Source organism: Paenibacillus sp. GCM10023250 (assembly GCF_042653205.1).
Lineage (GTDB): Bacteria > Bacillota > Bacilli > Paenibacillales > Paenibacillaceae > Paenibacillus_Z.
On the sequence record NZ_JBHSHY010000012.1, the window covers coordinates 1 to 56,639 of the forward strand.

Genomic DNA, 56,639 nt, shown 5'->3' on the forward strand with positions numbered 1-56,639 from the left:
TGCCGTAAGCTTCCTTCAGATTCCGCCTCGCGGCGGACACCCTTGCTTTTGGCTAACGGTAGGCGTTCGCCAGCCCCCGTTCGGGACTTTCACCCTAGAGATGACGCCCATGCTGGGCGTACACGCCGGCGAGGCCGCCGAGATTAGCCCGGCGGCCTCGCTGATTCTAGGAAATGCTTCTTTAAAATGCTGCCAGGAACGGCTTCCGTACATCCGCCGCGCCGGTGAACTTACCGCATGGCCGGCTTCTGTCCGCCGAGCTGCATGCCGGTTTTTTTCTTCTTTTTCTTCTTGTCCGACGTGCCGAGCACGCTGCCGATGCCCATGAAGAACGTCGGTACGCCGGCGGCGACGATGACGAGGCACCAGTCGCGCAGCCCAAGCGGCACGGTCTTGAAGATCGGCTGCAGCGCCGGGACGTACAGCACGGCCGCCATGAGCGCGACGGAGGACAGCACCGCGAAGAGCAAATATTTGTTCTGCAGCAGGTTGCGGTGGAAGATCGAGCGCGAGCTGCGGCAGTCGAACACGTGAATTAGCTGCGCCATGACCAACGTGGCGAACGCGACCGTCTGCGCGTGGATCAGGTTTTGCGGATCGCCCGGCTTGACGCGGAGCGTGATCCAGAACGCCAGCAGCGTGCACACGCCGATCAGAATGCCGCGGCTGATGATTTTCCAGCCCAGCCGGCGGGCGAAAATGTTTTCCTTCGCGGAACGCGGCTTCTGCTGCATGAGGTCCTTCTCCGCCTGGTCGACGCCGAGCGCCATGGCCGGCAAGCCGTCCGTCACGAGGTTGACCCACAGGATCTGGATCGGCACGAGCGGCAGCGGGAGACCGGCCATCATCGCCAGGAACATCGTCAAGATTTCGCCGACGTTGGACGCGAGCAGATACCGGATGAACTTGCGGATATTCTCGTAAATGCCGCGGCCTTCCTCGATCGCGGACACGATACTGGAGAAGTTGTCGTCGCTCAGCACGAGCGACGACGCTTCCTTCGATACGTCGGTGCCCGTGATGCCCATCGCGATGCCGATATCGGCCGCCTTGATCGCCGGCGCGTCGTTGACGCCGTCGCCCGTCATCGCCACGACGTGTCCCTTGCGCTGCAGCGCCTTGACGATACGAAGCTTATGCTCCGGCGAGACGCGGGCATAGACGAAAATATTGTCCGCGAGCCGGTCGAGCTGCTCCTCCGACATCTCGTTCAGCTGCTTGCCGCTGACCGCGATCCCCCCGCGCGGCATAATGCCCAGCTGCACCGCGATCGCCTCCGCCGTCAGCTGGTGGTCGCCGGTGATCATGACCGTCTTGATGCCCGCGCGGCGGCAGTTCGCGATCGCGTCCTTCACTTCGCGGCGCGGCGGGTCGATCATGCCCGACAGCCCGACGAAGATCAGCTGGTTCTCGACGTCGGAATCCACCTCCGACGCGTCGTGCGTGCGCAGCTCGCGGTACGCGAAGCCGAGCACCCGCAGCGCGCCGGCGGCGAGGCCTTCCGCCGCTTCGCTCACCTTCTGCTTGAGCGTGGCCGTGAACGGCACGACTTTGCCGTCCCAGAGCATGTACATGCACTGGTTCATCAGCACGTCCGGCGCGCCCTTCGTGCAGATCAGCCGTCCGCCCTGATGATGGACGAGCACGGACATCCGCTTGCGGTCCGAGTCGAACGGATACTCCTTGACGCGCTTGTACAGCCCTTCCATCGATTTGGCCGAGACGCCTAGCTTGGAGGCCAGCACCGTGAGCGCGCCTTCCGTCGGATCGCCCTTCAGCACCCATTCGTCCTGGACGACAGTCCCTTTGCCTTTCCTGCGCTTCGCCGCTTCCGGCTCCTCGCCGAGCTTCGTGACCGTCGCGTTGTTGCACAGCGCCGCGATCTGGAGCAGCCGGCGGAGCGACTGGTCGTGCTTGATGTCGACCGGCTTGCCGCCCTCGAGGCAGCTGCCCGTCGGCTCGTAGCCTTCGCCCGTGACGTCCAACTTCCGGCCGCCGATCCACAGCTGCGTGACCGTCATTTTGTTCTGCGTCAGCGTGCCCGTCTTATCGGAGCAGATGACGGACGCGCAGCCGAGCGTCTCGACGGACGGGAGCTTGCGCACGATCGCGCGCCGCTTGATCATGCGCTGCACGCCGAGCGCGAGCGCGATGGTGACGATGGCCGGCAGGCCTTCCGGGATGGCGGCGACGGCGAGGCTCACGCCGGCCAGAAACATTTCGTAGGCGGGCTGGCCGTGCAGGATGCCCGCGGCGACAACCAGGACCGTCAAGGCGAGCGCGACGATGATGAGGATTTTTCCGAGCTGCTCGAGCCGGTGCTGCAGCGGCGTCTCCATCGATTCCGTCTGCTGGATAAGGTTCGCGATTTTGCCCATTTCCGTGTTCATGCCCGTCCGGACGACGATGCCTTTGGCCGTGCCGCGGGTGATCATCGTCCCCATGAAGCCGATGTTGCGCATATCCCCGAGCGGCAGGTCCGCCGTCTTGATCGGGTCGCAATGCTTGCCGACCGGCACCGATTCCCCGGTAAGCGCCGATTCCTCCGCGTAACAGCTGTTCGTTTCGATAAACCGGATATCGGCCGGCACCCGGTCGCCGCTCTCGAGCTCCACGACGTCTCCCGGCACGAGCTCACTCGCCGGCACGACGACGACTTCTCCGTTCCGCAGCGCCTTGGCCATCGGAGCGGATAAGGCTTTAAGCGCGCGCAGCGATTTTTCCGCCCGGAATTCCTGCACGAATCCGAGTACGGCGTTCAAGATGATGATCGCAATGATCGTGATGGCGTCCAAGTATTCGCCGAGCAGCCCCGAGATCAGCGTCGCCCCCATGAGCACCAGCACCATGAAATCTTTGAACTGGCCGAGAAACAACTTCAGCGGCGATGTTTTTTTGCCCTCCGACAGCTCGTTGCGACCCGCGCGGGCCAGCCGTTCCGCCGCCGCTTCCGGCGTCAGCCCCGCATCCAAATTCGCGTCAAGCGCTTTGGCCAGCTCGGCCGTTGCCAGCCCATGCCACATTCCCTGTTCCATTGCTCCGACTCCCTTCCGATACTTGCCGCCTGACGGACAGCCTCTATGGCCTAAATGTATTCGGACAACCCGCAAAATATCCCAGCGGGGCTTAAGTTTTTGGTCCGGTTATGGCATGATAGGGAAGATGACTCAGAAGCAAAGGGGATTATTGCATCATGGCCTTAGACGGTATCGTCACCCGCGCGGTCGCCGACGAGCTGCAAGCTTGCGTCGGCGCGCGCATTCATAAAATACACCAGCCTTCGCCGCACGACCTCGTGCTGCAAATCCGGGGCGGCGGCGCGCAGGGCCGCCTGCTGCTCTCGGCAAACCCGACGTACCCGCGCGTCCATTGGTCGGAGCAATCGTTCGTCAACCCGCTGGAAGCGCCGATGTTCTGCATGCTGATACGCAAATATTGTGAAGGGGCGGTCATCGAGGCGGTCCGCCAGGTCGGCAGCGAACGGGTGCTGCACCTCGACGTCCGCAAGCGGGACGAGCTCGGCGATACGTTCCAGAAACGCATCGTCGTCGAGCTGATGGGCCGGCACAGCAACATCATTCTGCTCGACGCCGGGACGGAGACGATCCACGACGGCATCCATCACGTCACGCCGTCCATCAGCAGCTACCGCGTCGTCATGCCCGGCACCGCCTACGTCGCCCCGCCGGAGCAGGGCAAGCGCGATCCGTTCGCGGTTCAGGACGAAGCCGCGTTCGCGGACGCGCTGCGCGCGGCCGGCGAGCTGCTGCTGCACCCGCCCGTTCCGGACGAGGACAGCATCCATTTCGGCACCGCGCCGAAGCCGGCCGCGCCCGAATCGCTCACGCCGGAGAAGCTAATCGTCGCGGCGTTCAGCGGCCTCAGCCCGCTGCTGGCCCGGGAGATCGTCTTCCGCGGCGCCGCGGGCGTCGTTCTGCCGAACGGCCTTGACCGGCTGGACGCGGCGGTCAAGACGGTGTGGCCGGCGTTCCGCGACATGATGGACGGCTTCCGGGCGCGGAGGTACGAGCCGCAGATCGTCGCGCCGGCAGGCGGCAGCGGCGGCAAACCCGCGTTCTCGGTGACGGCGCTCATGCATCTGAACGGGGAACGGTCGGCGTTCGCATCGGTCAGCGCCTGCCTGGAAGCCTTCTACGGCGACAAGGCGGAGCGGGACACGGTGAAGCAGCGCGTCACGGATCTGATCCGCTTCGTGCAGAACGAGCGGAGCAAGAACGAGAAGAAGGTGGAGAAGCTCGAGGAATCGCTGCGGGAAGCGCAGGAGGCCGACAAGTTCCGGATTTTGGGCGAGCTGCTCACGGCCAACCTGCATTTGATCAAGCGCGGCGACGACGCCGTGGAGCTCGTCAACTATTACGAAGACGAGATGCCGAGCGTCACCGTGCCCCTCGATCCGCAGCTGACGCCGTCGCAGAACGCGCAGCGCCTGTTCAAGAAATACGCGAAATTCCGCAACAGCCAAACGTACGTGGCCGAGCAGATCGACCGCGCCCGGGAGGAAATCGCGTATCTCGCCGCGCTGCTGCAGCAGCTAGACAGCGCGTCCCTGGCGGACATCGAAGAAATCCGCGATGAGCTCGCGGAGGAGGGCTACATGAGGCAGCGCGAGAAGCGCGGCGCGAAGCGGAAGAAGCCGAAGCAGCCCGCCTTGCTCTGCTACACATCCTCGGAGGGCCATACGATCTACGTCGGGAAGAACAACACGCAGAACGATTTCCTGACGAACAAGCTCGCCGGTCCGAACGACACGTGGCTGCACACGAAGGATATTCCGGGCTCGCACGTCGTCATCCGCGGCAGCGGCTTCGGCGACCAAACGCTCGAGGAGGCGGCCATGCTGGCGGCCCAATTCAGCCAAGCCCGCTCCTCCTCCATGGTGCCCGTCGACTACACGCTCGTCCGGCACGTGAAGAAGCCGAGCGGCGCCAAGCCGGGCTTCGTCATCTACGACCATCAAAAAACGCTGTTCATCACTCCGGATGAACAGCGTCTGAAAGAACTGCCTTCGCACATCAAAGCGTAACGGCGGCAGGGGAGTCTCGGCGGCGCGCTGCCCGGCATGGCCGCTCGCCGGCGAACCGGCCGTCGCCGGCGAGCCGCGGAATCGCCGTCACAGGAACAGGCGATCGCCAACTTCCGGCCAACCCGATCAAAGCGCTAACCCTACAACTGACGACAGCCCCTGACGGCACGCCGCATTCCTACCCGGAAGACGGCGTGCCGTCAGCTTTTGTCCCGCTGTGCCGGGTTCAACCGTTCGAGCACCGAGACGTCGACGGTCCGGCTGCCGATCTCCCCGTGGAAGACGACGCCCTGCCGCTCGCCGTGGAAATCCGAGCCTCCGGTCGCGATCAGGCCGTACCGCTCGGCCATCGCCAAGTAGCGCGCTTCGGCGGCGGCGTCGTGATCGGGATGGAAGACTTCGATGCCTTGCGCGCCCTGGGCGATGATCGCTTCTACCAGCGCGTCGTTGCGGTACAAGCCGGGATGCGCGATGACGCTCGTCCCGCCCGCTTCGCGGATCCACGCCAGCGCTTCGAACGGATGGAGCCGCGGCGGATTGGCGTAGGCAGCCCCGTCCTGACCGAGATATCGGTCGAACGCCTCCTGCATGGAGCGGACATAGCCCTTCTTGACGAGGACGGCGGCGATATGCGGCCGGCCCATGGAGCCCCCGTCCTTGCCCTGCGCTCTGGCTTCCGCCTCTACCTCTTCCCAGGCGATAGGAAGGCCGAGCTCGGTGAGCTTCCCGAGAATAAGCCCGTTGCGCTGCTCGCGGAGCGTCAGCAGACGGCTCAGCTTCGTCCGCCACCCGGCGTCGTTCCAATCCATGTAATACCCCAGCACGTGCACGTCGATGCCTTCCGCGACGGTGCTGATCTCGACGCCGGGGACGACCGTCACGCCGAGCCGCTCGCCGGCTTCCAGCGCTTCGGCGATGCCGTCGACCGTGTCGTGATCGGTAATGGCGACGGCCGCAAGCCCGTTCGCCTTCGCCCGGGCCACGTTGTCCGCCGGACGATGGAAGCCGTCGGAGGCCGTCGTGTGCGTATGCAAGTCCGCTCTTCCGTTCATAGCCATTGCTGCAGATCCCTCTCTCTCAGAAAAGTCAGGAACGTCACGGCCGATATCGGCAGCAGCGCTGATTTTAAGAAGATCGAATAAAATTGGCGCTTAAAATGGACGCCGCGGATCGGAATCGTCTGGATGAGCCCGAGCGCGACTTCGTGCTTGACCGACGAGGCGGATACGAACGACAGGCCCAGCCCCGCCTCGACCGCCGATTTGACGGCGCCCGTGCTGCCGAGCTCCATCACGATCTTCATGTCGGCGACGCTGATCTGCTTCGCCCGGAGCTGCTCCTCCATGACGAGGCGAGTCCCGGAGCCCTGCTCCCGCAGCACGATCGGATACTTCATCACGTCTTCGAGTTCGACCTCCCGCGAGCCGGCCAGCGGATGCGCCTTGCCGACGATCAGCTTCAGCTCGTCGCTCATGACCGCTTCCATATGCATATCCGGGTGATTGACGGGCGCCTCGATCAGGCCGAAGTTCAGCTGATGGTTGACGATCTCCTCCATGATTTGCGCCGTGTTCATCACTTTCATGCTGATCGCGATATGCGGGAACTCCTGGCCGAACGGGCCGAGCAGCCTCGGCAGGATGTACTCGCCGATCGTCAGGCTCGCGCCGAGCTGGAGCCGGCCCTTGAGCTGCTTCGTGAACTTGGACATCTGCAGATCGGTTTCGCGGATCAAATCGATGCTCCGCTGGGCGAATGGCATGAGCGCCCTGCCCGCTTCCGTCAGCTCGATCCGCTTGGTCGAGCGTTGAAGGAGCTTCGTGCCGAAGTAGTCCTCGAGCGACTGCACCTGCATCGTCACCGCCGGCTGCGTCATGTGAAGCGCTTGCGCGGCCGCGGAGAAGCTGCCCCGGTCCGCCACGGTGTAGAAAATATGCAGCTGATGAAAATTTAGCGCCATGACGGGCACCCTCCCTGTCTCTGTCGGTTGTCTGTCCACTATTATACATGAATCGCGCCGCAAATCCTCGCGCCGGCGCAGAAAAAGCACGAGCCGCTGCAGCCCGTGCTTGTACGTCGCACCTCGTCCGGGTCCGCGCTGGGCGCGTTCCGGTTTACTTGCGTTTTCGGCTATTCTTGATTAACGTCATTCGCCGGGAATGACGCAGCCAGGAATAATACGATTTCAAATCACGTAGTTCTATAGTCTCAGACATTCTTCCGAGAAACGTCACGACGATCATCTTGTGCAGCGGATTGCCGGCAAGATCCGTTTCTTTCTCCAGCACGGCGAATTCGGCCACGAACACCAGATCGTCGTCGATCAGATAGACGTCTTGTTCGTTTCGGTAATAGGGTTCGATGCGCCCTTGCTTCAAGCACTGCCACATGAAATCCGCAATGTCCTCGAACCCGGTGCGCTCGTTTTCGACGCGGTCGGCCCAACGGCTTTTGGCGTGGTTGGTGATGACAATGTCCGCCACCTTCTTATCGCCCAATACGACATGAAAGGACTCGTACGTATTCCAACGCTCCGTCATCTTGTCTTTCATTTCGCGATCCACCCCTCCCCAGAAGTAGGCCTTAATATCTATATGTACTTTCCATAATATTGTAGCATGCATGTCCGATATTTCAACATAAAAATAAAGACGCCCCATATTTGGCTATTTCTGGATGAAACGACGATACAAAAAGGCCCCCTGCTCCGAAAGAACCGGCCGGGGGCCTGCGACTATAAGCTGTAAAAACGGGTTTTGTCAGGTACGCCCTGCGTGTACTCCGTTTTTATTTCGTTGCGGTACGAGCGCTCGATGCGCTTCACGTAGGGCAGGCGCCCCATGTTGCGCACGACCTCGTCCGCCCGGTCCGCGTTCATGTACATGACGACGTAATGCATTTTGCGCGACATATAATGGACCGTCCCGTATTTCTCCAACGAACGGGCCGCTTTAAGATCGCTGACCCATACGATGTAACCCACGCGTTCCGAAAACATGACTGCCCCCCGCTTTCTCCTCTGTCCGTTTGCTTCTCTTACCCGCAGCCTCCGCTGCCGCAGCTGCACGAACCGCCGCCGCCGCAGCCGCCGCCCTTCGGAAACGGATCGTTGCTCGGCACCTTGATCGTGTCCGATACCGCGCCTGCGATCTGCGCCGCGACGTCGTGCAGCAGGTCGTCCACCGCCTGCTCGGCCGCCTTGAAGCGGACGACAGAGTCGATCCCGTTCAGCTCGCGCTGCACGGCCTGCACGTTGTCCTTCGCGGCGTTGTAATCCGGATGGAAACGTCCGAACCGCTCGCACTCCTCGAACTGTTCCTTTGCCTTGGCGAACTTCTTCACCAGCCCGCGCACCTGTTCGTCTCTGTCGACGACGGATTTCCAATATGCGTATTCGGCGACTTCCGCCGATTGGTTGATCAAATCGCCTATTTCGTAGGCGCTCAACAGCAGCTGCCCCATATCGAGCGATGCCGAACCGCTGCTCTCGTGCGAATCGAAAGATTCGTAGAGCGGCAAATTCAATTCGGGCGCTCCGGGGTCCGATAACGGCAAGGTTTCCATTATTCCCGCCCCCTCTTGGATCGATAGGCGTAAGCCTTACAGGTATCATACCATACCCCGGCCGGAAAAAGGTAGAGCGGACTGGGAAAACACGGCTATCGGCCGCCGAGCGGGGGCGGCAGCAGGAGCATCATTTCCTCCCACATGTCGGGATATAGCATCGTGACCGCATGCGGTTCCTCCGCGTCAGGCCGGTAGCCGGCGACGGCCCAGCCGCCCGCCTCATCGACGATCCGTTCGGGAATGAACGGCGTCGCGACGCCTTCGCAATTCAGTCTCACCGTCGTCCGCCAATTTAATGCCTGCTCCAACAGTTCCCTGCGCGTCGAATGGTGATAGGCTCTGAACTGCTTCAGCCACATGGAAGGCACCTCGTCGATGCCGGCGAACAGCTGCTTCACGGACGGGCGATCGTGCAGCAGCTCGTAGCCGCCGGCTTCGGGGGGCGGATATACGTAAGCAGCGCTTAGGGGCTCGCCGGCATGATAAGCGGGCTCGCGGGCCGACGGAGCGGTTCCGGCGGGCAGGGCGGCTTCGGTGCGCGCGGCTCCCGCGTCCCAGCGCGCCTCGCGAGACATCGCCGAAGCATCGTCTCCCGGCGTGCCCGCCGATCCGGGCTGGGCCCCCATGCCCGACCGGATCATCGCGCGGACCGTGTCCGGCAGCGGTTCGCCCGTCATCGCCTCCACGGAGGCGGCCAGCGAATCCGCCGAATGACCGGCTGCGGCCGCGCGGACATAACCGCGCGCCTCCAGACGGTACGCCGTCGTATGATCGGCGCGCCTCCGTTCCGCGATCCGTTCCAGCTGCCAGCGGACGGAATACGGACAATCCTCGTACACGAACAGTTCCCCGTCCGGCGTCAGCTGCACCGGCGGCGGGCCGAACGCCGGCTCGGCCGGCACCGCTTCGTCTTCCCGCAGCGGCGCATCCGCGAGCCCCCGCGGGTCGAGGCGCCACCGGATCGCGGGCTCGCCGCTGCCGTCGGCCGCGAGCTCGAGCCAGCCCAGCTGCCGGAGCAGCCGGCACCACGGCTCGATCGCGGAAGGCAGCGGCCTAGCCAGCAGCGCCTGTCCGGCCGCGTACGACGCGTCGACGTCGCGCAGCCGGAACCATTTGCCGGCTTCCAGCGCCGCCAGCGCCGCCGCGCCGGCCGACGCCGCCGCGTTCTGCGCCGCGATCGCCTCTGCCAGGGTCCGGCACAACGCCGCTTCCCGGGCCGCGGCGTCCTGGCGCAGCCACGCCTTCCAAGCCGCGTCGTCACGCGCGAGCGACTGCCCGTTCCGGACGAGCCAGCCCTGCCGCGCCATCGTCTCCAGCGCGAGCAGTACGCCGGCCGGATACGTCCCCGCCTCCGCTCCGGCAGGCTGCGGCAGCAGCGGCGCAAGCGCCTCGCCCCGGACATGCAGCTGCTCGGCGGCTTTCGCGATCGTGCGCTTGGCCAGCACGCCTTTGACCGTCAGCTTCAGTCCGGCGTCCGCCATCGCCGCCATGGCGTACAGCAGCTGCAGGCTGAACGGCGGGATGTAGCCTTCGTCGTCGATCGGCAGTACGAATAGGGGATCGACCTCTGCCGGCTGCGGACGCCCACTTCGCGCGGACCGGATCGCACGGTGCCAGACGAAGAAGCTGTCCGCCGGCAGGACGTACAGCTTCTCGCCCCAGCCCCGGCGGACGGCGAATACGATCCCGGCTTCCGCGAGACGCAGCAGCCCGAGCCGCAGGTCGGCGCCGGCGGCGATGCCCCGACGGGCGGCCTGCAGCAGCTGCTCCTCCTGGAACGGCACCGGCCCGAAGCCGGTCAAAATTAGCTCGAGCGTCAAGGCCGCTTCCTCCGGCAAGCGGGTCCAAGCCGCCCGCGCGCAGTCCGGCTTCAAGAGCGCCTCCGGCCATGGCGCCGCCAGCCCGGCCCATGCCGCATGCCCGCGCAGCAGCCCGGCCTGATCTTCCGTCAGCTTCGCCGCGATTTCATGCGCCTTCACCGCGCCGCCCCCCGGTTCAATTTCGCTCCCCTATCCGGCAGGCGGCTCTGCAGGTCGCGCCATTCCGCCAGCTCGTACCGGTAGCCCTGCTCGAGCAGGAACAGCTGCCGCCGGCTCGCATACTCCGTCTCCTTCGTCCCTTGCGTGACCACGGTGTAGAACCAGGCTTCGTTCTCGCCTGCCTTCGGCCGCAGCACGCGGCCGATCCGCTGCGCCTCCTCCTGCCGGGAGCCGTAGCTCCCCGACACTTGAATCGCGACCGCCGCTTCCGGCAGGTCGACGGCGAAGTTGGCGACCTTCGACACGACGAGCACCGGAATGTCGCCGGACTTGAAGCGGGCGTACAGCGCCGTCCGCTCCTCGTGCGGCAGCTCGCCCGTCAGGACGGGCGCGTCCAGCGCTTCCGCCAGCCGGTGCAGCTGGGTCAAATATTGGCCGATCACGAGCGCCTGCTTCCCCGCGTGAAGCTCGAGCAGCCCGCGCACGACGTCGATTTTGTCTTCGTTTTCGCCGGCAATGCGAATCTTCGCCTTCTCGTCTGCCGCCACGTAGGCCTCCATCTCGCGGTTCGCCAGCGGCACCCGCACCTCCGTGCAGGTCAAGGACGCGATCCAGTTCCGCGCCTCCAGCGTCTTCCACGGCAGGTCGAACCGCTTCGGGCCGATCAGGGAGAAAACATCCTCTTCCCGCCCGTCCTCGCGCACGAGTGTGGCCGTCAATCCCAGCCGCCGCGTCGCCTGCAAGTCCGCCGTCATCCGGAATACGGGCGCAGGCAGCAGATGCACCTCGTCGTAGATGATGAGTCCCCAGTTGCGCTGCCCGAACAGCCGCATATGCGCATATTCGTCGCTCCTATGGCGGCGGCTCGTCAAAATCTGGTACGTCGCGATCGTAACCGGGCGAACTTCCTTGGACGAGGCGGCGTACGTGCCGATCTCGTCTTCCCGGAGCGACGTCTTGTCGAGCAGCTCGGCCTTCCATTGATGGACGGAGGTCACGTTCGACGTCAGGATCAGCGTGTCGCACCGCAGCCGCGCGAGCGCCGCGATGCCGATAACCGTCTTGCCCGCGCCGCAGGGCAGCACGAGCACGCCGCTTCCGCCGTACGCCTGCCCTTCGCGGTAAAACAAATTGACCGCCCGTTCCTGGTAGTCGCGCAGCCGGAACGGCCGCCCGCCGGCCGTCTTCGCCCGCAGCCCGACGTCCAGCGCCTCGCCGTGCCGGTAGCCAGCCATGTCCAGCACCGGATAGCCGAGCCGGATCAGTTCCTGCTTCAGCAGGCCGCGCGCCTCCGGCTTGACGCTGCGCCGGCCTTCCGCCTGCTCCTCCGGCCGCAGGGCGGCGGCCACGGCCGCGTATTTGCCCAGCTCGGCGAGCAGCTCCTCTTGGCCAAGCAGCAGCAGGCGGCCGTCCGGCGTCTGCTCCAGCAGCAGCTTGCCGTACCGGTCGCCTACCTTGCGGACCGTGCCGACGACCTGCAGCGGCAGGTCGAACGTACTGTACGCGGCGAGCGCGCGCAGCACGTCGTCCGGCGTCATGCCCGCCGAAGCGGCGTTCCACAGCGACATCGGCGAGATCCGGTACGTATGGATATGGCCCGGACGCTTGATCAGATCCGCGAACCGGTTCAACTGCTCGCGCGCCGCGTCCGCCTGTTCGTGCCGATCGTCCAGCAGCACCGTCATATCCGCCTGCACGCATAACGGGCCGCGCTCTTGTTTCAACATATTTCCAGCTCCCGCATGTAAAGTCACCAGTCAGTATGAAGAAAATGCGCTGCTTTTATGCATCGGCCGCCCGCTTCCGGCCTTCCGCGCGCACGAAAAAACGCAACCCCGAGGGGATTGCGTTTCGATTTTACTTTACTTTCGACTATACTTTCGACTTTACTTTTTTTCCGTGCCACAGCGCTTAATGATAAGCGTGCGTTTCGCTCGCGCCTTGCTCGGAAATGCTGCTGAGCGCTTCTCCGGCTTCGTCCACGAAAATTTCGCGGACCGCCAAATCGCCGATGGACACGATCCCGACCAGATTGCCGTTCTCGACGACCGGCAGCCGGCGGATCTGATGGCTGGCCATGATCCTTGCCGCTTCGTCGCCCGAGGTGCCCGCGTCGATCGTCTTCACGTCGTCCGTCATCACTTCCGAGACCGCGGTCGAGCCGGAATGCTTCTCCGCGTACCCGCGAATGACCAAGTCCCGGTCTGTTACGATGCCGATCAGCTTCTGGCCTTCCACGATCGGCACGAAGCCGATATCGTGATCCTTCATCAATACCGCCAATTCGTACACGTTATCCTTCGTCGTTGCCGTTACGCAATCCGTCGACATCAATTCCTTGACTATACGTGACATCGTCGCATGCCTCCCCTTGGTTCGTTACTTGCGTCCCTTAGGTTGGCCCCTTCCGGATGCCGCCATGCGCCGCGCTTCCCGTCAACTGTTGCCATTCGGCGCCGCCGGGCGCCGGGTCACACCGATGCGGAGGTCTTGCCCGACAAGGCTTCCGACGCGAAATCCTCCGCCATCGCGATCATCAGCTTGGCCGCCTGCAGCATGGCCCGCTCGTCGATGTCGAACCGCGGGTGATGATGCGGATACGTCGCGCCGCAGTCCGGATTGCCCGCCCCGACGAACATGAAGCAGCCCGGCACTTCGCGCAAGTAATACGTGAAATCCTCGCCCGCCATAATCAGCGTCGATTCCTGCACGGCCTCCTGCCCGAACGTCTCGGCCGCAACCTTGAAGAACCGCTCCGCCTCCCTGGTGTCGTTCACGACCGTCGGATATCCGTCGCGGTATTCCAGCGAAGCGCTCGCGCCGTACATCGCGGCCGTCTGGCCGACGATCGCCTCCAGCCGTTCCTTCGCCAAGGCGCGGACGTCCTCCGAGAACGAACGCACCGTGCCGGTCAGCCGGCAGCGCTCGGCGATGACGTTGGCCGTCGTGCCCGCGTGGAACGAGCCGACCGTCACGACCGCCGGGTCGAGTGGATTAACGCTCCGGCTGACGATCGTCTGCATCGCCTGCACCATCGCGGCGCCGACGACGACGGCGTCGATCGTCTCGTGCGGCAGCGCGCCGTGGCCGCCTTTGCCCGCGATGTCGATATAGATCTCGTCCGGCGCGGCCATGAACGGGCCGGACCGGGTCGCGACGACGCCGTAAGGCAGCGGCGTCCACAGATGCACGCCGTAGACGGCGTCCACGCCTTCGATCGCGCCGTCCGCGATCATGCCGACGGCGCCGCCCGGCGACACCTCTTCGGCCGGCTGGAACAGGAAGCGCCGCTCGCCGGCGAAGCCGTCCCGGTTCGCCTGATAGAACGCGACGATCGCGAGCATCGTCGCGGTATGCGCGTCATGGCCGCAGGCGTGCATGACCCCGGGCACCTGCGAAGCGTAATCGGTCCTTTTATCGTCCTGGATCGGCAGCGCGTCGATGTCCGCCCGCAGCGCGACGACCGGCCCCGGCCGTTCCCCGCGGACGGTGGCCACGATGCCGTAGCCGCCCACGCCTTCCCTGACTTCGCAGCCGATGCCGCGGAGCCGCTCCGCGATCCAGCGGGACGTTTCCCGCTCGTGGAACGACAATTCCGGATGCCGGTGCAGGTACCGGCGCGAGTCCACCATATTCGGATAAGCAGTTTGCAGCTGTGCATCCACCCTTGCCATTAAGCTCACGCTTACAAACCCCCTATTCATTCATTCGTTTGCGATCTCTCTATTGTAACAGAAGGCCGGAAGCGGAAGGAAGTTGTTTGTCCGCGAACGCGGCAATTTTTCGTAAAGCTGTCACTTTTGCCCGCGGAAGCCCGTTCGGCCAAGGCTTGCGCTACCCCATGAAAACGACTATCATAAATGAAGAATAAACCTGCTTTAAGTTTGAAGGAGGATCACCGATGATTATTGAGAATACGGGCTTAAACGGCATGAGCAGCGAACTCGCGCATCTCGACGAATCCGCGGAGAAGCTCGGTTTCGTACGCTGGCAATGGGAATATTACCGCGCGACGTACGACCTGAAGCTGGAGGACCGCGCCAACCACGAAGACTATTACTTGCGCTTCAACGCCCGCGCGATCGAGGGCAAGCTGGAATCCGCGCACGCCGTGCTGCAAGTGGAGTCCGTTTACATCGGACGGGCTACGTTCCCGCACGGGCTGGACTATGAATCGCCGATCCCGCAGCCGATTCTGAACGCGGCGTCGCAGCGCTTGCAAGAATTGAAGAAGCTGCTCGCCTAACGCGCGATGAGTCCACAAATGAAACCAAAGACGAACGGCCTGCGCGGCAGGCCGGATTTCTTGCTTCTCGTGCTCACCCTCCTGCTTGTCGGCTTCGGACTGATCATGGTCTTCAGTGCCAGCTCCAACACGGCGGTTATTTCTAAGAGCAACAATTTCGACGCCTTGTACTTCACGAAGCGCCAGCTTCTCTTCGCGGTGCTCGGTACGTTCAGCATGTTCGTCGCGATGAACATCCCCTATACGGCGTTCAAGAAAGGATTCGTCTTCTACTTCTTCCCCGTATTGATCATGCTCATCCTCGTCCCGTTCATCGGCAAAAGCCTAAACGGGGCGCGCAGCTGGTTCGGCATCGGCTCCCTCGGCATACAGCCGACGGAGTTCGCGAAGCTCGGCCTCGTGCTCTATCTGGGCTCGCTGATTGCCAAGAAAGGCGAGAAATTCAGGGATTTCAAGAAAGGACTCGTTCCCGTCTTTATCATCATCGCCGTCATTTGCGGACTCATCATGCTGCAGCCCGACCTTGGCGCCTGCATCGTCATCGCGGGCACGTCGCTCATCATCATCGTGGCCGGCGGAGCGAACCTGAAGCAGCTCTTCCTGTCCGGCGTGATCATCGCTTCCATCGTAGCCGCGCTCGTCAGCGTCTCGATGCTGCACGACCCGGACAGCTGGACGTATCGGATCAACCGGTTCACGGCGTTCATGGATCCGACCTCGGACATGCAGAATACGACATACCACTTGTCCCGCTCCCTCGAGGCGCTCGGCCACGGTGGGATCACGGGCGCCGGCTTCGGCCATAGCATCCAGAAGCTGCGGTACATGCCGTACCCGTACAGCGACTTTATCTTCTCCGTCATCGGAGAAGAGTTCGGCTTCATCGGCAGCCTGCTGTTCCTGCTCTTCTACTTATTCTTCATCTGGCGGGGCATGCTCGTGGCGATCCGATGTCCCGATCCTTACGGCACGATCGTCGGCGTCGGCATCGTCGCCTTGATCGCTGTGCAGGCGATCATCAACATCGGCGGCGTTACGGGCGCGATGCCGCTTACCGGCGTGACGCTGCCCTTCATCAGCCACGGCGGATCGTCCCTCATCGTCTGCTTGCTCGGCATGGGCGTGCTGCTCAGCATCTCCCGCGAGTACAATCGGCCGGTGCAGGAGAAGCCTTCCGGACGCAAATAAAAGTCGAAAAAGGCATGTCCGTCGCGGACATGCCTTTTTGGGCGTTTCGCCTTACTTGAGCCGAGCCGGCGCCTCTTGCTCCGCCGCCGCCATTTCCTCTTCCTTGAAGGCGACGCCTTCGACCTTGATGTTCACTTCCACGACGTTCAGCCCCGTCATGTTCGCAACCGCTTCGCGCACGTTTTCCTGCAGCTGCCGGCATACTTCCTGAATCGGAATGCCGTATTTCACGATAATCCGCAGATCGATCGCCGCTTCGAGCTGGCCGACTTCGACCGATACCCCTTTTTGCGCGTTCTTGCCGCTGAGACGTTTCGCAAGGCCTTCGGATATTCCCCCGGACATTGCAGCAATGCCAGGAGTTTCAAGCGCAGCCAAGCCTGCAATCGTGGCGACTACGTCGTCGGAGATACGAATGATGCCGGATTGAAGTTCTTCTGCCATGCCACTCACTCCTCGTTCACCAAATGCTTTCATGCTTTCATTGTAATGGAAGGCCACCCATGAAGCAAGGTATCCGGCCGGTCCGTTTCCAAGTTTACACAGGTGACTTTTTCCGCTATAGTGTTTACAGATTTCGATTTCCCTATATCCGCAGAACGAGGTGCCTGAACCATTGAATCAAAAACTGTTTTTCCTGCTGCTCGCCTGTCTGTTCGTCCTTAGCGGGGTCGCCCATTACGCCCACTTCGGAACCATCGCGGAATTCGTCATCTCCGCCATCGCGATTCTGTTCGTGGCCGGCTTCCTGGGGAAAGCGACCGAAAGCGTCGCGCACTACGCCGGACAACGGCTCGGCGGATTTCTAAACGCCACGTTCGGCAACGCGGCCGAGCTGATCATCGCGATCTTCCTGGTGCGCGCGGGCTTGTTCGACATGGTGAAAGCGAGCATCACCGGCTCCATCATCGGCAACCTGCTGCTCGTTCTCGGAGCCAGCGTACTGCTCGGCGGTCTGAAATACAAAGAACAGCGGTTCAACGTGCAGCTGGCGAGCCATAACTCGTCCCTGATGATTCTAGCGGTCATCGCGCTCGCCATTCCGGCGATCTTCATCCCCACGCAGCACTTCTCCGCGCACAAGTCGGAGCTGCTCAGCTTGACCATCGCCGTCATCTTGATCGTCGCCTACGTGCTGTGGCTGATCTTCTCGATGATCACGCATAAGGACGTGCTCGCGGACGTCGAGGAGACCACGCCGGATCACGGCGAAGAGCCGGCCTGGTCGAAAACGACGTCGGTGCTGTTCCTCGTCCTGGCGACCGTCATGACGGCGTTCGTCAGCGAATGGCTCGTCAGCACGCTGCACACGTTCACGGCGAAGTTCGGCTTCTCCGAGGTGTTCATCGGGGCGTTCCTGATCGCCATCGTCGGCAACGCGGCGGAGCACAGCGCGGCCGTCATTCTCGCCATGAAGAACAAAATCGGCGCCGCTGTCGAAATCGCCGTCGGCAGCAGCCTGCAAATCGCCCTGTTCGTGGCGCCGGTACTGATCCTGATCAGCACGTTCTTCGGCCCGACGATGGACATCGTCTTCAGCCCGATCGAGCTTGCCGCCATCGCGGTCTCCGTCTTCATCGCCAAGTCGATCTCCAAGGACGGGACGACCAATTGGTACGAGGGATCGCTGCTGATCTTCGTCTACGTCATCCTCGGCATTTCGTTCTACCTGATCTGAGGCGTGACGCCGCAATCAACGCCGAAAAGACGTTCCGGAACCTGTCCGGAGCGTCTTTTCGGTATGCGATAATTTGCCCTCCGGCCCATGACAAAAAAAAGCAGCTGCGAAAAGCGCGGCTACTTCTCCAACGCTTCGTACAGCTGCGCCAAATTCCGTTCCAGCTTGCTGATGATCTCCTTGCCGGCCGCTTCGGCTACGAGCCCCGCGCGAATGGCGAAATCGATCTCTCTGGAAAAGCCATATATTTGAGTATCCAGCACTTCTTCGTAGAGCGGACATTGTCTCGTCGTCAAATTTTCCATTTGCACTTCGATCAGCTTCTCGATTTTCGTGGCATCCTCGTGAAGGAGGTTCAGCGCTTTTTGATGCAAATGAATGAGAACATCGGATGAAGACATCGTAACCCTCCTTGTCCATCTAGCTATATCGTCTTTATCCTTTATATTAGTCGAAATCGGCGCATAGTACAAGGATCAAACAAACAAGCGCCTCACCGATTATTCAGTGAAGCGCTTACCTTGTCTCTCAGAACGAAACGCTATTCGATGACCGAGACGTTCAGGTTATGTTTCGCGAAAACTTCGGACATCGCCGCTTTGGCTTCTTCTGCATCCGGACCGTGGACGTGCAGTTCATAGGAGTGTCCGCCGACCAATGTCGTGAAGAGACCGAGGATACTTTTAACGTCGATGTATTTATTCTCGGCTTGAAGAACGATCGACGAACGGAATTTATTGGCCGTTTGGGAAATGTCTACGATTGCCGCGTTATTGGACATAGGAATCCCTCCATATTTTAGTACTGCGCTAGCTTCACTCATCATAACCCGATTTCCCTATTCCTTCAAGGGCCTATCACTTTAAATTTTCGGGATTCAGGCTCAGCAGCTCGGGCAGCACGAACAGGCCGTCCTTGCGGATCAGCACGTCGTCGAAATAGATCTCGCCCCCGCCGTATTCGGGCCGCTGGATGAGCACGAGATCCCAGTGAACGGCGGAACGGTTGCCGTTGTCCGCGTCTTCATAGGCTTGCCCCGGCGTGAAGTGCAGGCTCCCCGCGATCTTCTCGTCGAACAGCGTATCCTTCATCGGGTGCAGGATGTACGGATTGAAGCCCAGGCTGAATTCGCCGATGTAGCGGGCGCCTTCGTCCGTGTCGAGCACTTCGTTCAGCTTGTCCGTCTCGTTGCTCGTCGCTTCGACGATTTTTCCATCCTTGAACGTGAACGAGATGTTGTCGAACGTGATACCGGAGTAGACCGACGGCGTGTTGTACGTGATCGTACCTTGCACGGATTCGCGGATCGGGCAGGAGTACAGCTCCCCGTCCGGAATGTTCTTCTCGCCGGCGCACTTGATCGAACCGATGCCTTTGATCGAGAACGTCAGGTCCGTCCCCGGCGCCGTGATGCGCACGCGGTCCGTCCGGTCCATCAGCTCGCGGAGCGGCTCCATCGCCTTGTCCATCTTGCCGTAGTCGAGATTGCACACGTCGAAATAAAAATCCTCGAACGCTTCCGTGCTCGTGTTGGCCAGCTGGGCCATCGCGTCGTTCGGGTAGCGCAGGATGACCCATTTGGTGTGCTTCACGCGCCGCTCCGAATGGATCGGATGCCGGTAGTACTTGTCGTACAGCCGCATTTTGTCGCTCGGCACGTCCGCGAGCGCGTTGACGTTCTCGCCGGAACGGATCGCGATATAGCCCTGCATTGCCTCCATCCGCTTCAGGTCGAAGGACGCCGATAGCTTGATTTGCTCTTCGGTCGCGTTCATCAGCATCGCCCGCAGCACCGACCGGTCGCTCGTCTCGACGAACGGACGGCCGCCGCGCTTCGCGACTTCCTCGACGAGGCATTTGGCCAAGTCGCGTTCGGAGCCGATCATGTCGATCAGGACGTTATCGCCGGGCTGCACGTTGATGGAATGGCTGACGAGATTTTGCGCCAGCTTTCGGATTCTTGGATCCTGCATGTTTCATTACCTCCATGATTCGATCGTTACGGAATTAATCCTATCACGTTTGGCGGCACGATGCACGAACGCGGCTCTCCGCCCCGCTCATCACGGCCGCTTGAAGGTGATCCGCGTCGTCCGGCTTTCCCGCGCCGGCTTGCCGTCCGCTGTGAAGCGGAACTCGGTCCGCTCTTCCAGCGAAAGCGGCAGCAGCTTCTTGCGGTCGATGACCAGCGTGCTGCTGGACCGCACCGACAGGGTCGACAGCATCCCCTCAAATTGCTTCCGGGAACGGTCGAGCTCGCGGGTCCACGCCTCCTGCAGCGCGGACGGCTTGGTCAGCCTGCGCGTCCCGGCGCCCGGCGCGTCGGCAGCCGAGCTCGCCGGGACCTTCTTCGCCAGCATCGCGAATTCGCCTCTCAGCCGGTTCGCCCATACGTTCGCGGCTTTCGCCGGATCGGCCGTAATGCGCAGCACGGTCCGCTTCCCGTTCGACGCTTCGGGCACGATCGCCGCGCTCGCCGCCGTGCGCTCGACATCGTTCAGGAGCCGCAGCGGATGGATGCCGACCGGCATCGCCTCCGTCCCGCCTTCCGCCCGTACGGACACTTGGTCGTGGTTCAGCACCGTTCCGCTGAAGGCGGCGAAGCGGTCCGCCGTCTCGCTCCCCGCGCCGATCGCGGTGTCTCCACTGAACGCGTACCGGTCGACGCCCGACAAGCCCGACACGGACAACGACAGCAACTCCTTCGGCGGCCGGTTCGCGTCGTGCGCGCAGCCGGACAACGCCAGCGCCAAGCCGCACGCGATCCCGCCTATGGCTTTATTCATTTTCCAGCTCATCGCGTCCATTCACCATCCTTCATGCTTAGCTCGCAAGCCTCCCGGATAGCGTCTGTCTCCCGATTCTTCTTTATGTACGCCGCTGAAAAAACGGCGCGCGCACCCCGATATGTCGTAAACCTATTTATTAATGGCTGACTCTACGACTCACTATACCGGAAAACTAGCTGCCTAACACTAGTAATGACGCGTGTTAATAGGACATTGGTTTCGGTTTATGATGATGCTGTTGATGACGCTTACATGCACGCGGCAACTTTGAACGACTTGACAAAATGCCATGATTTTATATAATATCTTATAGTTGAATACATGGGAGCGGTTTTGTGTCACCCTCAAGAGGCTGTCCCGGTCAGGCCTGCGGCTGAACATGCCCGATCGGACTTTGCTGCCCGGCAGCGAAGCGCGGACAGTACTCGGCGAAACACCCATTTTCAAACATTCCATTTGAAGAAGGAGTTTTACGACACATGTCAAGATATACAGGCCCTAAATTCAAACTCTCCCGCCGCCTCGGCATCTCCCTGAGCGGTACGGGCAAAGAACTGAAACGCGCGTTCCCTCCAGGTCAACATGGTCCTAACCAACGCAAAAAAATGAGCGGCTACGGCATTCAGCTGCAAGAAAAACAAAAACTGCGCCACATGTACGGCGTAAACGAAAAGCAATTCCGCAACCTGTTCGACAAAGCGTCGAAAATGAAAGGTATCTCCGGCGAAAACTTCATGGCGCTGCTTGAAAGCCGTCTGGACAACCTCGTATACCGTCTTGGTTTCGCGAACTCCCGCGCAGGCGCGCGCCAGCTCGTGTCCCACGGTCACGTAACGGTCAACGGCAAAAAAGTCGACATCGCTTCGTACACGGTTTCGATCGGCGACGTCATCGGCCTGCGCGAGCGCAGCCGCGCCCTGAAATCGATCAAAGAAGCACTGGAAGGCCGCAACTTCCTGCCGAACTATCTGGAATTCAACGATGCTGCCGTCGAAGGCAAATACGTTCGTCTTCCGGAGCGCGCGGAGCTTCCGCAAGAGATCGACGAGAAGCAAATCGTCGAGTTCTACAGCCGTTAATAAGCAAGAGGTCCAAAGCGAAAGCTTTGGACCTCTTTTTTTGCGCGCCGAGCCAGCGGGAACAATAGAAGCGCCAGTATAAGCATCAGCCGGCCTAGACGCGTTCGCGTCGTCGGCCTGCCGCTTAACGCGGCCATCTCCGGTTGGCCGGCGGTAGCGCGGGGAACGGCGCATGCGGTTCCATTTGGTACCAGTATGCGACCGAGGCCACGTCGTCCGAGCGTTCGAACAGCTGCGTATGGTCGTGGCCGATTTGTTGGATCGTGACGCGGAGATCGCGCTCGAACCGGATCGGGTCGGGCAGATGCCAGCGGTACATGCCGTGCATCGGCACGTCGTGGCCGTACCAGGCGTCGATCTCGGTCGTTTCCTTATAGAACCGATAGCCCAAATACGGCGTGGAGTAGGATTCCGGCTCGTTCGTCTTCATATTGTTGAAGCACCAGGCGCCCCCGACGTAATCCTCGACGCCGGTGCCGCAGATGGTCGGCCATTCGTCGTCGCCGTCCATGTAGAACTTGATCTCGCCTTCGCCCCACCAGTTCCGCTCGAGGGCGGCCCAGGCCAGGTACGTGCCGATATATTGGCCTTCGCCTTTGACGTTATCGAGGATCGTGTAATCCTTGCCGCGCTCGGTGACGGCTTCCCGCCGCCATTGCGCGTGGAAGTACGCCGTGTTCTCGGGCAGCTCGTCCACGAGCGTATAGTTGAACGCGTAGAAGAAGCCGCCGATGTCGACAGCGTGCTGGTTGACGATCGTGATCTTGGCGGACTTCCGGAACGGCATTGGTATGTAGCAGTTCATGCCGCCGGTCGGCACGACGCAGATCGGCAGCGAGCTCACGTTGGCGCGAACCCCGAAGCCGTTGCAGAAGAAGTCGCCGAGCGGCACGTCGACCGACGGCTCCGCCTCGTCGTCCCAGTACATGCGCAGGACGAGATCGCGCAGCACGAATTGGCCCGCATGCCCCTTCCCCGTCTTGTCCGTCACCGTGATCCAGATATGCTGGATGATGCCGGTGCCCTGCACCTCGGCGAGCGTGACCTCTTCGCCCTGCTTCAGCGTGATGGCCGGCCGGCCTTTGCGGCCGATTCCCAAATGGTTCGTTTCCTTGCCGCCCTGCCCTTTTTCGCCGTTCGGATTTTCCGCCGTAATCGACCGCGTACGCGCTTTTGTAACGAGCGGCGCGGAGGACAGCCCCAAGCCCAGTCCGTATTGTTGCAGCATTGACCGATCACCTCATGTATCAATTATTGTGCAATCCCAAACTTATTATATAATGGGAGACAGGGATATTCGTTAGCGTTTATTGTTGAGTTGTTTATCTATTATTGCGGGGGTATCGCCATGGAAGTCGAGAAGCTCTCCCCTTATGTCCGCGTCGCGATCGACAGCATCCTCGATCCGTCGTGGATGCTGTCGGAACGGGTGATTTGGGATTACGAGCTGCTGTACCTGATGGAAGGAGAGGTTGAGGTCACGGTGGAAGACGAGGTGCTGCACGGGCAAGCCGGGGATTTCTTCTTCTTCAAGCCAGGGCAGCGGCATGCCATCCGCATCGTCGGTGAGGCGCGCATTCGCCAGCCCCACGTGCATTTCGACCTGACCGAACGGCCCGACAGCCGGGAAGTCGGCGTCTCCTTCAAGCCGCTCGCGCACATGAACGCGAAGGAACGCGGCTGGTTCCGGACGAACGAACTCGACGACCGCCTCTATTACATCCCGTCGCGCTTCCGTCCCGCCGACCCGCTTCCGCTGGAGCGAAGCTTGTTCGAGGTCATCCGCGAGTTCGCCGCCAAACCGCCCTTCTACGAGCTGCGGCTGAAAAGCGCCATGCTGGCCATCTTGGCTCACATCATGCGCGAGCATTATTGGGGGAACACGATGACGAGCGGCGGCCAGCTGGAGCGACTGTCGGAGGTGCGCGCCTACCTGGACGACAACGCGCACCGGAGCGTACAGCTGGACGAGCTCGCGGAGAGGTTCCACATCAGCAAGTTTCATTTGATCTATCTGTTCAAAAAGGGGTTTCAGATGACGCCGATCCAATATCACCAGAAGATCCGGATCGAGAAGGCGAAGACGATGATCCGGTATACGTACCTGTCCATCCAGGAAATCGCGGATCAGCTCGGCTATTCGACGATCCATGCGTTCAGCCGGGCGTTCAAAGCCAGCGCCGGCTGCAGTCCGTCGGGCTACCGGGACGCGGCGGCGTCCGATTGAGGCGGCCCGCAAGCAGCTGCTGAACGCCGCGCCGCGTCCGTACAGCTATCGGCATGAAGAAAGGGAGCGCTGCGAAAGCCGTCCGGCCTTACGCAAGCCCCCTTTATTCCGGATCCGGCCCCACAAGCCGAAGCCAACGGTACGACCGGCTCCGCGATATACTAAATGGTATTGTTGTCCACCATCATGAAGTATCCTCTGTGCCCTTGATCAAGAACGTTATGAACGAACGATTAAGCTATTTAAACGCCGGTAGCGCTTAAACCGGATGGAAGATCAATTCAATTTGAATCCGCTTTTATTTTTGCAAGTCGGCTTTGAACCAGAAGACGTTGTACGGGTTCCACAGGGACAGCGTGAAATAAATCGTTTTGCCGCCGTCCGCCGTATAGCGGTCGTTCATGAACGGGGCGTACAGCCCCGGCTGCTCCGAGGCCGTGACGAGATCAATTGCGTCCCCCCAAGGTCCCCACGGCGCCAATCCCTCCCGGATGACGACCCCCTGTCCTTCCTTGAGATACGTCATCAGCCAGCGCTCGAGGTACGGGTTCCATACGACGGACAGCTCGCCGACCGTATCGTCGACCACCGTCTTCGCCTCCGCGGCCGCTTCGCTCCAGACCGGCGCCCCGTCCTCGTCGCTGCCCGCGTAATAACGGTATGCCTCAGGCTTCTCAATGTCCGCTTCGGGGACTTTCATCAGCTGAACGCCGCCGAACCGCCCGGAAGGGATGCCCCAGAAGTAAATGTCCGCGGCATCGTCGTCCGTTGCCACGCGGTACGGGCTGATTTGGATGAAATTGCTGTCGCCTGGCCATTGCAGGCCGTCCAACGGCGTCCAGGTTCGGCCTTCGTCCGCCGACTTGGCGACGCCGGCGTAATTGGCATCCCACTTGCCGGGATCGCCCCAATGGTTGACCGACATGTAGTACAAGAACATCGCGTCGTTCGCCGACAGCCCATGCGTCGGAATCGTCGTCATCTCGTCGTAATCGGTCTTCTTGGACGGCAGCAGCTCCTTGGCGAGTCCGGTATCGTCCTCGATCATGCCATCCAGCGTAATCCCGTCCGCGGGATCGTCGTCCGTCGTATATCCGATCGTATTAGAGCGCCAGAAGCTCCCTCCCCCGCCGATCTGATACGGGGCGCGTTCGCCGAACGTATCGCCGAATACGAAATACGTCCGGTCGCCGGCGTTGAACATCGAGCCGAGGTCCGTGCCGAAGACGCCGAACCGCTCCGTCTTGTTCGGCGACTCCGCGCCCGTGAGCTGCGCGATCTGCTTCACGCCCGATACGCCTTTCAGCAGAAACGATTTCCCTTCGCCGCCTAGCATCGGATTCGATTCGCCGCCGTCCGCGCAGCCCGCCGCGGCGAGCAGGAGCGCCGCGGCCGCGAACGCGGCTATACCGTTCATAGACTTCAATGCGCCTCCCCCTTTCCTGGCTATCCATGGCGGGCACTCCTTTGCCGGATAGTCGTTTTTCGATTCGATCATGTGCCATCGATGCTACAGCAGGTAAGCGTCTCGCTTATCTATTGTAATCGCTTTCAATTATGCGTTGAAACAAGACGTCTTCGTCCTCTTCCCCAGCGACGCCGCTCGCGCACGGTTGCATCAGGTCTGCCGCTTCCCGTTACGATTCCGATTCACGCAAAACCAAGGGAACCAACCATATGTAATCGATTACTTGCCGTTCACAAATTCATCGTACCGGATGACAATGTCCGTCAACTCTTTTTCTCGCCTTTTTTCGCAAGCCGGCCCCGAGCCGTCTAGGGACTCCAAACGGCTCGGGGCCATGCGCCCGCTTCTTCTTACCGCACCAGCTCGGGCTGATGCTCCTTCAGCCAGACGCGCAGCGGCACGTCGGCATCCGTCGGCGAATAGTGGCCGTTGCAGTTCACGCCCGCGCCGAGCAGCTGCCGGCGGATCGGATCGCTCTTCTCCCACAAATGCTGCACGGTCATATCGTCCTTCGTCCGGATCCAGCGGTAGCCGTACCCGTAGAACAGCACCTTGCGCTGCAGGTTCGACCAGTTCGGCGTGCCCGCGTGCCACAGCCGGCGGTCGAAGAACACCGCCGTCCCCGGCTTCACGCATACCGGAATCGCGCCCTCGGGTTGGCCATGGCGGTCGGCCGGGAGCTGGAGATGATCATTCAGGTGGCTGCCCGGAACGATCCAAAAATTGCCCCGGTCCGGCTCGGACACATCCGACAGGAAATACGCGACCTTCAGCGACAAGCGCGGGCGCGGGTGGGACTCCATCTCCTGGTTGACGCGCCCGCTGTCCTGATGCCAGCCGAACGTATTGTCGTTCTTCGCCTGTCCGTTCGGCGGCGTCGCGATCATATGGGCATGGTACAGATAGATGTTCCAGCCGAGAATGCCCCATACCTTCGGGAGCACCTTCTCGTAATCGACGAGGTTCAGGAACACATTGTGATCGGGTATGAAATTTGGATAAAACAGCGCCGTCTTCGGGTCATGACCCGCCTTCAGCTTGTCTTCGTAGATCCGGTCGAATTCCACCGTCAGCGCGGCGACCTGCTCCGGCGACAGCGCGTCCTCGATGATCAGATAACCGGTTTCCTCAAACGTTTTTCGTTCTTCCTCGGTCAATGCGTACTGCAAGCAAGACGTATTCATCGACATCGCCTCCATACAGAGTAATTACCGCATGTCTTAATCATACGGGGCCAAAGCGCGGCATTCGATTAACGATCCGGTTTTCTTTTGCACGATTCAACGATTTCGGTGAGAGCGCTGACATTTCGTCGGTCAATCCGTCCGTCCCTTCAGGAACGCCGTGGGCGAACAGCCCGTCAGCTTCTTAAATACCCGGTTGAAGTACGCCTGGTCGCAGAATCCGGTCTCTTCCGCGATGACGCTGATCGGCGTCATCTTGTCGAACATCAGCTCCTTCGCCTTGGATATCCGCACATGGTGCAAATATTCGATCGGCGACTGTCCCGTGACCGATTTGAACACGTGCGACACGTGATTCGGCGTTCTTCCCGTATACGCGGCGAGGTCGCTCAGCGTCACCGCTTCTTTGTAATGGTCGAGCATGTAGCGCTTGATGTCCTCCGCCATGTCGGTCTTTTTAGCCGGCAGCTTCCACTTGTCCCGCTCGTAATTCAGAATGCCGAGCAGCTCGAGCAGCACGGCGTAGCAGGCGGTCTCCGAGTACGGCCCCCGCATGAGCCAGTGATGCTTCAGCAGCAGGAAGCGCTGCTTGAAATATTCGAAGCCGGAGATCGCCGTCTTGCAGAAGCGCTCCTCCCGCAGCACGGGCAGCAGCGCCCGGTCGTGCGGCTCTAGCGTGAAATGCGTCGCGTACCGCTGATGCTCCTCCATCGAAGCGCCGCCCCGCACGGTGCCGGCCGGCATGAAGAGCACGTCGCCCTTCTGCAGGAACACGGTCTCGTCATTCACGTAGTACATGATCTTCCCCCGCGTCACGACGAGCAGGATGTTGTACTGCGTCGGCTGCTGGCCCATTTCCCATTTCCCGTGAAAATCCTTGACGTAGCACGTATGCATCTTGATCATGGCCGCCATCTCCTTCGATTGCCGCATGCCGTATGTATTCGCCGCGAAGCCGCGCGGTTCCTGTCGCGAGCGGCAGCTTGGGCGCAATCGCGGGCCGCCCAGGCGCCCGCCCGGCCGCGGGCGGAAACGCGAAACGGCCCGCCCCTTAAGGGACGAGCCGCTATGAGCAATACGCGCCGAATAGTTCGCGGCTGCGCAAATCGGTGCCGCGCGGACTAGCGCCGCTTCGGTCTCGGCGGCTCCGGCACAGCCGGTTAAGCCAAGCCGCCTCCGGCTGACGAATCGGCCTTCGGAGTCGGCGCCGGCCCCGGCAGTTCAGCTCCCGCCGCCGCAGCCGCCGCTCCCGCGACGGCAGCGCCGGTCGCGGCAGCCGACGCGCTGCGCGTCGTCAATCCGCGGATGAGCTCGTTCAAGTCGAGACCGGAGACGCTCTTCAGCATTTCCGGGGCCGTCGCCATCAGCGACGTGACGTAGTTGCTGACGCGCGCCGCGCCTTCGCCGTGGCCCGTGTCGACGACGGTCAGCTTGTCGATCGCGGCGATCGGATCCGCCACCTTGCCGGCGAGCTCCGGCAGCATCTTCACGACGATGTCGAGCACGGCCGCTTCGCCGAACAGCTCGAACGCCCGGGCGAGCTTCTCCTTCGCCTCGGCCTCCGCCAAGCCGCGAAGCCGGATGACGTCCGCCTCGGCCGTCCCTTTCGCCCGCTCCGCATCCGCGATCGCGAGGCCTTCCAGCCGCTTCTGCTCCGCGTTCGCCTTCGCTTCCGTTTCGATCTTGTACTGCGCGGCGTCGGCTTCGCGCATGCGCCGCGCCTTATCCGCCTCGGCCGCCTGTTCGACGGCGTACCGGTCGGCGTCGGCCTTCTTCTTCACTTCCGCGTCGTACTGCTTCTCGCGGCGGAGGATTTCCTTGGCTTCGAGGTCGATCTCCCGTTCCTTGCGGACGAGCTCCACCTGCATCTGCTCCTCGACGACGTGCTGCTTCGCGCGGGCTTCCTGGATGGCGTACGCCTGATCGGCCTCGGCTTTGGCGGAATCCTGGTCCTTCTTGAAGGAAGCCACCTTCAGCTCCTTGTCCTTCGCCGCTTCCGCGATGTTCGTGTCGCGCAGCAGCTCGGCCTTCAAGCCTTCTTCCTCCGCGCGCGCCTTCTGAATCCGCGAATCCCGCACCGCCTCGGCTTCGGCGATGTCAGCGTCCCGCTTGACCGCAGCAATGCGCGGCTTGCCGAGCGCGTCGAGATAGCCGTGCTTGTCGCGCAGATCCTTGATCGTGAAGGAGACGATCTGCAGCCCCATCTTCTTCAAATCGCGCGCCGCGACGCCCTGCACCTCTTGCGCGAACTTATCGCGGTTCCGGTACACTTCCTCGACGGTCATCGAGCCGAGGATCGCGCGCAAATGACCCTCCAGCACCTCTTGCGCCTCGCTCTTGAGCGATTCCGTCGGCTTGCCGAGGAATTGTTCCGCGGCGGTCGACACGTCCTCGACGGAACCGCCGATCTTAATGATCGCGACGCCATCGGCCATGACGGGCACGCCCTGCTCCGTGTACACCTCCGGCGTCGACACGTCGAGCTTGTGCGACAGCAGCGACAGGAAGTCCGCCTTCTGGAAGATCGGCAGGATGAACGCGCCGCCGCCGCGGACGATTTTGCTTTTGCGGCCCGACTCGTCTTCGGAGACATTGCGGCTGCCCAAGAACGAGCCGTTCACGATCATCGCCTGGTCCGGCCCCACCGTCCGGTATCTTGCCCAAAACGCCAAGCCCAGCACAATCAATATGCCGACCACGATAGCCGGAATAACTAAATAATCTGGCATGTACGATTCCCCTCTCTACATTCATCTCCGGTTACAGCTCAAGCTTGGATACGAGCAGCGTGTGCGCGTCGAGCCCGACGATCACGACCCGCTCGCCGGACGCGATCTCGACGCCGTCGAAGCTGGCCGCGGTATGATTTGTCAAGCCCGCGCCCGCCTTGACCGTCACCTCGCCGAACCCTTTGGCCGGGATCGGCACGAGCACTTCGCCGATCATGCCGGTCAATTCTTTCATGGAATAGCCCGTCGAATTCTCGCTTCGTTCCATCGGCCGGATATACAGCCAATAGATCCCGATTGCCGCCGCGACCGCGCAAAGCAGCGCGAGCAGGACGACCGCCACCGTTCCGAACGGAGTATGGCGCGCGAGCAGCAGCCCTGCTCCCCCGAACACGGCGATGCCCCCGACGATCGCCGTTGGTTGCAGGACGGGATGGCCGTCCAACGACAAAAAGTCGAGCATGCCGTCGAGCGCCAGGCTGAGCCAGTCGCCGAGCACGACGCTGACGATCGCGAACAAGGCGCCGCCGATGAGACAACCGAGAAATAATCCTTCCATGCCCTCCCTCCTATCCGAAGAAACCCATAATTTTGAATTCCATCCGTTATTTCTTACGCGCTTCGCACCGAATAAGTTTCGCAAAGCGATTGCCGAAAGCTTCGACAATTGTCGATTCGCGTCCCCGGCGCGCCTCTCCGGCCGTCCGCGCCCCGCAAAAAAAGCTTACCGTGCGCAAAACGCCGCACGATAAGCTTATGGCCGGTCATCCTTAGCGGAGAACCAATTTCGCGAACTTCCGCTTGCCGACTTGGACGATATCTCCGTCGGCCACCGCGACTTCCGCGGACCAATCCTCGATTCTCTCCTCGTTGATCCGTACCGCGCCCTGCTGCACGCTCCGCTTCGCTTCGCTGGTGGACGCCTGCAGGCCGATCGAGGTGAGCAGCTTCAGGACGCCGATGCGCCCGTCCTGCAGGTCGGACGCCGCAACCTCCGCCTCCCGGATGTCGTCCGGCAGCGCGCGCTTCTGGAACACGGTGACGAAATGCTGCTCCGCCGCCGCGGCCGCCTCCTCGCCGTGGTACATGCGCACGAACGTGCGGGCGAGCGCCATCTTCGCGTCCCGCGGGTGCCTGCTGCCGTCAGCGAGCCCTTCGCGCAGCGCCTGCAGCTCCTCGTTGGTCATATCCGTCGCCAGCTCGTAGTATTTCAGCATAAGCTCGTCCGGAATGGACATCGACTTGCCGTAGATTTCGTTCGGCTCTTCGTCGATGCCGATGTAGTTGCCGAGGCTCTTGCTCATCTTGTTCACGCCGTCCAAGCCTTCGATAAGAGGCGTCATGATGGCGGCCTGCTGCGCCTTGCCGTATTCCTTCTGCAGCGTGCGCCCCATCAGCAGGTTGAACTTCTGGTCGGTGCCGCCGAGCTCCACGTCGCTCTCGAGCGCCACGGAATCATAGCCCTGCATGAGCGGGTAGAAAAATTCGTGGATGCTGATCGGTTGGCCCGTCGTGTAGCGCTTCGTGAAATCATCGCGCTCCAGCATGCGGGCGACCGTCACTTTGGCCGACAGCGTTACGACGTCCGCGAAACTCATCGGCCCGAGCCATTCGGAATTGTAGTAGACCGTCGTCTTGGCCGGATCGAGCAGCTTGTAAATCTGCTTCTGGTACGTCTCGGCGTTGCGCTTCACGTCCTCCTCGCTCAGCTGCTTGCGCGTCTCCGACTTGCCCGTGGGGTCGCCGATGCGGCCCGTGAAATCGCCGATGATCAGCTGCACGTCGTGGCCCAGCTGCTGAAACTGCCGCAGCTTGTGAAGTACGACCGTGTGGCCGACGTGAATGTCCGGCGCCGACGGATCGAGCCCCAGCTTGACTTTGAGCGGTTTGCCGGTCGCCACGGCGTTCGCGACCTTTGCTTTCAATTCATCCTCCGGCACGATCTCGACGACGCCCCGCCGGATAACTTCCATTTGCCGTTCGACTTCCTGCTGCTGCGCAGCGGTTAATGCTTCCCATTTTACCATCGCGTTCGACGCTCCCGTCCGTATCAAAATAAAAAAATCCTTCGCGTCCTCAAGGGACGAGAAGGATTTGCTCGCGGTACCACCCTCGTTAGAACCGTTCGGGCCCGCCAAGATGCGCGGACGGCGAGAATACGGCTCTCACTTCATTTCATAACGGAGATCATCCGGATACAGACTACTGGCGAACGTCCCTGCCTAAGGACAGAAGATCGTTCCGGTTCGTCCAATCAGCTCGAGGCGGTAATTCGAATTGCGGCGCGTACCGGTTCGCACCTCCCACCGGTTCTCTGATATCGTCGTCCCGCAGCTCTACTGAAGCCTGTCAACGCATTGCGATATGCGATTTTCTTGTTTTCCTTTATACCACAACGCCCGGTTCGAAGTCAATGGACGCGCGGTATTTGCCTTCAAATCGGGGAAATTGGCGGAGAATGGACAATTTCGCCGGCCCGGAACTCCAACTCGGCTTGGGAATTATGCTATAATAAGGCTGTTAATCGGAGGAGGCTCAGCATTGTATGGATCAAGACCGTCAACAGAAACCGAAAAGCTACAGCAAATGGCGGACCTTTGGCATCGTGACGTTCGTAACGATTAAATGGCTTTTTATCTTCGGATTATTAATCGGACTGTTCGCGGGCGCCGCGGTCGCCGGCTACGTGGCCTCTTTCGTCAAGGACGAGCCCGTCCGTTCGCGCGCGGAAATCGAAGCGAAAATCGATGAAAACGCCGTCACCGGCTTCGTGTATTTTAACGACGGACAAACCCCCGTCGGCCAGCTCCGGACGGAAGAGGACCGGCGGCTCGTCAAGCGAAACGAGATCCCGCCGCAGGTCGTCAACGCCGTGCTCGCCACGGAAGACAACAACTTCTATAAGCATATCGGTGTCGATTTTAACGGCCTGGCCCGCGCGGTCAAGCAGAAGCTGCTGAACGAGGACACGCAGACCGGCGGCAGCACGCTGACCCAGCAGCTCGCCCGGCAGGTGTTCCTGACGCTCGACAAGACGGACAGCCGGAAAGCCAAGGAAATTTTCCTGGCGCTCCGCCTCGAGCGGTTCATGACGAAGGACGAGATTCTGACCGCTTACTTGAACAAGGTGCAGTTCGGCACCAGCAACAGCGGCTACAACCTGTACGGCATCAAAGCCGCGGCCAAAGGCATCTTCAACATCACGGACCTGAACAAGCTCAACATCGCGCAGGCCGCGTACCTGGCTGGTTTGCCGCAGCGTCCTTCGGCGTATACGGCGTTCACGAGCAAAGGGAAATTCAATCCCCAGGGCTTCAAGCTCGCGATGGACCGCCAGCACATCGTGCTCCGGCGGATGCTGGAAACCGGACGGATCAGCCAGGAGCAATACGACGAAGCGATGAGCTTCGACATCGAGAAATCGCTGGCGAAGCCGACGGAGAAGGCGTACTCGACGTTCCCGTTCCTCATGCTGGAATCCGAGCGCCAAGCATCGGAGCTGCTGCTGCTCGCGGAGAATCCGAACTTGAAGCCGGAGGACGTCAACAAGAAAGAGAACGCCCAGCTGCTGGAGGAAGCGCACGAGCATCTGCTCCGCGGCGGCTACCATATCTACACGACGATTGACAAAAAAGTGTATAACGCCATGCACAAGGTCGGATCGGATCCGAACAATTTCGGAGGCGACAGCAAGGAGAAAGGCCTGGAGCAGACGGGCGCCGTCATGCTCGACCACAAGACCGGCGCAATCCTCGGCATGCTGGAAGGCCGCGACTTCTATACGGAACAGCTGAACCACGCGACCCAGATGACCCGGCAGCCCGGCTCCACCATGAAGCCGATCGCTGCTTACTTGCCGGCCATCGAGAAAGGCATCATCCAGCCGGCAAGCGTCATCGACGATTCGCCGATCGTCATGAAGGACGGTCAGAAGGGCTTCCATATTCCGATGAACGTCACGAACAAATTCTATGGCCTCGTGACGGCACGGGACGCGCTCAACCGATCGCTGAATATCCCGGCGCTTAAAATTTTCAACGACCTCGTGACCATTCCTGAGGCTTGGAAATTCGCGAGAAAGCTCGGCATCACGACGATCAAGCCGGAAGATGACTACGCCCAGACGGGCGTCATCGGCGGCCTGAGCATCGGAGTATCCGTCGAAGAGCTGACGAACGCCTACGGCGCGATTGCCGATAAAGGCGAGTTCAACGACGCGTACATGATCAGCAAAATCACCGACGCGAACGGCAAGGTCGTCTACCAGCACGAGGACAAGCCGCTCCGCGTCTTCTCGGAACAGACCGCGTTCCTGATGACGGACATGATGCGGACGGTCATATCCGACCCTTCCGGATCCGGACATAAAATTATGTCGTACTTCAACAATTACGGCAAAATTCCGGTCGTCGGAAAAACCGGCTCCACCCAAAGCTACGGAGACGTCTGGTTCATGGGCTTCACGCCGGACATTACACTCGGCGTCTGGGTCGGCTACGAGAAACAGAAATACACGCTGTCCAAGCCGGAGCGGGAGCGGGCGCGGATCATCTGGTCGGATATCATGAACGAAGTCACGGCCACGCGGCCCGAATTGTTCCCGACGAAGGAGTTCACGATGCCGTCTGGCATCGTCAAGGCGACCGTCTCCAGCCTGAGCGGCAAGCTGCCGACGGACCTGACGCGCAGCGGGGGCAAGCTGGTCACCGACTGGTTCAACTCGAAGTTCCTGCCGAAGGAGCCAGACGACGCGCTCGTCAAGATGGCCGTCATCTCCTACAACGGCATCAACTACATTCCAAAGCCGACCACGCCTTCGGACATGATCAAGGAGCAGCTCGTAGTGAAGCGGCAGAAGCCGCTCGACGAGCTCATGAAGGAAATCGAGGCCGCGCAGGCGAAGCTGCCGGCGGACAGCCGCAGGCCAATGAGCGCCTACGTGCCCGCGGACGCAGGCCGCGACGCCCCATCCCTGGTCGATCCGCGGGTCGACGACGGCCGGGCGCCGAGCGCGCCGTCCAACCTGGGCATCGAGACGGCATCCTTCGGCGGCGCGTACCGGATTACGTTCAAGGCTTCTCCGGAACGCGACGTCGTCGGCTACCGTCTGTATCGTTCCGTGAACGGCGGCGTGTTCGCGAACATGAACAATCCGGTACTCACAGGACAAGAGTCACGCTTCGTCAACTATATCGGCGCGCCTGGCGTCTACGCGTATTACGTCACGGCCGTCGACGTAGCCGGCAAGGAATCCGCGCCGAGCGCGATCGTGAATTCCAGCGGCGGCATCGTACCGCCGCCGAATCAAGGGTCGTCCTCACAGACGAACGAGGGCTCGACCGGCGACATCATTGGACTGCCGACCGACGACGGCGGCCTGCTGGGCTCAAATCCCGGTCTCGCGCCTCCGTCCGCGCCGATTCATATCGCCGTCGATGGCACGGCGATCGGCATCAAGCTGACCTGGTCGGACAATGCGACGTCCGAGCAGGTCACGGGCTATAACGTATACTACAGCACCACGAGCAGCGGCACGTTCAAGAAGATCGGCTCCACGAACGAAGCGCGCTTCGAATACGTCTCGCCGCTCACGAGCGGGTACTTCCGGGTGACGGCCGTCAACGGCGCCGGCGAATCGCCCCCTTCGGCCTCGGCCGCCATTCAACCTTAAGCAAGTAAGCGTACACGCAAAAAACCTTCCGACGCGAAAGCATCGGAAGGTTTTTTTGTGCCTCGGCCAGAGCCGGGCGATCATTAATCTTCGATAGTGGACAGGTCGCCGGTCGGCAGGTTCAGCTCCCACGCCTTCAATACGCGGCGCATGATTTTGCCGCTGCGCGTCTTCGGCAGCTTGTCTTTGAATTCGATCTCGCGCGGTGCCGCATGCGCCGAGAGGCCTTCTTTCACAAACTTGGTAATGTCGGCCTTCAGTTCGTCCGACGCCGTATAGCCTTCGCGCAGCGCCACGAACGCCTTGATGATCTCGCCGCGCATCGGGTCCGGCTTGCCGATGACGCCGGCTTCCGCGACCGCGGGATGCTCCACGAGCTTGCTCTCGACCTCAAACGGCCCGACACGTTCGCCGGCCGTATTAATGACGTCGTCGATCCGGCCTTGGAACCAGAAGTAGCCGTCCTCGTCCCGGTAAGCGGAGTCACCGGAGATGTACCAGCCCGGAATGCGGAAATATTCCTCGTACTTCGCGGGGTTGTTCCAAACCTTGCGCATCATGGACGGCCAAGGCGTGCGGATCGCGAGGTTGCCCATGCGGTAAGGCGGCAGCTCGTTGCCCGCGTCGTCGATGATGGCCGCTTGGACGCCCGGAATCGACTTGCCCATAGAGCCCGGCTTGATCTCCATGCTCGGGTAGTTGCAGATCAGCTGTCCGCCCGTCTCCGTCATCCACCACGTGTCGTGAATGCGCTGCTTATACACTTTCATCCCCCAGCGTACGACCTCCGGATTGAGCGGCTCGCCGACGCTCAGCACGTGGCGCAGGCTGGACAGATCGAATTGCCCGACGACGTCGTCGCCGGCGCCCATCAGCATGCGGAACGCCGTCGGCGCGCTGTACCACACCGTCACCTTGTAGCGCTCGATCGTCTTGTACCAGTCCTGCGGGCTGAAGCGGCCGCCGCGGATAACGTTCGTCGCCCCGTTCAGCCAAGGCGCGAAGATGCCGTACGACGTGCCCGTGACCCAGCCCGGGTCGGCCGTGCACCAGTAAATATCGTCCGGCTGCAGATCCAGCACGATCCGGCCGGTGAAATAGTGTTGAATCATGGCGTTCTGAACGTGGAAAATGCCCTTCGGCTTGCCCGTGGAGCCCGACGTATAATGAAGAATGAGTCCGTCCTCGCGTCCGAGCCATTCAATCTCGGCGTCTTCGGAAGCGGCGGCCATCTCGGCCTTGTAATCGACGATGCCGTCCGCGGCTTGTACATCGTCCCCGAAGACGATGACATGCTTCAGGTCCGGCAGCTCGTTCCGCGGAATACGCGACAGCAGCGCCGGCGTCGTGACGATCGCGGTCGCGCTGCTGTCCAGCAGCCGGTCCCTGACGGCCGTCTCCATGAACGCTTCGAAGAGCGGCCCGACGACGGCACCGACCTTCAGCGCGCCCAGCAGGCTGAAGTACAGCTCCGGCGTGCGCGGCATGAAGATGAAGACGCGCTCCCCTTTGCCGATGCCCAGCCCGCGAAGCACGTTGGCGAACCGGTTCGACTGCTTCGCCATGTCCGCGAAGGTATACGATTCGTCCCTTGCGATATCGCTATAGTAGAGCGCGATCTTCTCGCCCCGCCCCGCTTCGACGTGACGGTCGATCGCTTCGTAGGCCATGTTGACCTTGCCCGTGGCGTTCCAGGAAAACTGCGGTTCAAGTTGTTCGAAGCTAAAGGCTGCGTAGGTTTCATCATAGCTTGCCATGTTGGAGCCGGACGCCGTTGCCGGAATCCGTTCTTGATGCGTATTGCTCATTTTTCATCATCCTCCTGCCCATAGTAAAACCGTATTCCTATCTCTCTGCCGTCGAACCCGTATACGCTTACAAACGATCGCATTACGTTTACCCGAATACGCTTACATATTATAGCATGATTTTTGCCGCCTCGACCATGCTTTTCATTGCCGCAATTTTTTGCTATAAGTTAGGGTAGCATGCGAAAGGAGCCCGATGCTGTGCAACATCGCAAACTGCCGCATACCGAAACCGTCTGCTTTCAATCGCGGGAAATCGTCGTCGAAGGCCCGCTGCCGGCCGAACGGCTGGCGCGGTTGACGCTGCACGCGCAGCTCGACGCGTTCCGCCGGCCGCCCGAGCAGCTGCAGGCGCTCATCGAGATCGCCGAGCTCCCCGAAGGGCGCATCATCGCGGCCCTGGACGGCGACACAATCGTCGGGTACGTCACGTTTCATTACCCCGACGAGCTGGAGCGCTGGTCGGAAGGCCGCATGGCGGATTTGATCGAGCTCGGCGCCGTTGAGGTGGCCGACGATTATCGCGGGCTGGGCTTGGCCAAGCGGCTCATCTCCCTCTCGTTCCGCGGCGGGCAGCTGGAGAACGTCATCGTCTACACGACGGAATATTATTGGCACTGGGACTTGGAGGGCACGGGGCTCAGCGTCTGGGACTACCGCGCCATGATGGAGAAGCTGATGAAGGAAGTCGGTATGGTCTGGTTCGCGACCGACGACCCTGAGATATGCGCGCATCCCGCCAATTGCCTGATGGTCCGCATCGGCAAGGAAGTCCCCTTAAGCTCGGTCGAGCAGTTCGACCGCGTCCGTTTCCGGCAACGATTCATGTATTAGTTCAGGCAATTCGCGCAATCCGTGCAGAAAGGCAGTGGAACAGCATGACGGCCAATGCCGCATTTATTTATTCGCCCGAGGCGAAAAGGTACAAATTCAATCAGGAGCATCCGTTCAATCCGATCCGGCTCACGCTGGCCAAGCATTTGCTGGAAGCCGCCGGCGCGCTGAAGGACGAGCAGATGCTGATCGCTTCGCCCGCCGGCGAAGACCTGCTGAAGCACGTGCACCGCGACGATTATATCGATGCCGTACGGCGTCTCGGCTCGCCCCGTCCCATCCCCGCCGACGTCGCGGCCGCGGACAAGTTCGGTCTCGGCACCGAGGATACGCCGTATTTTCCCGGCATGCACGAAGCGGCCGCGGCGATCGTCGGCGGCTCAGTGCTCGCGGCGGACGCGGTCATGGACGGCCGCGCGCGGCACGCATACCATATGGCGGGCGGCCTGCACCACGCCTTCCCGGACCGCGGCGCGGGCTTCTGCGTCTACAACGACGCCGCGATCGCGATCGCGCATATCCGCAAGCGGTACGGCGCCCGCGTGCTCTATATCGACACGGACGTCCATCACGGCGACGGCGTGCAGTGGTCGTTTTACGCCGATCCCGACGTCTGTACGTATTCCATTCACGAGACGGGCAAATACCTGTTTCCCGGCACGGGCTTCGTCCATGAGCGCGGGGCCGACGCCGGCTTCGGCACCAGCATCAACGTGCCGATGGAGCCGTATACGGAGGACGATTCGTGGCTCGACAGCTTCCGCGCAACTGTGAGCCGCGCGGCCGAATATTTCAAGCCCGACGTCATCGTCAGCCAGCACGGCTGTGACGCGCACGCTTACGATCCGCTGTCGCACATCCACTGCAGCATGCGCATCTACCAGGCGATGCCGGCAATCATCCACGAGCTGGCCCATCAGTACGCCGATGGCCGCTGGATCGCGCTGGGCGGCGGCGGGTACGACATCTGGCGCGTCGTGCCGCGCGCCTGGGCGTTCGTCTGGCTTGCCATGACGGACCATCCCCTGATGGACCGCTTGGCGCCCGAAGGCGCCAATGAGCCGCTGCCGCTGTCCTGGCAGGAACATTGGGCCATGACGAGCGAATCGCGGCTGCCGGCCGATTGGCTGGATGACCTCGCGGCTTGGACGCCGATGCCGCGGCGCGATGAGATCGCGGCCCGCAACAAGGACATGGCGCAGATCGTCCTGCAGCAGCTGTAAGCCGTGATCGGGACATGAAAGTCAAATGCAGGTCACTTGCAAGTCACATGTGAGGCAGGCATCCAAAGGCACCCATAAACAAGCGCACAACCGAAAAGGCAGCTTCTCCCTTCCGATGCCCGGAAGCGAAAAGCTGCCTTTATGTTATCCTTGCAGAAGCCCTGCCTAAGCTTACAGGTGCTGCAGCATGTCGTCGATGATCGCGTGCGAATTAACCGACGCTTGGACGGTGAACTCGGCGAAATTGACATGCGCCGAACCGTCCGCCTTGTCCGACATGGAACGAATGACGACGAACGGCACGCCGTTCATCGCGCATACCTGCGCCAGCGAAGCGCCTTCCATCTCGGTGCAGGCGCCGCCGAGCTCTTCGTACAGTCCGCGCACCACGTCGCGCGAAGCGATGAACTGGTCGCCGGAGAGCACCTTGCCCTTCAGGCTGCGACCCGGGAACAACCGCTCGCAGGACGATGCGGCAAGCTCCACGAGGTCCGGCGCGGCTTGAAATTCCCAGACGTCCTGATACGGGATTTGCCCGCGGGCGAACCCAAGCGGCGTGACGTCGAAGTCATGCTGCAGGCAGGACGTCGACACGACGATGTCGCCGATGTTCAAGCTCGGCGCGACGGCGCCGGCGACGCCCGTGAACAGCACGCAGTCCGCGCCGGCGTCGATGAGCACCTGCGTGCACACCGCGGCGTTGACTTTACCGACACCGGATTTGCAGAAGATGACGTTATGGCCGTGCAGCGTGCCTTCGGTATATTCAATCCCGGCCTTGACGAACGAGCCTGTCTTAATGACATGCTTGTGCAAAAGCTCAATCTCTTCGACCATGGCGCCTACGATGCCGATATTATAATACGCAGCCGCCATTTAGATGCTCCCTACCGACTGGCGCGTAACGATCTCGTACGGCAGCACGACGCGCGGGTTGTCGACCGATTCCTTCTTCATGAGCTTGGTCAGCAGCCGCATCGATACCGCGCCGATGTCGTACATCGGCTGGGCAACGGCCGTCAGCTGCGGACGGACCATGGACGCCATCCGGCTGTTGTCCACGCTGATGACGGAGACGTTGTCCGGCACCTTGAGACCGGCGTCCTGGATGCAGTGAATCGCGCCGATGGCCATCTCGTCCGTCGCCGAGAAGACGGCGGTCGGCCGCTCCGGCAGCTCCAGGAAGTATTTCATCGCGTCGACGCCGGATTCATAACGGTAATTGCCGATGCGCACGAGGTTCTCGTCGTACGGCAAGCCGGCCGCTTCGAGCGCTCGCTTGTAGCCTTGGAACCGCGCGTAGCCGTTCGCCGGATCCTGCAGCGTGCCGCCGATCATCGCGATCATGCGGTGGCCGTTCTTGATCAGCGTCTGCACGGCGTCGAACGCCGCGGCTTCGTGGTCGATGTCGACGGACGGCATCATGCCGTTCTCGTCGGTCGTGGCGCAGAGCACGATCGGTACGTTGGCCGTCTTGAACGCCTGCAGGTGCTCGTCCGTCACGGCGCCGCCCATGAACAGCAGGCCGTCGACTTGTTTCTCGAGCAGCGTGTTGATGACGCGAATCTCTTTATCCTTCTTCTTATCCGCATTGCACAAGATAATATTGTAGTGATACATATTGGCGATATCTTCAATTCCACGCGCTACTTCGGCGAAGATCGCGTTCGATATATCGGGTATGACGACGCCGACGGTCGTAGTTTTCTTGCTCGCCAAACCTCTCGCAACCGCATTCGGACGATAGCCGAGACGTTCGATGGCTTCGAATACTTTTTTGCGTGTTTGAGGTTTCACGTTCGGATTGTTGTTGACGACCCGCGACACGGTCGCCATGGACACGCCTGCTTCTCTTGCTACATCATAAATGGTTACCGTCACAGTCCTTCTCTCCATTAGTTCAAATTTTTCTCTCGCCCCGTAACACTTTATCTTTAATCATACGACAAAATATTACTTTTCGCAATGCGTGCCGAGATGCTCGTCTAATGTCGAGTAGGTAATCCGCCAGTGGGAAGCATGCCACGACACGTTGCCGCCGTCCACCAGAATCAGCTGCGGCGACTCGTGCTTGAGTTTCAATTGCTCGGCGATCGCGTCCGATACGTCGCGGTTGTCCGGCACTAGCGCGAGGACCGGCGTCAGCTCGAGCGCCTGCGCGTCCTCCAGCCAGTTGGCCAATTCGTCGTACGCGCCGGCGCTGATGGAGCACTGCGTGCTGTGCTTGAACACCAGCAGCGGCTGCCGGAATGAGCTTCCGTAAGCGCCTTCCCAATCCGCAAGCGTTCTCATCGGAAGAGGCATTTCCATGCTTGCACTTCCTTCTTAGCCGTATTGAAGCATGCTCCTGCTCAGCTGGCTTAACCGCTTATGTATGTCCGCCACCCAGTCCCGGTCGCCGGTGGCTTGCGCGACGGCCAGCAGATCGAGGAGCATGTCGATCCGTTCCTCCGTCATCTTCCGGACGATCGCAGGATCGGAATGTTTATGTTCGTAATAGGCTTCTACTAACAGCTTTGCCCATTCATTCCACTCATTAAACAGGAAGGTTTGTTTTGTAGGCTGCGCGCCCAGCTGGCCGATCAATCCCGTCAAGTCCGGTTTGACCTCCGGAAACACTTCGCTGCGGTTGCACGAAGGGCAAGAGTAGATGGGTACGTTATCGATTTCGACCTTGTTGGAATAAATAACGGTCCGCAGCTTCATCGGCATCACGTCGCCGCAAGAACAGCGCTTTTGCAAAATGGTCCACCCCTTCTTCTAAAAGCAGCAAGGCCTTGAAAGCGTTCTTTCAGAGGCGTAGCTCGACGTTAAAGGTATTCGACTTTTCGCATGAAAGTCCTTCTTGCGCGTTGGTTGTAATTTTTGCATCTAGCGGATTAAGCAGCCAGCGCCCGAGGCGGGCAAGGAGGCGCTCAGGACGCGTACCAGCGGACGGCGCGGTTGCTTCGCCGCGGCGTCTTCGTTAAAATGAGGGTGGTTTAGGCGGGCTTGATTTTACATATGCGCAAGGCTGAGGGAGGATGACAAACGATGTCGCTGCAAGGCAAAACGGTCGTCTGCTTGCTGGATGACGAGTTCGAAGATTTGGAATTATGGTATCCCGTTTACCGCGTGCGCGAGGAAGGCGTGACCGTGCTGTTCGCCGGTCCGGAGAAGGGCCGCACGCACATCGGCAAATACGGCGTGCCCGCGACGGCGGACGCCGCCTACGACGAGCTGGACGCCGCTCGCATCGACGGCCTGCTCGTCCCGGGGGGCTGGGCGCCGGACAAGATCCGCCGTTATCCGAAGGTGCTGCAGCTCGTCAGGGAGATGGACGCGGCGGCGAAGCCGATCGGGCAGATCTGCCATGCCGGCTGGGTGCTGATCTCGGCAAAAATTTTGCAGGGCCGCAAGGTGACGTCCACCCCCGGCATTCGCGACGATATGGAAAACGCCGGCGCCGTGTGGCTGGACGAGCCGGTCGTCGTGGACGGGCATCTCGTCTCGGCGCGCCGTCCGCCGGACCTGCCGCCGTACGCGAAGGCGTTCGTTGACGCGCTGCGGGGCGGCTAAGCCTGGGCGAATCGGACGAAGCGAAAGAGCGACACCCCTGGGGTGCCGCTCTTTCGCCTCCTGTCGCTTGAAGCTCAGCCGCCCGCAACCGTCCGCGGTTCAGCTGTTTTTGAAAACGTCCGGATATTCCTCGGCCAGCTGCTCCTCGGACGTCCTGAGGTTGAGCAGCTCGTGGATGTCCGTGCTGGTCCGGCACGCGAGGATCCGTTCGAAACTGTCGCGGCTGTCCTGCTGCCGCAGCGAGAGCAGCCGTTCCTTGACCGGCAGGATGGAATGCGCGGACATGCTTAGCTCGTCGACGTCCAGCGCCAGCCAAATCGGCAGCGCCTTGACGTCCCCCGCCAGCTCGCCGCATACGCCGACGTGGATGCCGTGGCGTTTGGCGGCCTCCACCGTCAGCTTGATCATCCGCAGCACTGACGGGTGATATGGCTCGTACAGATGGGAGATCTGCTCGTTCATCCGGTCGACCGCCAGCGTGAATTGAATGAGATCGTTCGTGCCGATACTGAAGAAGTCCACTTCTTCGGCGAGCATGTCCGCGATCACGACGGCGGCGGGCAGCTCGATCATGATGCCGACTTGAATGTCGGCCGCGAACGGCACGCCCTCGGCGCGCAACTCGTCTTTGCATTCCTGCAGCAGCCGGTTAGCCGCGCGCACCTCGTCGACTGACGAGATGAGCGGGTACATGATTTTCACGTTCCCGCGTTCGCCGGCGCGCAGAATTGCCCGCAGCTGCGTTTTGAACAGGTCGGTTTTGTCGAGGCAGATGCGGATGGCCCGATACCCCAGAAACGGATTGTCTTCCGCCGGAAGCTCGAAGTAATCCAGCTGCTTGTCGCCCCCGATGTCCAGCGTGCGGATGATGAGCGGCTTCGGATACAGCTTCTCGGCCACGGTGCGGTACACCTCGAACTGTTCGTCTTCCCGAGGCAGCCGGCTGCGGTCCATGTACAGAAACTCCGTCCGGAACAGGCCCACCCCGTTCGCCCCGCTCGCGAGCGCGACGTCCAGCTCCTTCAGCGAGCTGATATTGGCGCTCAGCTCCATCTCCTTGCCGTCCTGCGTCACCGGCTTGAAGCCGATGATGCCCTTCAGCTGCTGCTTCTTCTCACGCTGCAGAATCTGCTTGCCCGTATAATAATCGACGAGCGCCTGCTCCGGGTGGATGTGCACGATGCCGAGGCCGCCGTCGATGATCAGCATGTCGCCGGTCTGGATCGGCTCCTCCAGCTTCGATTCGATCCCGATGACGAGCGGCACGCCCAGCGCCCGCGCCATGATCGACGAGTGCGACGTCATGCTGCCGGCCAGCGTCGCGATGCCGAGCACGTGGTGCGGATTGAGGTGCGCCAGCTGCGACGGGGACAGCTCCTTCGCGATCAGGATGAACGGCTGCGTATCCGACGGCAGCGTGATTTCCGGCGCGCCAAGCAAATGCTTCAGCAGCCGGTTGCCCACGTCCTTGATGTCGAGCGCGCGTTCCTTCATATATTCGTCGTCGAGCAAGTCGAACATGGTGACGAAATGGTCGATCGCTTCCTTGACGGCCACTTCAGCCGCCTTGTACTGCCGCTGAATGATGCCCTGAATCTCGTTCATGAACACGGGATCGTCCAGTATGGCCAGGTGCGCGTCGAAAATATAGCTTTCTTCCGCGCCTACGACCTCGCGAAGCTCATCCTTCATCTGCTCGATTTCGACCTTGGACGTGCGAATCCCCTCGTACAGCCGGTCGAATTCCCGGGCAAGATCGCCCACGTCGATTTTTTGCTCGGGCAAATCCCACTCCCAGTTCGGAAGGACGAACGCTTTTCCGATCGCGATACCCGTTGAAGCTCCTATCCCTTGAATCACGCTGTTTCCCCTCCACCGCTTCTCTCTTTTAGAACGACCGACATGACGGAAGCCTGACCGCGCTTCACGCTCTTGAACGGCGCGAAGCTCCAGGAGCTGACGCGGTCCGAATTCGTGATAACCATCGGCGTAGCGAGCGATTTGCTGCCTTTGCGGATCTTCTGCATGTCGAAGGTAATCAGCAGCTGGCCTGGCTTGACTTGGTCGCCCTCTTTGACGACCGCCTTAAATCCGTGGCCCTTCAGCTGCGACGTATCGATGCCGATGTGCAGCAGCACATCGAGTCCTTCCGGCGTCCGGATCCCGATCGCGTGCATCGACGGGTAGACGTGGATGACTTTGCCCGGCACGGGCGAGACGAGCTCGCCCTTCTCCGGCATGAAGGCGACGCCGTCCCCGACGAGCTTGCCCGCGAAGATCGGATCGGGCACCTCGCTGAGCGGCATCATCCTGCCTTGCACCGGCGAGTTGAAGAGCACCCGCGAGATGTCGCGCCGGATCGCTTTGTCCATCTCTTCCCGAATTAGCTCCGAATACGTGCCGAACACGATCTGGACGTTGCCGCCGCCGAGCCGGATGACCCCCGCCGCGCCGAGATGCTTCAGCGCGTTGTTGTCGATCAGCCGGTCGCTCCCGACCTTCAGGCGCAGCCGGGTGATGCAGGCCTCCATCTGGACGATGTTCTCCTTTCCGCCGATCGCCTGCAGGATGAGCGGCGCCCGGTACGGGATGTCGCCCGCCCATTCATCGAGCTGCGAGCCTTCCTCCCGCCCCGGAGTCGGAATGCGGAACCGGCGGATCGCCCAGCGGAACATCACGTAATAGATCAGTCCGAAGAAGATGCCGATCGGGATGATCAGCCAGCCTCTCGTGGCCAAATGCTCGTTGATGAGATAGTCGATCGCCCCCGCCGAGAACGAAAAGCCGGTCCGGATGCCGAGCTCGTAAGTCAGCCACATCATGAAGCCGGACAGCAGCGCGTGCACGACGAACAGGTACGGTGCCACGAACAGAAACGCGAATTCGATCGGCTCCGTCACGCCCGTCAGGAAGGACGACAGCGCGGCCGTCAGGAACGTCCTGCGGATCTTCGGCTTCAAGTCCTCGCGCGCTTCGTGTATAATAGCGAACGCGATGGCCGGCAGCGCGAACATCATGGTCGGATAGAGTCCGGCCATGAAGCTGCCCGCCGTCGGGTCGCCCGCGAAGAAGCGCGGCAGGTCGCCGAAAACCATATGCCCGCCCGGCGTCTCGTACGCGCCGACCTGAAACCAGAACACGTGGCTGACCAGATGGTGCAAGCCAAAGACGACGAGGATCCGCAGCACGAAGCCGAAGAGGAATACCCCGAAGCCTCCGCCGGAATTGACGATGTCGCCCAGCTCCATCAAGGCGCTGTGGATCGACGGCGCGATCTCGACCATGATGATCGCCCACAGCGTCGAGAATGCGCTTACGATCAGCGGCACGAACCGCGGCCCTCCGAAAAACTGGATATATTCGGGCAGCTTGAGCGACTTGAACTTCTCGTTCAGGACGCTCGTCACGATGCCGATCAGGACGCCGGTAAACACGGTTGGCTCCAGCTCGTAATGGCTGGCGTTAATAATGCTTGTATAAATAAACATGCCCGCAATTGCCGCAAGCCCCGCCGTCAAGGCGTTGCTCGTCATGCCCATCGCGACGCCGAACGCGAACAAATACGGCAAATACGCGAAGAGCGTCTCGCCCGCGGTCTGCAAATGCGTATGCATGCTCGGCAGGCCCATCGACGCCCACGGCAGTGCGCTCAGCGCGAGAAATACAGCCGCTCCGGGCAGTACAATGGTCGGAAGCATCAAGGATCGGCCGAGCTGCTGCAAATGACCCATGATGTTCATGAATGTCCCCCTCTCTATGTACGGGATCGCGGCTTCGCAGTCGAATCCGCCGCGGATTCTACTTTGATCGTAAGGGTTTCCTGTCCCGTTGTCAAAAAGAAAACGGCGGACCGGAGGTCCGCCGTCTCGCCGTTTCGTTCAGCTGGCATGCCTAGGCTGTTTAGAAACGTTGCAGGTTGCTGTTCGTCATGCCCATGCCCGCTTGGCTGCCGCTTGCGGTATAGCCCGTGCGGGAAACAACCGGACCTTGGTTGGCGAAGCCGGCGTGCTGCAGAACCGGCGTGCTGCCCGCTTGGCTCGTGTAGCTCGTCGCGCCATAGCTGCCGGCATTGCTCATGCCGAAGCTTTGGCTTTGCGCGTTTTGCGCTTGGTAACCGCCGAAATGCGAGATGACCGGCTGCGATTGCTGCTGCACCGAGCTGCCTCCGAAGTGCGACAGCACCGGCTGCGACGTCGATTGGTTCATCTGGCGCGCCGCCTGATAAGGCTGCGACTGCTGCGCGTTCTGCGCTTGGTAGCCGCCGAAGGCCGAGATGACCGGCTGGGAGGTCGCCGCAAAAGAGCCGCGGCCTATCGCGGACTGCTGCTGCATGCCGGAAGAGGCTTGGTACGGCTGCGATTGCTGCTGCATGCTGGAGGAAGCTTGATACGGCTGCGATTGCTGCGCGTTTTGCGCTTGATAACCGCCGAAATGCGAGATGACCGGCTGCGATTGCTGCTGAACGGCACTGCCTCCGAAATGCGAAAGCACCGGCTGCGTGCTGCTCGTGTAGCGTTGTCCGGAGAACGAATTCATCGATGCTTGTTGGCCGTGACCGCTGTTCGCCGTGTACCCCAGGTGCGAAATCACCGGCCCCGTATTGGATTGGGCTGAAATGCTGCCAGGCTGGTTCGGAATGCCTTGGTAGTGGGATTGCACGAAGCCCGCCGGTTGATATTGGTTTTGCTGTCTCATTCCCGACGCGTTCATGCCGAAGCCCTGTTGCCCGAATTGATTCATCGTCGTGTCGTCCTCCTAGAATGCGTGGATTAGGCTCCGATTCCCTAGGCATCGCGGCCATGGTCATCAAAAAGCCTCCCTTATTGTTGGAGACGCGTCACGTTTTTATGTTTGTCAGCATATGGCTTTCCAGTACATGATCAAGATTTGGATTTGCCGTGCGGCAGAAGGATGGAATCCTCCACTTTGATGCAGCGGTCCATGATCACGTTCAACCCGCCCTGCCGCGCGATTTCGGCCGCTTCGTCGTTCACGACGCCGAGCTGCAGCCAGAGTGTCTTGGCGCCGGCCGCGACGGCTTCCTCGGCGATGGGCGGCGTGAACTCGCTGCGCCGGAACACGTCGACGATGTCGACCGGGAACGGGATGTCCTTCAGCGACGCGTATGCCTGCTCGCCGAGGATCGACTCCGCGCTCGGGTTGACCGGTACGATCCGGTAGCCCTTGGCTTGCATCGCTTGCGCGATCATATGGGAGGTTCGCTCCGGATTGTCCGATAAGCCCACGACCGCGATTGTGTCCGCTTCTTCTAATATACGCTTGATTTCATCCCGCGAAGGATTCGCGAACGCCATTAGCCTCATTCCTTTCGGTGGTTGAATGACCGGCTTCCCGTTCTAGCGTGCCTTACTTCGGTTCGGCCCATTCCACGTTGGCGCCGAGCGCCTTCATGTGGTCGAAGAAAATCGGATACGACTTGGCGACGTGGTGAGCGTCGCGAATCCGGATCGGCGCCTTGGCGCGAAGCCCGACGACGGTCAGCGCCATGATGACGCGGTGGTCGTAATGGGCGTTGATCTCGACGCCGCCTTCGACGCCTTCGGGACGGCCGTGCACGATGATCTCGCTGCGGCGCTCCTCGACATTGGCCCCCGCCTTGCGCAGCTCGTTCACATAATCGGTGATGCGGTCGCATTCCTTGAACCGAAGGTTCTCGACGTCGTAGAACCGAGACGTGCCTTCGGCGAACACGGCCGCCGCGACCATCGCCAGCACGGCGTCCGTCGCTTTGTCGCCGTCGAATTCGAGCGCCTTCAGCTTGCCGTTGCCCTGCACGTGCACGACGCCGTTATCGTGGGTCAGCGGCACCTCCATCGCGCGAAGCACGTCGACGATGGCGCGCTCGCCCTGCTTGCTGTTCTCAAGAAGCCGGTGCAGCTTCACGTCGGACTGCGTGACGGCAGCGGCCGCGAGCACGGCCGCGGAGCCCGGGTAATCGCCCTGCACGATGTACTCCTTCGCCGCGTACTTCTGCCCGCCCTTCACGCGGTAGCGCATCAGATCCTCGCTCGCTTCGATGACGATGCCCGCCTGCTCGAGCACCTCCAGCGTCTGGCCTACGACGACCTTCGACTTCAGGTCGTGCAGCACCTCGATCTCGCTGTCTTCCTGCAGCAGCGGCGTCAAGAAGAGTAACGCGCTCAGGAATTGCGAGCTGACGCTGCCGGATACTTGAATCTTGCCGCCCGTCGGCGCGCCGCCGCGAATCGTGATCGGCAGTTTGCCGGCGTTATGCTCTACGTCCACGCCGAGCTGTCCGAGCGCGTCGATCAAGTCGTCGTGCGGCCTTTTGCCGAGCGATTCCGGGTACCGGTTGACGAAGGTCACGTCCGGCGCCAGCGCCGCGATCGCCATCAGGAAGCGCAGTACCGCGCCGGCGTTGCCCACGTCCAGCTCCTTCACGTCCCGCGGACGCTTGCCGAAGCCTGTGATCGTGATCTTCCGGTCGTCTTCCTCGATGACCGCTCCCAAATCCCGGATGCACCGGCGCATGGCGTCGCTGTCCTCGCTGTGGGCCGGATAATGGATCGTGCTGGTACCTTCGGCCAGCGCTGCGGCCAGCAGATAGCGGGTCGTGTAGTTTTTCGAAGAAAGCGCCTGCAGTTCGCCTTGCAGTCTCGGCGTTGGCGTAACGAGAACGTCCATGGTTTACGTACTTCCCCTTTTTCTATGGAATGTTGGGTGGTTCAGACTAGGCTGATCGCTTGCGCGATTCGTTCCGCTACCTCGTCCACGGAGAGCGCCGTCGTATCGATTGTCAAGTGGGCGAACTCATAGGCGCCCCTCCGGTCCTCGAGCAGCTGGTACACGCGCTGGCGGACATCGCCCCGCAGCAGCGGCCGGTCGGGGTCCTGGCTGACGCGCGCGATCACGTGCTCCGGATCCGCGGTCAGCGCCACGACGAATCCGCGCTGCAGCATCAGCTCGCGGTTGGCCGGGGACAGCACCGCGCCGCCGCCCGTCGCGACGACGAGCGTGTCGTCCCGGCCGAGTACGGCGCGCAGCGCCTCCGTCTCCGCGGCCCGGAATTCGCCCTCGCCCCGTCCCGCGAAGATCGCAGCGATCTCTTCCCCTTCGCGCTTCACGATCTCGGCGTCGACGTCGCATGCCCCGCAGGCCATCAGCTCCGCCAGCCGGCGGCTTACAGCCGACTTGCCCGTGCCCATGAAGCCGACGAGCACCACATGCCGCGGCGGCTTGCTCTCGCTCATCGCCGGCACCTTCCCTTCGCATCAATTTACACGATAAACATGTTCCATGATTATAGCATTTTTAGAGTTGCGGGGGTATAAAAAACTTGTTTCTACCGTAGAGTTGTTAATACGTGCTACCATCCGAAAAAGGAGTGATTCCATGGCTTCTTTGCCAGAGCCGCTATCCGCCCGGTACAGGGTCGACCGGTTGAACAACCCGGATTATCCGCTTTCACGCGACGACGTCGTCTGGACGCTGGCCTTCGTCAAAAAGAAAATGGCTGACGAAGCGCCCGACTTGGTCGGTCTTCCTCAGCCACTGTTATTGCGGAAATTTCAAAGCTTCGCCGAAGCGTCGCTCATGCTCCTCAAGCAGCGCGGCGGATGCGGCCACGAAACCGACCGCCTCCGGAGCTGCCTGCAAGAATTGATTGCGGATCTTACGATTGAATCCAATTGAAGTGGAACGTGCCTTCCTTGTCCACGCGCTTGAACGTGTGGGCGCCGAAGTAGTCGCGCTGCGCCTGCAGCAGGTTGGCCGGCAGACGCTCCGTGCGGTAGCTGTCGTAGTACGCCAGCGCGCTCGCGAACGCCGGAACCGGAATGCCCTGCGTCACGGCCGTCGCAACGACTTCGCGCCATGCACCCTGGTAGGATTCGACGATGTCCTTGAAATACTCGTCGAGCAGCAGGTTGGTCAGACCCGGGTTGCGGTCATACGCGTCCTTGATGTTCTGCAGGAAACCGGCACGGATGATGCAGCCGCCGCGGAAAATCATCGCGATGTCGCCGTAGCGCAGATTCCAACCGTATTCGTCGGACGCGGCGCGCATTTGGGCGAAGCCTTGCGCGTAGGAGCAGATTTTGCTCGCGAACAGCGCCTTGCGGACCGCTTCGATGAAGGCGTTCTTATCGCCTTGGAACGGACCGGCCTGCGGTCCCTTAAGCAGCTTGCTCGCCGCGACGCGCTCTTCCTTGCGGGCGGACAGAAAGCGCGAGAAGACGGACTCCGTGATGATGGACAGCGGCACGCCGAGATCGAGCGCGCTTTGGCTTGTCCATTTGCCGGTGCCCTTCTGGCCCGCGGAGTCCAGGATCACGTCGACCATCGGCTTGTTCGTGTCCGGGTCGTACTTCGAGAAGATGTCGGCCGTGATCTCGATCAGATAGCTGTCGAGTTCGCCCTTGTTCCATTCTTCGAAAATCGACTGCAGCTCTTCCGTACTAACGCCGAGCACGCGGTTCAGCAGGTCGTACGCTTCGCAGATGAGCTGCATGTCGCCGTATTCGATGCCGTTGTGGACCATCTTGACGTAATGGCCCGCGCCGTCCGGCCCGATGTACGTGCAGCATGGGTCGCCGTTCACCTTCGCGGAGATCGCCGTCAGGATCGGTTCGACCAGCTTGTACGCGGATTCCTGGCCGCCCGGCATGATGGACGGCCCCTTGAGCGCGCCTTCTTCGCCGCCGGACACGCCCGTGCCGATGAAGCGGATACCCTTGGCCTCGAGGGCCTTGTTGCGGCGGACCGTATCCGGGAAGTAGGCGTTGCCGCCGTCGATGATGATGTCGCCTTGGTCAAGCAGCGGCACGAGCGCGTCGATCGTCGCGTCCGTGCCCGCGCCGGCCTGTACCATGATCAGGATTTTGCGCGGGACTTCGAGGGATTGCACGAATTCTTCGATGGTGTATGTACCGACGAGGTTTTTGCCTGCCGCTTCTTTCATGAGGTCGTCCGTCTTCTCGCGGGAGCGGTTGAACACGGATACCGTGAAGCCCCGGCTCTCGATATTCATGGCAAGATTTTTGCCCATGACGGCAAGTCCGACGACACCGATTTGCTGTTTCGACATTTGAACGATTCCACACCTTTACTCTGTGATAGGGTTAAAGCAACGCGGCGCGCCGCCAGGCCCACCACGCATACAACACCCCTAGTTTACTCTTTTTGACCGCTAATGAAAACCATGACGCCCAACATTTTGCCGTTGACGGCCGCGGTATAACGGAGAAACCCAAACAAAATAAACCCCCGGCGCGCGTTCGGCCGGGAGTCTATTTCGCGTGCGCGCGTTCGGTCTTCCTAAAGCTCAAGCTGTATCATCTCGGTTCTCAGGGATTGCAGCCGTTCCCTGGACTGCGCCATATCGGTCTCCCGCCCTTCCGTAATCGCTTCGTGGAGGACGGACAATTCGTAATCGAGCTCGAACCGGAGAACGGAGGCCCGTTCCTCCGCACGCTTCGACTGAAACGCCTGAATCACTTCTTCGACGGTAACGAACGGTTTCTTCTGATAAATGATCCGATGTTCCATGCCGGACACCTCCACAAGTCGTATGATTTCGCCAAACATGATGCTCTCGATGACGATTTGCCGGTCCTTGAACCGTTTGACCACCGCGTGGCCGCGGGAATCGTTGATCAGCTTCTCGAGCAGATCCGAGAGCTTCTCGTCCCTGATCAAATAATCGCCGACGATCTTGTAACGGTTGCGCATCCGTTGAAACCGAAGCTTAACCAGCTTGCGGCCGCTTCGCACGGAGATGAGAAAATAAACGTCCGTTTCGCTCCAATAGAGCGAGTACCCTTCCTGGATCAGATCCCGAATGAGATTCTGGATTTGCCGGCGGTCGAAGCGCAGCTCCAGGTTGCAATACTCGACTTCATGGCTCTTGTTCATCGGCAAGCCCTCCCCTCGTATGGATTCATTGACGAAATGTTCTGAATATTCTCTCATATCATTATCTTATACTCCATCTTATGTTCTGGCAACTTGGATTATTGACTATTTTTAGACGCGCCGCCCCGAATGGGACAACAAATTTATTGCGCGCCAAAAAGCCGTTTCCCGCCCGGCTCCCGGACGAAAAACGGCTCTTCCGCGTTCGATCGCGCCGCGCGCAGCGCGTCAGACGAACCACGTATTCAATATGATCCCGAACACGGCGCCGCTGACGACCGCGCCGATGAAGCTGAACCAGCCTTGCCGGTACTTGAGCTGAAACATTTTCAATACCCCGAGGCTGAGCAGGCCGAAAAACAACAAGATGAAGATCGCACCCGTAATGAACAAGGCGGCCGAGATTTGGCTGACATCCACCAGCGTCACGGAAAACACTCCCTATGCAAGTTCCTTTACCTGCATTATAAGGAAAGAACCCGCCGTCCGCCAGCGGACGCGCCGATGAAGTTCGGCCGAAATGGTGACAGATATGTGACGTTTCCCGCTTACGGCCCTTGAATCGTCGCGATATGGGACCGCTTGCTCGGCGGCCGCTTCCGCAGCTTCACCTTTAGTACCGCGCCGTCGTATTCCGCCTGGCAGCTGCGCGGCAGCACCAGCTTCGGCAGGCGGATCGTCTCGGACTCGCCGCCCGGCAGGCCGCTCAGCCTCAGCCGGTCCTCCTTGGCCGTCAGCCGGAGCTCCGACAGGTCCGCCGCTTCCCCGAGCGGATACGTGACGACCACGAACCGCTTCGTCTCGGCCACGTTCGCGTTCGACGTCTGGAATGCCGTCGAAGCCGCCGGGATCGCTTTGTTCATCATATTGCGGACGTAATTCTCGATCCATTCCGACTGCCGGAACACATCAAACCCTTTAGGCAGCTGCTGCTTCTCCATCCACTGCTCCAGTTCCTCCCAATCGAGCGCCATCGCGGCTCCCCCCGCTTCCGTTCTTCTTCCTACCACTGTATGCATCCGCCCACGGTTCCGCCACAGGAGGAGATGGCCGCGCAAGTCACGTCTGGGCGTTTGCCGCATAGGATGTAGCAACGATGCTGCAATCCCAGATAAGGAGTGAGGCACCATGCCAGCCATCGTCGGCTTCGTCAAAGTCATCAGCGTCGGTTCGAGCGCCATCGTGCAGTTCGGCGACTCCGTCCAGCTCTCCCCGGCGAGTTCCTCCAAGACGTACGCGGGATCCGGCTCCTTCCTGACCGGCAGCCTGACGAATTCCAATAACGCCGTCAGCGCTACGAACACGAACGATCCGGACATTCAGGACAACACGGAAAACAACCTCGCCAACGGAGTCAACGTCTGATGAATCTGACCGTTCATCAAACCATCACCATCCATCAGCTTCGCGTGAACAGCGTGACGAATTCGTCCGTCCTGCAAGTCGGGACGGCGGGTTCCATCGCGTCGAACGCCCAAATGTACAATACGGGAGGATTCACGGGACCGGCTCCCCAATTGGAGGAGAATCCGGTCAACTTCGTGCCGCTGCCGAATCCGAATTAGTGCCGGAGGTGCCCGCATATGCAGAACGATCCGAATAGAACGCCGTCTCCATGGCAAATGGTCATGGCGCTCAATCAATATGTTCAGCAGCTGCAGGGCCAGGTGAACGAGCAGCAGGCGGTCATCGGCAGACTGTGCCGGCAGCTCGACGACCTGAACGAACGGATGAACGCCGCGGAAAACAAACCGTATTATCATGTCGATACGATTCAATACCACTTCGACCAGCTGAAGGTCGAGAAACTGAGCGGCACGCTCAACATCGGCATGTCGGCGCCGAGCGAAGAGCAAGTGAAGGAAATCGGCCAGCTGGTTATGCCGGGACCGGGCAAGCTCGTCGTGAACGAGCCCAAGGAAGATCCGCTATCCGGCATGGATCCGCAGGCGACCCAAACGCCGCATCAATATCCGTCCCCGACGGCAAACGGGCTGCCGGCGTTCGTCACGCCCCCGCCGCCGTACCCGGATATCCGCCGCGCCATCGATTGCTACCTGGACCAGGAAGCACCGCTCAAGCTGCAGTCGATCGAAGTCCAGGCGGGCATCGCCTTGGACCCGTACCACCGCAAGCTGGTGATCGAAGATATCCGCAAGCAGATGAGCCCGCGCATCCAATTCTATATCCAGACCCTGACGCGCAAGGCGGAAGAGGAACAGAAGAAGGGAACGCCGGGCGAGGGGCAGGAACCGGCCATCGAAGCGGACGTCATCCGCAAGACGGAGCGCGATATCGATCTGGCCCTGCAAAACTACGTCAGCCGTTTGGCGCCGTAAGCCATCGGCGAAGGTAAGGAGAGAACGTTCATGCAGCTTAACGTCGTCAATCACGTGCTCGCGGTCGGCAGTATCCAATTGACCGCCGTCGCGAGCGCCTCCGTCCTGCAAATCGGGGACACGGAGACGATCTCGCTCGTCTCGATGTTCGATACGCCGCCGGAATCGGTTATCGTCGGGCCGTTCGCGCCGCTCCTGGAGCCGGAAGGCGCCGAGGAGGCCGAAGGCGAAGGCGCGCTGGAGCAGGAGGCGGAGGAACGCCTGACGCGCAGCAAGCTCGGAGATGTCCGATGAATCGCGGCGAGCGGCAGGTCCGCCGGCCCGGGAAGCTGCCGTTCGCGGACGTTCTGGGCGTGCCGGACGGTGAACATGCGGACTACCCTGTCCGCGTGTCAGAGGTCGGAGGCGTCTACGTGAACAGCATCAGCACCGCGTCCATCATACAGTTCGGGGACCGCGCGAACGTGAATGCCAAGCTCCGCGGCGTCGCCGTGCAGCGGGAATCGGACCATCTGTCCTCGAACCGGGTCTATTTCGAATCCTATACTATTTTCAGCCGGCCCGTACCGCCGGTCTCGCCGTTTCTGGCCGAGGCCGCGAAGGACCCCGTCCAGGTCCGGACGGTCAACCGCGACCCGCGCATCGGCGTCGGCTGCATCGAGATCATCGCCGTCAGCAGCTCCGCGACGGTACTCACGGGCAATGGGGTGAACATGCGGGCCGAATCGCGCATCTCCAACATCCGCCAATACGCGAAGCCGGCCTTGATCCGCTGGGCGGAACCGGGCGAATGCGCCCCCATGGCACCCTATGCGCTCATCGGGCGGACATCCGAATAGGCGAATGCATAATTATGAATGTACCCCGGTCAAACGTCCAATCTTTGCCGACACGCCATCATATATTACCAATGTGATCTGAACCATCACAAATCAAACCACTCAGGAGGTATGAACAGTGGGATACATGACTGGTGTAGGCGGAGTAGGTTGCGGCCCGGTATTCGGAACGGCAATCGGCGTAATCCTGGTCCTCTATATTTTGCTCGTAATCGTTCTTCGCGGTGTATTCTTCTAAGCTGCTTGCTAACCGCCACCGATCCCCGGAACGGTCCTGCCCCTGGCAGGGCCGTTTGCCATTTGGAGCGGATGGACGAGCGGGCAAAGAAGGCCTCCGGCAAATGCCGGAGGCCTGGCCGGCAGTCGGAGGCTTCGTGCGTCGTCCCGGAATCCGGCATCCCTGCGATCTCGAACCGCCGGCTGACGAACGGCTTCCGGAGCTTCTCTTCCCGCTCCTAGCGGTGCGCTGCGTCAAGCGGGACTCGCGTGCGGTCTTCAGGCACGCGCCGACGCTTCCGCCCGCAGCCGCGCGATCAGCTCCGCCGTCGTCATCGCGACGGCCTCGCCTTCGCCTCTGCGCCGGACGGATACGGTGCCGCCCGCACGCTCCGCCTCGCCGAGCACCAGCGTGTACGGCACTTTCGCAAGCTGCGCCTCGCGGACCTTGTATCCCAGCTTCTCCTGCCGCAGGTCCGCCTCCGCCCGCAGTCCCGCTTCCTCCAGCGCCTCCCGAAGCGCCAGCGCCAATTCCCCGTCCGCCTCGGACACCGGAATGACCGCCGCCTGCACGGGCGCGAGCCAGAGCGGAAAGGCTCCGGCGTAATGCTCCGTCAGGATGCCGACGAAGCGGTCGAGCGAGCCGAACACCGCCCGGTGAATGAGCACCGGCCGATGCTTCCCGCCGTCTTCGCCGATGTACGAGAGGTCGAATTTTTCCGGCATTTGAAAATCGAGCTGCACCGTCGCGCACTGCCAGCTCCGGCCGAGCGCGTCGCTGATGTGAAAGTCGATCTTCGGTCCGTAGAAGGCGCCGTCCCCCGGGTTCAGCCGGTAGTCGTCGCCTCGGCGCCGCAGCGACTGCTCGAGCGCCTGTTCCGCCCGTTCCCACAGCTCCGCCGATCCCATGGCGCTCTCCGGCTTCGTCGACAGCTCGATCCGGTACGAGAAGCCGAAGGCCGCGTACATCTCGCCGATCAGCGCCAGGATGCTGTCGATCTCCCGCTCGAGCTGGTCGGGCCGGACGAACAGATGCGCGTCGTCCTGGCAGAACGTGCGCACGCGCATCATCCCGTTCA

54 protein-coding genes and 1 other annotated feature (1 of these 55 running past the window's edge) are annotated in these 56,639 nt (G+C 61.2%); of the genes, 16 read left to right on the plus strand and 38 right to left on the minus strand.

Translation table 11 applies throughout. The features are described from left to right. Positions 1-230 precede the first annotated feature (230 nt). Positions 231-3,035, minus strand: a complete 2,805-nt coding sequence (locus ACFPB1_RS11785) for a calcium-translocating P-type ATPase, SERCA-type (RefSeq protein WP_379225346.1) — start codon at positions 3,033-3,035, stop codon at positions 231-233. A 158-nt stretch (positions 3,036-3,193) separates the two neighbouring features. Between ACFPB1_RS11785 and ACFPB1_RS11790 the strand changes: the two genes are divergently transcribed. Further along, a complete protein-coding gene (locus ACFPB1_RS11790; protein ID WP_379225348.1) occupies positions 3,194-5,044 on the plus strand; it encodes an Rqc2 family fibronectin-binding protein in 1,851 nt (616 codons plus the stop codon). Between the two features lie 200 nt (positions 5,045-5,244). Here ACFPB1_RS11790 and ACFPB1_RS11795 read toward each other — a convergent pair whose 3' ends face one another. The 9 genes from ACFPB1_RS11795 to ACFPB1_RS11835 all read right to left on the minus strand — a co-directional run bounded on the left by ACFPB1_RS11795 (position 5,245) and on the right by ACFPB1_RS11835 (position 14,264). Continuing rightward, positions 5,245-6,102, minus strand: coding sequence for a PHP domain-containing protein (locus tag ACFPB1_RS11795; protein WP_379225350.1), 858 nt, complete (start codon positions 6,100-6,102; stop codon positions 5,245-5,247). Next, on the minus strand, positions 6,093-7,004 hold the full coding sequence (locus ACFPB1_RS11800; protein ID WP_379225352.1) for a selenium metabolism-associated LysR family transcriptional regulator: 912 nt from the start codon (positions 7,002-7,004) through the stop codon (positions 6,093-6,095). Before ACFPB1_RS11800 ends, ACFPB1_RS11795 begins: the two co-directional genes overlap by 10 nt. Before the next feature lie 154 nt (positions 7,005-7,158). Then, entirely contained in the window at positions 7,159-7,596 is a 438-nt protein-coding gene (locus ACFPB1_RS11805; protein ID WP_379225354.1) for a hypothetical protein, read from the minus strand. Positions 7,597-7,778: 182 nt separating this feature from the next. Next, positions 7,779-8,042 carry a YlbG family protein gene (locus ACFPB1_RS11810; protein ID WP_379225356.1) on the minus strand — a complete coding sequence of 88 codons (264 nt, stop codon included), beginning with the start codon at positions 8,040-8,042 and terminating at the stop codon, positions 7,779-7,781. A 38-nt stretch (positions 8,043-8,080) separates the two neighbouring features. Further along, positions 8,081-8,506: a YlbF family regulator gene (locus ACFPB1_RS11815; RefSeq protein ID WP_379225613.1), complete on the minus strand. Its 426-nt coding sequence runs from the start codon at positions 8,504-8,506 to the stop codon at positions 8,081-8,083. A gap of 197 nt (positions 8,507-8,703) precedes the next feature. Beyond that, positions 8,704-10,590 (minus strand): hypothetical protein, encoded by a 1,887-nt coding sequence (locus tag ACFPB1_RS11820; RefSeq protein ID WP_379225358.1) that lies wholly within the window; start codon positions 10,588-10,590, stop codon positions 8,704-8,706. Beyond that, positions 10,587-12,317 carry a DNA repair helicase XPB gene (locus ACFPB1_RS11825; RefSeq protein WP_379225360.1) on the minus strand — a complete coding sequence of 577 codons (1,731 nt, stop codon included), beginning with the start codon at positions 12,315-12,317 and terminating at the stop codon, positions 10,587-10,589. Before ACFPB1_RS11825 ends, ACFPB1_RS11820 begins: the two co-directional genes overlap by 4 nt. A 184-nt stretch (positions 12,318-12,501) precedes the next feature. Continuing rightward, positions 12,502-12,945: a CBS domain-containing protein gene (locus ACFPB1_RS11830; RefSeq protein ID WP_379225363.1), complete on the minus strand. Its 444-nt coding sequence runs from the start codon at positions 12,943-12,945 to the stop codon at positions 12,502-12,504. A gap of 116 nt (positions 12,946-13,061) precedes the next feature. Further along, positions 13,062-14,264, minus strand: coding sequence for a M20 family metallopeptidase (locus ACFPB1_RS11835; protein ID WP_379225615.1), 1,203 nt, complete (start codon positions 14,262-14,264; stop codon positions 13,062-13,064). Between the two features lie 227 nt (positions 14,265-14,491). On the opposite strand from ACFPB1_RS11835, the gene ACFPB1_RS11840 reads away from it, so the two are divergent. Beyond that, complete coding sequence (locus ACFPB1_RS11840) at positions 14,492-14,836, plus strand: YugN family protein (protein ID WP_379225365.1); 345 nt, start codon at positions 14,492-14,494, stop codon at positions 14,834-14,836. Positions 14,837-14,854: 18 nt separating this feature from the next. Further along, complete coding sequence (gene ftsW, locus ACFPB1_RS11845) at positions 14,855-16,024, plus strand: putative lipid II flippase FtsW (RefSeq protein ID WP_379225367.1); 1,170 nt, start codon at positions 14,855-14,857, stop codon at positions 16,022-16,024. Positions 16,025-16,075: 51 nt separating this feature from the next. Here ftsW and ACFPB1_RS11850 read toward each other — a convergent pair whose 3' ends face one another. Further along, complete coding sequence (locus ACFPB1_RS11850) at positions 16,076-16,468, minus strand: Asp23/Gls24 family envelope stress response protein (RefSeq protein WP_379225369.1); 393 nt, start codon at positions 16,466-16,468, stop codon at positions 16,076-16,078. Between the two features lie 172 nt (positions 16,469-16,640). Between ACFPB1_RS11850 and cax the strand changes: the two genes are divergently transcribed. After that, entirely contained in the window at positions 16,641-17,702 is a 1,062-nt protein-coding gene (gene cax, locus ACFPB1_RS11855; RefSeq protein WP_379225371.1) for a calcium/proton exchanger, read from the plus strand. 119 nt (positions 17,703-17,821) lie between these two features. Here the strand turns inward: cax and ACFPB1_RS11860 are convergent, their stop codons facing one another. The 4 genes from ACFPB1_RS11860 to ACFPB1_RS11875 all read right to left on the minus strand — a co-directional run bounded on the left by ACFPB1_RS11860 (position 17,822) and on the right by ACFPB1_RS11875 (position 20,488). Further along, positions 17,822-18,103, minus strand: coding sequence for a DUF1507 family protein (locus tag ACFPB1_RS11860; protein WP_379225373.1), 282 nt, complete (start codon positions 18,101-18,103; stop codon positions 17,822-17,824). 140 nt (positions 18,104-18,243) lie between these two features. After that, positions 18,244-18,483: an HPr family phosphocarrier protein gene (locus ACFPB1_RS11865; RefSeq protein WP_379225375.1), complete on the minus strand. Its 240-nt coding sequence runs from the start codon at positions 18,481-18,483 to the stop codon at positions 18,244-18,246. A gap of 76 nt (positions 18,484-18,559) precedes the next feature. Further along, a complete protein-coding gene (locus ACFPB1_RS11870; protein WP_379225377.1) occupies positions 18,560-19,675 on the minus strand; it encodes an aminopeptidase in 1,116 nt (371 codons plus the stop codon). 90 nt (positions 19,676-19,765) lie between these two features. After that, positions 19,766-20,488, minus strand: coding sequence for a hypothetical protein (locus tag ACFPB1_RS11875; RefSeq protein WP_379225379.1), 723 nt, complete (start codon positions 20,486-20,488; stop codon positions 19,766-19,768). 482 nt (positions 20,489-20,970) lie between these two features. On the opposite strand from ACFPB1_RS11875, the gene rpsD reads away from it, so the two are divergent. Next, entirely contained in the window at positions 20,971-21,570 is a 600-nt protein-coding gene (rpsD, locus tag ACFPB1_RS11880; RefSeq protein ID WP_379225381.1) for a 30S ribosomal protein S4, read from the plus strand. Between the two features lie 124 nt (positions 21,571-21,694). On the opposite strand, the gene ACFPB1_RS11885 is transcribed toward rpsD, so the two are convergent. Beyond that, positions 21,695-22,798, minus strand: coding sequence for a glycoside hydrolase family 172 protein (locus tag ACFPB1_RS11885; protein ID WP_379225384.1), 1,104 nt, complete (start codon positions 22,796-22,798; stop codon positions 21,695-21,697). Positions 22,799-22,918: 120 nt separating this feature from the next. On the opposite strand from ACFPB1_RS11885, the gene ACFPB1_RS11890 reads away from it, so the two are divergent. After that, positions 22,919-23,797: an AraC family transcriptional regulator gene (locus ACFPB1_RS11890; protein ID WP_379225386.1), complete on the plus strand. Its 879-nt coding sequence runs from the start codon at positions 22,919-22,921 to the stop codon at positions 23,795-23,797. A gap of 298 nt (positions 23,798-24,095) precedes the next feature. On the opposite strand, the gene ACFPB1_RS11895 is transcribed toward ACFPB1_RS11890, so the two are convergent. From ACFPB1_RS11895 to tyrS, 6 genes are all read right to left on the minus strand, one after another. Next, the gene (locus tag ACFPB1_RS11895) at positions 24,096-25,214 is read right to left on the minus strand and encodes a DUF4185 domain-containing protein (RefSeq protein WP_379225389.1); all 1,119 of its coding nucleotides are present in this window, start codon (positions 25,212-25,214) and stop codon (positions 24,096-24,098) included. Positions 25,215-25,615: 401 nt separating this feature from the next. Next, positions 25,616-26,449 (minus strand): phytanoyl-CoA dioxygenase family protein, encoded by an 834-nt coding sequence (locus ACFPB1_RS11900; protein ID WP_379225391.1) that lies wholly within the window; start codon positions 26,447-26,449, stop codon positions 25,616-25,618. 132 nt (positions 26,450-26,581) lie between these two features. Further along, positions 26,582-27,355, minus strand: a complete 774-nt coding sequence (locus tag ACFPB1_RS11905; protein ID WP_379225393.1) for a helix-turn-helix domain-containing protein — start codon at positions 27,353-27,355, stop codon at positions 26,582-26,584. A 254-nt stretch (positions 27,356-27,609) separates the two neighbouring features. After that, on the minus strand, positions 27,610-29,178 hold the full coding sequence (locus ACFPB1_RS11910; protein ID WP_379225395.1) for a flotillin family protein: 1,569 nt from the start codon (positions 29,176-29,178) through the stop codon (positions 27,610-27,612). Positions 29,179-29,209: 31 nt separating this feature from the next. Continuing rightward, the gene (locus ACFPB1_RS11915; protein ID WP_379225398.1) at positions 29,210-29,737 is read right to left on the minus strand and encodes an NfeD family protein; all 528 of its coding nucleotides are present in this window, start codon (positions 29,735-29,737) and stop codon (positions 29,210-29,212) included. Between the two features lie 211 nt (positions 29,738-29,948). Continuing rightward, positions 29,949-31,205 carry a tyrosine--tRNA ligase gene (tyrS, locus tag ACFPB1_RS11920; protein ID WP_379225400.1) on the minus strand — a complete coding sequence of 419 codons (1,257 nt, stop codon included), beginning with the start codon at positions 31,203-31,205 and terminating at the stop codon, positions 29,949-29,951. A 49-nt stretch (positions 31,206-31,254) separates the two neighbouring features. After that, positions 31,255-31,540: a binding site (T-box leader), on the minus strand. Between the two features lie 183 nt (positions 31,541-31,723). Between tyrS and ACFPB1_RS11925 the strand changes: the two genes are divergently transcribed. Next, positions 31,724-34,849: a transglycosylase domain-containing protein gene (locus tag ACFPB1_RS11925; RefSeq protein ID WP_379225402.1), complete on the plus strand. Its 3,126-nt coding sequence runs from the start codon at positions 31,724-31,726 to the stop codon at positions 34,847-34,849. A gap of 83 nt (positions 34,850-34,932) precedes the next feature. On the opposite strand, the gene acsA is transcribed toward ACFPB1_RS11925, so the two are convergent. Then, on the minus strand, positions 34,933-36,657 hold the full coding sequence (gene acsA / locus ACFPB1_RS11930) for an acetate--CoA ligase (RefSeq protein WP_379225404.1): 1,725 nt from the start codon (positions 36,655-36,657) through the stop codon (positions 34,933-34,935). Positions 36,658-36,858: 201 nt separating this feature from the next. Here acsA and ACFPB1_RS11935 point away from each other — a divergent pair, with 201 nt between their 5' ends. Together ACFPB1_RS11935 and ACFPB1_RS11940 are read left to right on the plus strand one after the other, a co-directional pair. Continuing rightward, complete coding sequence (locus tag ACFPB1_RS11935; RefSeq protein WP_379225406.1) at positions 36,859-37,491, plus strand: GNAT family N-acetyltransferase; 633 nt, start codon at positions 36,859-36,861, stop codon at positions 37,489-37,491. A 44-nt stretch (positions 37,492-37,535) separates the two neighbouring features. Continuing rightward, positions 37,536-38,714 carry an acetoin utilization protein AcuC gene (locus ACFPB1_RS11940; RefSeq protein WP_379225408.1) on the plus strand — a complete coding sequence of 393 codons (1,179 nt, stop codon included), beginning with the start codon at positions 37,536-37,538 and terminating at the stop codon, positions 38,712-38,714. A gap of 171 nt (positions 38,715-38,885) precedes the next feature. Here the strand turns inward: ACFPB1_RS11940 and ACFPB1_RS11945 are convergent, their stop codons facing one another. The 4 genes from ACFPB1_RS11945 to ACFPB1_RS11960 form a co-directional block, all read right to left on the minus strand. Then, the gene (locus tag ACFPB1_RS11945) at positions 38,886-39,590 is read right to left on the minus strand and encodes a 5'-methylthioadenosine/adenosylhomocysteine nucleosidase (RefSeq protein ID WP_379225410.1); all 705 of its coding nucleotides are present in this window, start codon (positions 39,588-39,590) and stop codon (positions 38,886-38,888) included. Beyond that, positions 39,591-40,595 carry a catabolite control protein A gene (ccpA, locus tag ACFPB1_RS11950; RefSeq protein ID WP_379225412.1) on the minus strand — a complete coding sequence of 335 codons (1,005 nt, stop codon included), beginning with the start codon at positions 40,593-40,595 and terminating at the stop codon, positions 39,591-39,593. It abuts the gene before it with no gap. Positions 40,596-40,667: 72 nt separating this feature from the next. Beyond that, positions 40,668-41,024 carry a bacillithiol system redox-active protein YtxJ gene (ytxJ, locus tag ACFPB1_RS11955; RefSeq protein ID WP_379225414.1) on the minus strand — a complete coding sequence of 119 codons (357 nt, stop codon included), beginning with the start codon at positions 41,022-41,024 and terminating at the stop codon, positions 40,668-40,670. A 15-nt stretch (positions 41,025-41,039) separates the two neighbouring features. Beyond that, positions 41,040-41,420, minus strand: coding sequence for a hypothetical protein (locus ACFPB1_RS11960; RefSeq protein WP_379225416.1), 381 nt, complete (start codon positions 41,418-41,420; stop codon positions 41,040-41,042). A 327-nt stretch (positions 41,421-41,747) separates the two neighbouring features. Between ACFPB1_RS11960 and ACFPB1_RS11965 the strand changes: the two genes are divergently transcribed. Then, on the plus strand, positions 41,748-42,272 hold the full coding sequence (locus ACFPB1_RS11965) for a type 1 glutamine amidotransferase domain-containing protein (protein WP_379225418.1): 525 nt from the start codon (positions 41,748-41,750) through the stop codon (positions 42,270-42,272). A gap of 99 nt (positions 42,273-42,371) precedes the next feature. Here ACFPB1_RS11965 and ptsP read toward each other — a convergent pair whose 3' ends face one another. From ptsP to ACFPB1_RS11995, 6 genes are all read right to left on the minus strand, one after another. Next, complete coding sequence (gene ptsP, locus ACFPB1_RS11970; RefSeq protein WP_379225420.1) at positions 42,372-44,132, minus strand: phosphoenolpyruvate--protein phosphotransferase; 1,761 nt, start codon at positions 44,130-44,132, stop codon at positions 42,372-42,374. Next, on the minus strand, positions 44,129-46,012 hold the full coding sequence (locus ACFPB1_RS11975; protein WP_379225422.1) for a glucose PTS transporter subunit IIA: 1,884 nt from the start codon (positions 46,010-46,012) through the stop codon (positions 44,129-44,131). The genes ptsP and ACFPB1_RS11975 overlap by 4 nt, the downstream gene beginning before the upstream one ends. Positions 46,013-46,172: 160 nt before the next feature. After that, the gene (locus ACFPB1_RS11980) at positions 46,173-47,012 is read right to left on the minus strand and encodes a hypothetical protein (protein ID WP_379225424.1); all 840 of its coding nucleotides are present in this window, start codon (positions 47,010-47,012) and stop codon (positions 46,173-46,175) included. A 140-nt stretch (positions 47,013-47,152) separates the two neighbouring features. After that, the gene (locus ACFPB1_RS11985; protein WP_379225426.1) at positions 47,153-47,587 is read right to left on the minus strand and encodes a CoA-binding protein; all 435 of its coding nucleotides are present in this window, start codon (positions 47,585-47,587) and stop codon (positions 47,153-47,155) included. Between the two features lie 52 nt (positions 47,588-47,639). Beyond that, entirely contained in the window at positions 47,640-48,938 is a 1,299-nt protein-coding gene (aroA, locus tag ACFPB1_RS11990) for a 3-phosphoshikimate 1-carboxyvinyltransferase (protein WP_379225428.1), read from the minus strand. A 41-nt stretch (positions 48,939-48,979) separates the two neighbouring features. Next, complete coding sequence (locus ACFPB1_RS11995) at positions 48,980-49,504, minus strand: shikimate kinase (protein ID WP_379225430.1); 525 nt, start codon at positions 49,502-49,504, stop codon at positions 48,980-48,982. Between the two features lie 190 nt (positions 49,505-49,694). Between ACFPB1_RS11995 and ACFPB1_RS12000 the strand changes: the two genes are divergently transcribed. Next, positions 49,695-49,946: a hypothetical protein gene (locus tag ACFPB1_RS12000; RefSeq protein WP_379225432.1), complete on the plus strand. Its 252-nt coding sequence runs from the start codon at positions 49,695-49,697 to the stop codon at positions 49,944-49,946. On the opposite strand, the gene gndA is transcribed toward ACFPB1_RS12000, so the two are convergent. The 4 genes from gndA to ACFPB1_RS12020 all read right to left on the minus strand — a co-directional run bounded on the left by gndA (position 49,927) and on the right by ACFPB1_RS12020 (position 53,176). Further along, positions 49,927-51,339: an NADP-dependent phosphogluconate dehydrogenase gene (gene gndA / locus ACFPB1_RS12005; RefSeq protein ID WP_379225434.1), complete on the minus strand. Its 1,413-nt coding sequence runs from the start codon at positions 51,337-51,339 to the stop codon at positions 49,927-49,929. The genes ACFPB1_RS12000 and gndA overlap by 20 nt on opposite strands. A gap of 230 nt (positions 51,340-51,569) precedes the next feature. Continuing rightward, complete coding sequence (locus ACFPB1_RS12010; protein WP_379225436.1) at positions 51,570-52,166, minus strand: hypothetical protein; 597 nt, start codon at positions 52,164-52,166, stop codon at positions 51,570-51,572. 228 nt (positions 52,167-52,394) lie between these two features. Further along, complete coding sequence (locus ACFPB1_RS12015; protein ID WP_379225438.1) at positions 52,395-52,595, minus strand: hypothetical protein; 201 nt, start codon at positions 52,593-52,595, stop codon at positions 52,395-52,397. A 119-nt stretch (positions 52,596-52,714) separates the two neighbouring features. Then, positions 52,715-53,176: an Hsp20/alpha crystallin family protein gene (locus ACFPB1_RS12020; protein WP_379225440.1), complete on the minus strand. Its 462-nt coding sequence runs from the start codon at positions 53,174-53,176 to the stop codon at positions 52,715-52,717. A 118-nt stretch (positions 53,177-53,294) separates the two neighbouring features. Here ACFPB1_RS12020 and ACFPB1_RS12025 point away from each other — a divergent pair, with 118 nt between their 5' ends. From ACFPB1_RS12025 to ACFPB1_RS12045, 5 genes are read left to right on the plus strand one after another with little or no spacing between them, the layout of a single operon-like run. Further along, positions 53,295-53,531: a spore germination protein gene (locus tag ACFPB1_RS12025; RefSeq protein ID WP_379225442.1), complete on the plus strand. Its 237-nt coding sequence runs from the start codon at positions 53,295-53,297 to the stop codon at positions 53,529-53,531. Further along, on the plus strand, positions 53,531-53,731 hold the full coding sequence (locus tag ACFPB1_RS12030; RefSeq protein ID WP_090635706.1) for a spore germination protein GerPB: 201 nt from the start codon (positions 53,531-53,533) through the stop codon (positions 53,729-53,731). The genes ACFPB1_RS12025 and ACFPB1_RS12030 overlap by 1 nt, the downstream gene beginning before the upstream one ends. An 18-nt stretch (positions 53,732-53,749) precedes the next feature. Beyond that, positions 53,750-54,505 carry a spore germination protein GerPC gene (gene gerPC / locus ACFPB1_RS12035; protein WP_379225445.1) on the plus strand — a complete coding sequence of 252 codons (756 nt, stop codon included), beginning with the start codon at positions 53,750-53,752 and terminating at the stop codon, positions 54,503-54,505. Positions 54,506-54,535: 30 nt separating this feature from the next. Next, a complete protein-coding gene (locus tag ACFPB1_RS12040) occupies positions 54,536-54,799 on the plus strand; it encodes a hypothetical protein (RefSeq protein ID WP_379225447.1) in 264 nt (87 codons plus the stop codon). Beyond that, positions 54,796-55,344, plus strand: a complete 549-nt coding sequence (locus ACFPB1_RS12045) for a spore germination protein GerPE (protein ID WP_379225449.1) — start codon at positions 54,796-54,798, stop codon at positions 55,342-55,344. Before ACFPB1_RS12040 ends, ACFPB1_RS12045 begins: the two co-directional genes overlap by 4 nt. A 495-nt stretch (positions 55,345-55,839) precedes the next feature. Here ACFPB1_RS12045 and thrS read toward each other — a convergent pair whose 3' ends face one another. After that, on the minus strand, positions 55,840-56,639 hold the end of the coding sequence (gene thrS / locus ACFPB1_RS12055) for a threonine--tRNA ligase (RefSeq protein ID WP_379225453.1). It continues 1,120 nt past the right edge of the window; 800 of the gene's 1,920 nt are visible here — the last part of the coding sequence; the start codon falls outside the window, past its right edge; its stop codon occupies positions 55,840-55,842.

Coding starts and splice junctions, on each gene's coding strand:
- ACFPB1_RS11815 (WP_379225613.1), bottom strand. CDS start 8,506: ATGGGGCAGCTGCTGTTGAGCGCCTACGAAATAGGCGATTTGATCAAC.
- ACFPB1_RS11925 (WP_379225402.1), top strand. CDS start 31,724: ATGGATCAAGACCGTCAACAGAAACCGAAAAGCTACAGCAAATGGCGG.
- ACFPB1_RS11910 (WP_379225395.1), bottom strand. CDS start 29,178: ATGCCAGATTATTTAGTTATTCCGGCTATCGTGGTCGGCATATTGATT.
- ACFPB1_RS11805 (WP_379225354.1), bottom strand. CDS start 7,596: ATGAAAGACAAGATGACGGAGCGTTGGAATACGTACGAGTCCTTTCAT.
- ACFPB1_RS11785 (WP_379225346.1), bottom strand. CDS start 3,035: ATGGAACAGGGAATGTGGCATGGGCTGGCAACGGCCGAGCTGGCCAAA.
- ACFPB1_RS11895 (WP_379225389.1), bottom strand. CDS start 25,214: ATGAACGGTATAGCCGCGTTCGCGGCCGCGGCGCTCCTGCTCGCCGCG.
- ACFPB1_RS11810 (WP_379225356.1), bottom strand. CDS start 8,042: ATGTTTTCGGAACGCGTGGGTTACATCGTATGGGTCAGCGATCTTAAA.
- ACFPB1_RS11915 (WP_379225398.1), bottom strand. CDS start 29,737: ATGGAAGGATTATTTCTCGGTTGTCTCATCGGCGGCGCCTTGTTCGCG.
- ACFPB1_RS11890 (WP_379225386.1), top strand. CDS start 22,919: ATGGAAGTCGAGAAGCTCTCCCCTTATGTCCGCGTCGCGATCGACAGC.
- tyrS (WP_379225400.1), bottom strand. CDS start 31,205: ATGGTAAAATGGGAAGCATTAACCGCTGCGCAGCAGCAGGAAGTCGAA.
- ytxJ (WP_379225414.1), bottom strand. CDS start 41,024: ATGGAAATGCCTCTTCCGATGAGAACGCTTGCGGATTGGGAAGGCGCT.
- ACFPB1_RS11945 (WP_379225410.1), bottom strand. CDS start 39,590: ATGGCGGCTGCGTATTATAATATCGGCATCGTAGGCGCCATGGTCGAA.
- ACFPB1_RS11860 (WP_379225373.1), bottom strand. CDS start 18,103: ATGTCTTCATCCGATGTTCTCATTCATTTGCATCAAAAAGCGCTGAAC.
- ACFPB1_RS11980 (WP_379225424.1), bottom strand. CDS start 47,012: ATGAATCAATTCGGGCAACAGGGCTTCGGCATGAACGCGTCGGGAATG.
- ACFPB1_RS11875 (WP_379225379.1), bottom strand. CDS start 20,488: ATGAATAAAGCCATAGGCGGGATCGCGTGCGGCTTGGCGCTGGCGTTG.
- ACFPB1_RS11905 (WP_379225393.1), bottom strand. CDS start 27,355: ATGATCAAGATGCATACGTGCTACGTCAAGGATTTTCACGGGAAATGG.
- acsA (WP_379225404.1), bottom strand. CDS start 36,657: ATGAGCAATACGCATCAAGAACGGATTCCGGCAACGGCGTCCGGCTCC.
- ACFPB1_RS11850 (WP_379225369.1), bottom strand. CDS start 16,468: ATGGCAGAAGAACTTCAATCCGGCATCATTCGTATCTCCGACGACGTA.
- ACFPB1_RS12030 (WP_090635706.1), top strand. CDS start 53,531: ATGAATCTGACCGTTCATCAAACCATCACCATCCATCAGCTTCGCGTG.
- ACFPB1_RS11940 (WP_379225408.1), top strand. CDS start 37,536: ATGACGGCCAATGCCGCATTTATTTATTCGCCCGAGGCGAAAAGGTAC.
- ftsW (WP_379225367.1), top strand. CDS start 14,855: ATGAAACCAAAGACGAACGGCCTGCGCGGCAGGCCGGATTTCTTGCTT.
- ACFPB1_RS11995 (WP_379225430.1), bottom strand. CDS start 49,504: ATGAGCGAGAGCAAGCCGCCGCGGCATGTGGTGCTCGTCGGCTTCATG.
- ACFPB1_RS11975 (WP_379225422.1), bottom strand. CDS start 46,012: ATGAACATCATGGGTCATTTGCAGCAGCTCGGCCGATCCTTGATGCTT.
- ACFPB1_RS11885 (WP_379225384.1), bottom strand. CDS start 22,798: ATGCTGCAACAATACGGACTGGGCTTGGGGCTGTCCTCCGCGCCGCTC.
- ACFPB1_RS12025 (WP_379225442.1), top strand. CDS start 53,295: ATGCCAGCCATCGTCGGCTTCGTCAAAGTCATCAGCGTCGGTTCGAGC.
- ACFPB1_RS12010 (WP_379225436.1), bottom strand. CDS start 52,166: ATGAACAAGAGCCATGAAGTCGAGTATTGCAACCTGGAGCTGCGCTTC.
- ACFPB1_RS11865 (WP_379225375.1), bottom strand. CDS start 18,483: ATGTCCAATAACGCGGCAATCGTAGACATTTCCCAAACGGCCAATAAA.
- ACFPB1_RS11790 (WP_379225348.1), top strand. CDS start 3,194: ATGGCCTTAGACGGTATCGTCACCCGCGCGGTCGCCGACGAGCTGCAA.
- aroA (WP_379225428.1), bottom strand. CDS start 48,938: ATGGACGTTCTCGTTACGCCAACGCCGAGACTGCAAGGCGAACTGCAG.
- ACFPB1_RS12040 (WP_379225447.1), top strand. CDS start 54,536: ATGCAGCTTAACGTCGTCAATCACGTGCTCGCGGTCGGCAGTATCCAA.
- ACFPB1_RS11840 (WP_379225365.1), top strand. CDS start 14,492: ATGATTATTGAGAATACGGGCTTAAACGGCATGAGCAGCGAACTCGCG.
- rpsD (WP_379225381.1), top strand. CDS start 20,971: ATGTCAAGATATACAGGCCCTAAATTCAAACTCTCCCGCCGCCTCGGC.
- gerPC (WP_379225445.1), top strand. CDS start 53,750: ATGCAGAACGATCCGAATAGAACGCCGTCTCCATGGCAAATGGTCATG.
- ACFPB1_RS11960 (WP_379225416.1), bottom strand. CDS start 41,420: ATGAAGCTGCGGACCGTTATTTATTCCAACAAGGTCGAAATCGATAAC.
- ACFPB1_RS11835 (WP_379225615.1), bottom strand. CDS start 14,264: ATGGCAAGGGTGGATGCACAGCTGCAAACTGCTTATCCGAATATGGTG.
- ACFPB1_RS11830 (WP_379225363.1), bottom strand. CDS start 12,945: ATGTCACGTATAGTCAAGGAATTGATGTCGACGGATTGCGTAACGGCA.
- ACFPB1_RS11900 (WP_379225391.1), bottom strand. CDS start 26,449: ATGAATACGTCTTGCTTGCAGTACGCATTGACCGAGGAAGAACGAAAA.
- ACFPB1_RS11800 (WP_379225352.1), bottom strand. CDS start 7,004: ATGGCGCTAAATTTTCATCAGCTGCATATTTTCTACACCGTGGCGGAC.
- gndA (WP_379225434.1), bottom strand. CDS start 51,339: ATGTCGAAACAGCAAATCGGTGTCGTCGGACTTGCCGTCATGGGCAAA.
- ACFPB1_RS11825 (WP_379225360.1), bottom strand. CDS start 12,317: ATGTTGAAACAAGAGCGCGGCCCGTTATGCGTGCAGGCGGATATGACG.
- ACFPB1_RS11870 (WP_379225377.1), bottom strand. CDS start 19,675: ATGCAGGATCCAAGAATCCGAAAGCTGGCGCAAAATCTCGTCAGCCAT.
- ACFPB1_RS11965 (WP_379225418.1), top strand. CDS start 41,748: ATGTCGCTGCAAGGCAAAACGGTCGTCTGCTTGCTGGATGACGAGTTC.
- ACFPB1_RS12045 (WP_379225449.1), top strand. CDS start 54,796: ATGAATCGCGGCGAGCGGCAGGTCCGCCGGCCCGGGAAGCTGCCGTTC.
- ACFPB1_RS11985 (WP_379225426.1), bottom strand. CDS start 47,587: ATGGCGTTCGCGAATCCTTCGCGGGATGAAATCAAGCGTATATTAGAA.
- ACFPB1_RS11795 (WP_379225350.1), bottom strand. CDS start 6,102: ATGGCTATGAACGGAAGAGCGGACTTGCATACGCACACGACGGCCTCC.